Genomic DNA, 56,809 nt, shown 5'->3' on the forward strand with positions numbered 1-56,809 from the left:
CACCGCATGTGCGTCGCGCGTGCCGATGACCGACGCTTCGGGCACCGCCTCGGCCAATTCCGCGAGGCTGCGCTGCGGAGTGTGTCCCGGTCTCGGCTGGCCGGTCGCGGGGGGCGGTTGTTTGAGCGGGTTCGGCACGACCGGCAGGCTACCGTGTCCCGGCGTGCCCGCGTGCCAGCGACCCCGGAAGATCCCGGCAGGTTTCGACTGCTCACAGAACCGTTATCAGATCGTCACTGCGCGATCATCGGGTGTCCCGCCGCCGATCGCGTCTGGCGACCTCACCAGGTGACCGGCAGGTCCGGCGGCTTGGTCCCGGTGGGCGGGATCGCCTTGCTCTGCAAGGCGAAGGACATCACCTTCTGGAACACCGGGGCCGCGATCGAGCCGCCGAAGTACGGGCCGCTCGTCGGGTTCTGGATCACCACGGAGACCACCAGCTGCGGGTTGTCGGCCGGGGCGAATCCGATGAAAGAGGCCGTGTAGCCGCAGTAACCGCCGCACCGGCTGTCGTAGCGGTTTGCGGTACCCGTCTTGCCCGCGACGCGGTATCCCGCGATCTTCGCGGCCGGCGCGGTGCCCTTCTCCGAGACGACAGATTCCATCATCTGCTCGACCTGGTGCGCGGTGCTGGCGGAGACCACCTGGGTGCGTTGCGCGGTCGGGGCCGGGGTGAATCGGCCGTTCGCGTCGACGTATCCCTTGACCAGATTGGGCGTTACGCGCACCCCGGCGTCGGCGATCGTGGCGAACACACTGGTGGCCTGTACCGCGTTGACCGAAAGGCCTTGGCCGAACGGGATGGTGTACCGCTGCGATCCGCTCCACTTGGACGGGGGCGCGAGGATGCCAGCCGATTCGCCGGGCAGGTGCAGGCCGGTGGGCTGGCCGAAGCCGAACTCGCTCATGTAGCGGTACAGGAGCTGGTCCCGGTTAGGGCCGAACTTGTCGCTGGTCTCGATGGTGCCGATGTTGCTTGACTCGGCCAGCACGCCGGTGAGCGTGAGTTGTTCGGTGCCGTGGTTGGTGTCGTCGCGGAATGTGGTCCCTTCGCGCAGGATCGCGCCGGGCACCACGACGCGCGTGGTCGGCGTGGCCACACCTTGCTGTATGGCTGCGGCCATCGTGATGACCTTGGCCACGGATCCCGGTTCGTAGACCTCGGAGACCGCGCGGTCGCCGAGGTCGGCGGGGTTCGCGGCGGCCAGGTTCGACTGGTCGTAGCTCGGCGAGGTGGCCAGCGCCAGGATCGCGCCGGAGCGCGGGTCCATGACCACGACCGTGCCCGAGGCCGCCTTGGACTTGGCGACCTGCGCGTCGATTGCCTGCTGCGCGGCCCACTGGATCGGGCTGTCGATCGTGGTCTCGATGGAGGTACCGGGCACCGATGCCTGCTCGTTGATACCTGCGGTCGGGATCTCGGTGCCTGCTGCGGCCTGATAGGAGATCCGGCCGTTCTTGCCGGCCAGCGTGCTGTTGTAAGCGCTTTCCAGACCGGCTGCGCCCTTTCCGGAGCCATCGATGAAGCCGACGACGTTGGCGGCCAGGGGTCCGCTCGGGTAGACCGTCTTGGCGTGCGGTACGCCGTAGACCCCGGACAGGCCGAGCGCCTTGATCTGGTTCCAGACCTGCGGCGTGACCTGGTTGGCCAGCATGACGTAACGGGTCGTCACGTTGGACAGCTTGGTGCGCAGCGCGAGGACGTCGACGTTGCCCGGCGGGTCACCGAGCAGCGCCGCGAGCTTGGACGCATAGACCGCGGGGTCCTGTTTGAGGGATCTGATCTGCACCGGGTCGGCGGTGACGTCGACCGCGTCGGCCGATTCGGCAAGGGGCTGGCCTGCGGAATCCAGTATCGATCCGCGCGTCGCGGTCAGCACGTAGTCCTGGGTCCGCCCGGCCGAGGCGCTGGCGCCGTAGCCGGCCGAGTCCATGGCCTGGAGTTGGAAGATCCGGCCGCCGAAGAGGGAGAGGATGAACGCCATCGCGATCATCCCGACCCGCAGCCGGCGGCGCGGATCGCCGAGCCGCAGCGGCTTCGCGGACACGCCTGGCGCAGCCGAGGGCCGCGACGGGGCGGGCGTGAACCGGTTTTCGGCGCGGGCTCGCGCGGCCGGGCCCGGCTTGGCGGGCTGACCTGGTGTACGACGCGGCGGTACACCGCGGCCACTTGCTGCGCCCTTCTGCGGGCGATTGCTGTTGCGGTCCGGGCTCACGGGCGCGATCCGGTGGCTGAGGCCGACGCGGTCGGCGTGGTGGCGTCCTGCGGTGACGCCGAGGCACCGGCCGAGGACTTGGGCGACACGTTCGGCGAGACGGGTACCGCCGGGGTCTTCGCCGGAGGCATCGCGCGGCTAGAAACTCCGGGAGACGCGCTTGCCGTGGCGGTTGCGGACGCCGACGGTGACTGGGACGCATTCGCCGACGGCGACGAGGACGCCGCCGGCGCGGGCGGAGCAGTGGTCGGCGCCGGGGTCGGGACGCCGAGCACCGCGCCGTTACCGGGGTCGAGGAACACCGGACGCGGGTTCGGTACCAGGCCGAGCGCGGCGGCCTGCGAGGCGAGCGCGCCGGGGGCGGCGAGCCCGGCGAGGCGCAGTTGCAGCTCCTGCTGTTGGTCCGTCAGCTGGCTCTGCCGTTTCTGTGCGGCCTGGATCTGGAAGGCGCCGCGGTCCAGCGCGGTGTTGAGCAGCAGCAGGAGCACTAGGCCGATGGCGAGCAGGCAGAGCACGAGGATGGCGAACGGGACCACGGAACGGCGTCCGGCGAAGCCCTCGATGACGGCGACCGGACCCGCCTTGCCTGGGCGGCGCACCGCGGCCGGCGGCCGGTCGGGCGGTCCCGGGCTCATCGCCGCACCCCCGTGCCTGCTGCAACCATGGCGGCCAGTATTCCGCACGAGCCGAGCCGGGCGGTGCAACGGCGCGGCCTGTGGCCCCTATTCTCAGATTTACAGCCAGATCTTCAGGTAGGCACAGTTTCAGGTCGGCACAGTTTCAGGTAGGCACAGTCTGAGGTCGGCTCAGCCTCAGGTTCAATCAGCGGCGCCGGTTCGCGCTCTTCCGCTCGCTGCCCTTGCCAGTGTTCTTCCGCTCACGGCTCATCAGCCGGTCCGCGACTGCGCCCTCCCGCACCCGCTCGGCAGCCCGGAACTTCGCCGACGCGGCCCTCGGGTTCTGCGCTACCTCATCCTCGGTCGGCTCCTCGGCCCCGCGCGTGACCAGCTTGAGCAACGGCTCGGTGTCGGGAGGCGCGATGGGCAGGCCGGGCGGAGCCGTCGAAGCGGCGCCGGCCGCCAGGACCCGCTTGACCAGGCGGTCCTCCAGCGAGTGATAAGCGAGCACGGCGATCCGGCCGCCGACCGCCAGTGCGTCGACCGCGGCCGGGATCGCCCGCTCCAGCACGGTGAGTTCAGCGTTCACCTCGATCCGCAGTGCCTGGAACGTGCGCTTGGCCGGATGCCCGCCGGTGCGCCGCGTGGCCGCGGGAATCGCCGTACGCACCAGTTCCGCCAGTGGGCCGGTCGTCGCGATCGGCTCCTTCGCCCGAGCGGCGACGATCGCCGAGGCGACCCGGCCCGCGAAGCGCTCCTCGCCGTACTCGCGCAGGATGCGAGCTAGCTCTGGAGCCGAATACGTGTTGACGACCTCGTAAGCAGAAAGCGCCGCGCCCTGGTCCATCCGCATATCCAACGGGGCGTCATACGCATAGGCGAAGCCGCGCTCGCGCAGGTCGAGTTGCAGCGAGGAGACGCCGAGGTCGAACAAAATGCCGTGAATCCGCGGCACGCCCAGCCGATCCAGCACTGTGGGCAGCTCGTCATAGATCGCGTGTACGAGATCGATCCGGTCCGCGAAGGCGGCAAGCCGCCGGCCCGAACGTTCGAGCGCCTGCGGATCGCGGTCGAGACCGATCAGCCGGATCTGTGGAAACCGGGTGAGTAGCGCCTCGCTGTGCCCGCCGAGACCGAGCGTGGCGTCGACGAAGACCGCGCCGGGGGCCGCCGCCGCGGCCAGGGCCTCGACGCAGCGGTCGAGCATGACGGGCACGTGCCCGGCTTCACCGGAGGGTTGTGGATCGTCGCTGGAATCCGGCTCGGCAGCCGGTCGCGAATCACCCTTTCGAGCCTTGTCGCCGCCGCCCTGCGGATCACTCACCATGTCGGCCAGTATTCCATCGCAGCTCACGGCATCGAACCACGACAGCCGGCACCCGGCGCGCCGGAACGCCGCGACACGCCATGGCGACGCAGCACACCGATACGCCTCGGTGGGGCGACACTGGAAGTGGCGCCGCGGCCGTAGGTCCCCGCCCGCTCGGATGTACTCACGAACGCTCTGGAACCGGGGAAGGGGCTTCAGAACGCGGGTGAGCGGGTGGAGGCCCACGGCCGCGGCGCGCCGCTTTTTCAGCGGCGATCGCGACCCTGGTCCGTTGGCCTGGGCAATGCGCTGCTCAGGGTGCTCGGTCAGGGCAGGTCCGGCGCCACCCCCCGGAACAGGTCGTCCTGGTCCAGGTCGGCGAAGGCCGGTTCCTTCTCGGCGACGTAGCGGTCCCAGGCCGCCGCGTCCCACAGCTCGAAGTGCGTGTCCGCGCCGACCACGGCGACCTGCTGGGTCAGGCCGGCGTACTCGCGCAGCGCGGGCGGCAGGGTGATCCGGCCCTGCTTGTCGAAGGACTGCTCACTGGCGCCCGCGTAGAGCACCCGCAAGTAGTCCCGGACCGCGCGGGGCGAAGCGAGCGGTCCCGCCGAGGGGGCACGGCGAATCCGGTCGGCCGCCTCGGCAAACGCCGACGCGGGCCACACCGAAAGGCACCGCTCCTGCCCCTTCGTGATCACCAGCCGCTCCGTTCCGTCGATCCTGGCCGCCTCCTCGCGGAACCGGGCCGGCAGGATCAGCCGGCCCTTGTCGTCCAGGCGCGGGACGAAGGTGCCGAGGAACATCGGCGCCTCCTACCGGCCAGGACGGACCACTCGGCCTCGGACTTCTCCTCGGACGTGGCGGTCAGCGGACGTTGCGCACAGGACTCGGCAGGGCGCGCTACGAGTAACCACGCCTTGACGTCATCCCACACGGCCTCCACTTCCCTCCACTCTACTCCACAAACCGCCCCCTACGCCGTCCGAGTACTCCACTTCGTCGCAGATTCCGGGTTTCCGGACGACTTAGGAAAAGGGCAGGGCGACACGGATTGGATCAGGGTTCGGTTCACTCGGCGGCGGAAAACGAAAGGGCCGTCCCACCTCTTGCACATACACGGTCGGCATCGGGCAAGATGACCCCAACGGCCGACCAATAAAGAGTGGCCGTGAACGAGGGGAGGGTCCGGTGCCGGGCAGCACTCAGGCGCAGGACGGCGAACAGTACGATCAGCGCCAGGACCAGCGCGCTGCGTCCGGAATCCAACGGGCTGACCGGATTTCCGCGGTCACCGAGCGGATCCACCGCCGGGTCGAGTCGGTCATCGAGGGCAAGGGCGAGGCGGTGCGTCTCGCGCTGACGGTGCTGCTGGCCGAGGGGCACCTGCTGATCGAGGACGTTCCCGGTGTCGGCAAGACCATGCTGGCCAAGGCCCTGGCCAAGTCGATCGACTGCACGGTGCGGCGCATCCAGTTCACCCCGGACCTGCTGCCCTCGGACGTGACCGGCGTGACGATCTTCGATCCGCAGCGGCGCGAGTTCGAGTTCAAGCCCGGCGCGGTGTTCGCGCACATCGTGCTCGGCGACGAGATCAACCGCGCCTCGCCGAAAACCCAGTCCGCGCTCCTTGAGTGCATGGGCGAGCGCCAGGTGACCGTGGACGGAGTCAGCTATCCGCTGGACACCCCGTTCATGGTGATCGCGACGCAGAACCCGGTGGAGATGGAGGGCACGTATCCGCTCCCCGAGGCTCAGCGCGACCGTTTCATGGCTCGCATCGCGATGGGTTATCCGGCGCCGGCCGCCGAGCTGCGGATGCTCGACGGGCACAGCGCGGCCAATCCGCTCGACGAAGTGGTACCGGTCGCCGGGACGCACGACATCATCAAGCTGATCGACGCGGTACGAACCGTTCATGTGTCTGAGGACGTTAAGCGGTATGTGATCGACCTCGTTACGGCCACACGCTCGGTCGGCGATCTGCGCCTCGGTGCGTCACCGCGCGCCGCGCTGCACCTGGTGCGGGCCGCCCGCGCCAAGGCCGCGCTGGAGGACCGCGATTTCGTGCTCCCGGATGATGTGAAGGCGCTGGCAGTACCGGTACTCGCACACCGGCTGATCCCTACCGCGGAGGCGAGGGTCGCCCGCCGCTCCCCCGAGCAGATCGTGCTGGACCTGCTCGACCAAGTCCCGATCGACGGCCAAACCACACGGCGCCCACGCGCCTGACAGGCAGTCAGCGATGAACACGCGCCCGCAGTCAAAGGTCCGGACCACGTTCCGGACCTTCTCGGCCGGGCTGACCACGCGGGGGCGTGCGTTCCTCTCCGCGGGGCTGGCCTCGGCCGCCTGCGCGATCCTGCTCGGCTACGGTCCGCTGCTTCGCGTGGCGATCCTGCTGGTCGCGCTGCCGTTGGCGGCAGCCGGGATCACGTCAGCTTCGCGTTACCGCATCGCATGCCGGCGCAGCCTAGAACCGGCACGGGTACCCGTCGGTTCTCCGGCGCGCGTACATCTGCGGTTGGAAAATGCGGCGCGGCTGCCGAGCACGCCGCTACTCGTTGAGGATCAGGTGCCTTATACGCTTGGTTCGCGGCCGCGCTTCATCCTGCGCCGGATCGAGCCTGGGGGCAGCCGTCGCGTCGCGTACCGGGTGCGGTCGGACAGCCGTGGCCGCTACCAGCTCGGTCCGCTCTCCTTACGCAGCGCGGATCCGCTTGGACTGTTCGAGCTAACGCGCTCGTTCAGCGCCCAGCACACGCTGACGGTCGCGCCCAAGGTCGAGTCGCTTCCCGCAATCACGCTCGGCACCGTGTGGGCCGGGCACGGCGACGGCCATGCCGCGCACGCAGCGGCGGCCGGCGAGGACGACGTCGGCGTGCGCGAATACCGCTATGGCGACGAACTGCGGCGCATCCACTGGCGGGCCACCGCGCACCACGGCGAGATGATGGTGCGCCGCGAGGAGCAGACCTGGCACAGCCGCTGCACCATTCTGCTGGACAACCGCTCGGGCGCACACCGGGGCACCGGCCCGACGGCTTCGCTGGAGTGGGCCGTCTCGGCTGCCGCAAGCAGCGCGATCCACCTGCTGAACAACGGCTATACCGTGCACCTGAGCACCGGTGACGGCGGCGGCTCGATCCTCACCGACTCCGAGGACGCGGTACTCGACTCGCTCGCCGTGCTGCGGCCGGTGCACGCGGTGGGTCTGAGCCTTAGTCAGGCTGCTGCTGATGACCGGGCCGACAGTCTGATCATCGCCTTCCTCGGCACCTTGACCGGCACGGACGCGACCGACCTGGCCCGCGCCAAGCCAGCCACGGCCAGCGCGGTCGCATTCCTGCTGGACGCACAGACGTGGGCAGGCAGCTCGACGCCGGTCGCCGCGCTTCCGGCCGGGTTCGACGACGACCAGCAGCACGCGGCGGCCGTGCTGGAAGCAGGCGGCTGGCAGGTCGTCACCGCGCGCGCCGGGGACCGGTTCCCGGACCTGTGGCGGGTAGCTTCCCAGCACACCGCCGCACGCGTCGGCGTCGGCGACGATTCGTTGACCATGGGCACGCCCACAGCCGCCGTCGTGAGCGCGACGACGGCCGACCCGGGCGAGGTCGCGGGAGTCAGCGCCGGGGGAACCAGCGCTGCCGGAAACGGCGCTTCTGGAAACGGCGCCGTGGGAATCGGCACCGCGGGAAACAGCGCGTCGGAGGCCGGGCGATGACAGCAGGAGGCTTGCGATGACTCAGCCAGGCCGCGCGCCGCTGCGGCTCACCGTCGCCGCCGGTGTCGCCACCGCCACCGCCACGGTAGGCCTTGAGCGGCTGGTGCAGGCCGGGCCGTGGCTGACCATCTGCCTCGCGCTGATCCTGGTCATCGGCGCGGCGGGCCACCTGGCCCGCACGGCCCGCCTGCCGCGCCCACTGGTCGTGCTCGCCCAAATCGTCGCCGCGCTGCTCGCGCTGACGCTGCTGCGGGCCGCGGACAACGCGATCGCGTTGATCATCCCGGGGCCCGGGGCGCTGCACGAGCTGGCCGACCAGGTCGCCGCGGGCCGCGCCGACATCACCCACGAGGCGCCGCCGGCCGCCGCTACCCCCGGCATCACCACGATCGTCGCGATCGTCTGCGCCGCCTTCGCGATCCTCATCGACGCCGTCGCGGTCACCTACCGCCGCGCGGTGCTGGCCGGGCTGCCGCTGCTCGCGGTGTACCTCATCCCGGCGACGCGCCGCCCCGGCGGCATGAGCTGGCTGGCGTTCGTGATATCAGCCATCGGCTATCTCTCCCTGGTCAGCGCCGAAGGCCACGACCGGCTCAACCGCTGGGGTCGCGCGCTCGGCGGACCGGCGCGGGTGCCCGGCGAGCTGTCCGGCCCGGTGAGTAATCCGCACAGTTCGCTCTCCCGGCGGATCACCAGCACCGCCGTGGCCGCCGCGCTCGTGCTGCCCTGGTTCATCCCGACGCTGCCCGGCGTGTTCAAGACCGGCGGGAACGGCGGGGTGGGCGACGGCAGCGGGACGATCAGCATCGACCAGAGCGTCACCATCCAGAAGTCGCTGACCTCGCAGACCCCGGTGCCGCTGCTGCGCTACACCACCGACTCCGGGCAGGTGCGCTCGGACTATCTCGAGATGTCGGTGCTGGACAAGTTCGACGGCAACAGGTGGGTCTCGGGCTCCCTCCCGCAAAGCCCGCTGGACAACAGCGCGTCCTTGACGATTCCGGGCCTGACCACCTCCGGCATCAAGCAGACTTCTGTGGTCACCCGGATCTCCGTGATCGGGAACTTCGCGTTCAACGCGGTCCCGGCACCGTACGCGCCGAGCAACGTCACCGGCATCAACCAGCCGCTCTACGACCCGAGCACCCTGGAGATCGTGCCCGGAGACTCCGCCAACCGGTCCCGCGAGGGGCTGCGTTACACGGTCACCAGCACTGACATCGTCCCGACCTCCGAGCAAGCGGATTCGGCGACTGGACCGCTCGACCCGGGCCTTAGCCGCTACCTTCAGCTGCCCTCGGACTTCCCGGCGGACGTGCGGGCCAAGGCCCAGCAGATCACCGCCGCGGGTCAGACGCCGTACGAGAAGGCGCTTGATCTGCAGGACTGGTTCCTGGCGAACTTCACCTACAGCCTCAATGTGCCGGCCGGCGACGGGAACAGTGCGATCGAGGCGTTCCTGAAGGACCGCAAGGGCTTCTGCCAGCAGTTCGCCGGCACGATGGCGGCGATGGCGCGGTCGCTGGGCATCCCGGCCGTCGTCGATGTGGGCTTCACCCCGGGCAGTGCGCAGACCGACGGGACGTACGTCGTCACCACGCACGACGCGCACGCGTGGCCGATGCTGTACTTCTACGGCCTCGGCTGGCTGCGGTTCGAGCCGACGGTCAGCATCCAGACCTCCGGCCGCGGCAGCTCGCCGAGCTGGACCCACATCACGCCGGGCCAGCTGCACTCGAGCGGCGGGGCGACGCAGTCCTCGCAGAACCCGACGGCGAACCCGAGTGCGACGGCGAGCAACTGCCCCGCGCAGATCCGGCGCATCTCAGGCGGCTGCGAGAGTTCAGGCAACGACGGCGCGCTGGCGGCCAGCAGGCCGTTCGCCTCGTGGGGGCCGTTCGGCGTCATCCCGCGCTGGTTCGAGCACTGGTTCCTGACCGGCAGCGCGGCGCAGATCGGCGGGAAGCTGGCGGTCCTGGTGCTGCTACTGCTCGCTGCGGTACCAGCGCTCGGCCGAATCGGCCGGCGGCGCAAGCGGCGGGTGCTGGTCAAGCAGGCCGAGCGGTATCTGGCGCGGGCGGCGCGAGGCGAGGTGCCGGAGGTGTCGCAGTCCGGATCCGGGATCGGCGGCCGCTGGCGGCAGGAGGCGCAGCGGTCGCCGATGGCCACGATCGCACTCACGGCCTGGGCCGAACTGCGCGAGTGCGCGGACGACCTCGGCTACGAGTGGGTGGACAGCGACACCCCGCGCCAAGCGGCCTCGAGGCTCACGGCGGCCGCGCGCATGGACGACGAGGCGCGAGAGGCATTCGGCCGGGTGACCACGCTCACGGAGCGGGCCAGGTACGCGCCGACCGAGCAGTACGACCAGCCGACGCTGCGCGCCCTGCCGAGGGATCTGCGCACGTTGCGCGGGGCGCTCGCCGAGCATGCCAGCCGAGCGAACCGGATCAGGGCCGCGATCCTGCCCTCCTCCTCGCTCACTCGGCTGCGTGAGCGGCGCGAGCGCGTCTCGGCGTCGATCTACCGCGGCGGCCGCAGACCGCAGGACTGAAAGCGGACCGGAGTGCAGAGGTCACGGAAGGCGCGGCCGGATGAGTCGCGGTCGCTTGCCGACTGGGAGATGAACCGCAGCCCGCTCGACCGGCGATCGCCGCGCGGTGTGCGCGGGCTCGGCCGTGCGCTCGGCCGTGCCTTCGCCTGGTACGAATGGGTCCTCTTCGTACTCGTCTTTCCGCTCGCGTTGGTCATCTACTGGGTTTTCCGGCTGCTCTGCGGCGCCTTTGACGCCCGCATCCCGCCGCCGCGGCGCGGAGTTGCGAGCCCGTCATTCCGGGTCGGCGCATCGTGGCGAACCGCTCCGTGGTTTCCGCCTGAGATGATCTGGAAGCTGCAGCCGCCCGGGATCGAGCCCGGCGTGCTGCGCCGACTCCTCCGCCGACTGACCCGATGGCTGTGACCGGTCCGCAGCTAGGGCGTGTTTTAGAACCCGTCGCGCTCGCGGCGGCGCTGCCAGCGCAGCTCCATCCGCTGGCCGAAAGATCCGGCCCGCGCTGAGCGGCGCGGCCGCAGCTTGAAAGCCGGCACGATCTGCCCCGGCGCGGGGACTCTGCGCCAGACGATCCAGGCCAGCCAGGCGCACGCGACGACCACAGCGCCGCCGGCCGCGTCGAGCGCGACGCGTCTGGCGACGATTCCATAGCCGATCATCGCCCCGCCCGCGAGCACGCCAATAACAGAGAGCGCGACGCGACGCCGCAGCCTGCGGCGCAGCTTGTCGCCCTGGAGCGCAGACGCGAACTTCGGGTCTTCGGCGTGCAACGCCCGCTCCATCTGCTCGAGCAGCCGTTGCTCATGCTCGGACAGCGGCACGGGGTCCTCCTCGCTGGACGTGACGCAAGGGCGAGATGCGGTCGTTCACTACCAACACCTCTCGAAGTCAAGGATAGGCAGGCCCCCGCGTGTGCGGAACGGCGCTACTCAATTTTCCGTTTCCGGACCTTCCGCAGCGCATGAGGGCGCACCCGCCGCAGTCCACCCGTTACGCCTCGTCCAGCCCCGCCAGCACGTGAAGCTGGGTGGCCATGGCGCGGAACTCGGGCAGCGCCGAGGCGGCGGCTTCGAGGGCCAGCAGGTCGGTGACGTTCGCGGCGGGTCCGCTGCCGGCGGGCGCGTCGGCCGCTGCGGCCGGGACCAGGTCCGCGAAGATCCGCACCCCGTGCACGGCGCGCACGCTCAGCCCGGCCTGTGTGACAAGGTCTCGCAGCGCCTGCTCGCCGAAGCGACGCGGCACCGGATCGTGGACGCCGAAGCGGCCGCTCGGATCGTGCAAGGCGGCGAGGGCTTCGGCGACATGGCCGCCGAGCGCTCGGGCGAGCACGACCGCGGTGCGGTTCGCGGCCAGGACGCTGGCGATTCCGCCGGGTCGCAGCAGTCCGCGTGCGGTGCGGCAGCCCTCCGCTGGATCGTCGACGAACTCAAGCACGCCGTGGCAGAGGACGGCGTCGGCGCATTCGGGTTCAAGCACGTCGAACACCGTGGCCAGATCGCCCTGTGCGGCCCGTACCGCATCGGACACTCCCGCCTCGGCGGCCCGGCGCTCGAGTGCGGCCAGGGCGTCAGGGCTCGGATCGATCACGGTGACCCGGTGGCCGAGCCGGGCCAGCGCGACCGCGAAGCCTCCGGTGCCGCCGCCGACGTCGACGATGTCGAGCGGCACGGTTCCGGCTACAGACGGCCCGGATCGAGTATCTGCAGCCTCGCGCTTGATCGTTTCCAGAGCCGACCGCACCACATCCCAGACGACGGCGGTCCGCACCGAGCTTCGGGGATTCGTGCGGTCGGTAACCACGGCGGGCCTCACTTCGACGGCTGTGACACTTCAGCGGCGGCGGGGGCCACCACGCGCTGCGTGATCAGGTTAGGCCATGCTAGTGCCGCTACACGCGAGGTTAATCGGGCCGCGCAGACGCGATCTCCGCCGGTTCCAAGAGTCGCATCGCCTCGTGCGCCACATCGGCGGCGTCGAGCGGTTCGAGGTCTGGATCCTCGGCGCGGAAGGTGCCGATGCGACCCGGTTCGGTCCCAGGGCCCTCGAAGCGGACGGTTACCCGGCCGACGCCCGCTCCCTGCACCCAGCCCTGACCGCGCTGCGCGTGCCGCACGTCCTGCCCCGCTAACCAGCGGCGCGCCGTGCTGTCTACCGGGACCGGGCCGAAGAGCGTCACCGCGGGCACCGCAGAGGTGTCTGCGGGTGTGCCCGTGAAAGCGCCGCTCTCGGCTTCAGGCAAGGCATCTGAGGCCGTGTCACTCAGCTCGCCGAGGTCCACGCCTGACTCCGCCGCTCCGACCGCCACCGCCTCTGCTTCCGCTTCCGCTTCCACCTGCGCGATCGCCTCCGCAGCGGCGAGTTCCCGCTCGACACGCGAGAGTTCGGCGACCAGGTCCCCCTGCGCGTAGTCGGCGAGCCCGGACATGCCTACGCCCAGCAGTCGGATGCCCGTCGATGAGACCGTCGCGGCCGGTACCGCATCCTCGAGCAGCCTGATCGCCGCCTCCGTGACCAAGCGCTCATCGTCCGTCGGCGCGCCGAACGTCTCCGAGCGGGTGACCGTCGTGAAGTCGTGCCCGCGCGCCTTCACGGTGACCGTGCGGCCGGTGTGGCCCGAGGAACGCAGCCGACGCACCACGCGGTCGGCCAATTCGGTGACCGCCGCGCGCATCGCCGCCCGGTCGGCCAGGTCGTGCGGGTAGGTGTCCTCGGCGCTGATCGACTTGGTGGGCCGCTCCGGTTCCACGGCGCGCGCGTCCATGCCCCGGGCCAGCCGGAACAGCATTCCGCCCCACGCCACACCGAGCAGTGCGACGAGATCGGCCTCCGTCAGGACCCTGAGATCGGCAACTGTGCCCACGCCGATTCTGCGCAGCCGATCGGCGGTGGCGGGCCCGACACCCCACAGCGCGCGCACCGGCAACGGGTCGAGCCACTGCAGTTCGCCACCGGCCGGGACGATCACGCAACCGTCCGGCTTCTCGGCGTCGGAGGCGACCTTCGCGATGAGCTTCGAGGTACCGCCGCCGACCGATGCGGTAAGCCCGGTCCGCTGCGTAATCCGCTCCCTCAGCGCTTCGGCGACTTCCCGCACCTGTTCGGCGTTCTCGGGTGCTCCACTAGCCATCGCGGCCAGGTCCACGAACGCCTCATCAAGGCTGACCGGTTCCACGAGCGGCGAAAGCTCACGAAGCGTCCGCATGACCACGGTGCTCACGGCGTGGTACGCAGGGAATCGTGGATAGAGGTACGCCGCGTTAGGGCACAGCCGTCGGGCCAGCGCGGTGGGAATGGCCGAGCGCACGCCGAAGACACGCGCTTCATAGCTGGCCGTTGAAACCACGCCGCGCAGCCCCACACCGCCTACGATCACCGGTTTTCCGCGCAGGCTCGGCTTGTGCTGCTGCTCGACCGCCGCGTAGAACGCGTCCATGTCCACGTGCAGCACCGACGGCGCCTTGCGCGTCGCTGCGGGCGGTGAACGGTCCATGTCTCTATGGTCCCGCCTGGCACTGACAATGCCCATGCACGCCTGACCACGGAAAAAACGCGGATTCGTCGCGTCCAGCCACCTCCCGACTGCGTTAAGCGGTCAAGCTCGGTGCGGATGTTGCGACTCGGATACGGAAACGCAGAGGGCCGCGACGGTCACCCGCCACGGCCCTACTATCCACGTGTCCGCACAGCCGGAGGCTCAATCCGACGTCGTCACCAGGTCCGTCCTTCGGCTCACGCTCGGTGACGGGCGCTCCCCGCTCAGGGTTGGGAGCGCGCGGCACCGGGCGCACCGGTCCCGGCGGACTCCGCACCTAGGCGGAGCACTGATAACGATAGGGTCACAGGGGCATAACCGCCAAGTCCTGCGCGCAAACTCGGTCGGGTTTGTGCCGCACTCGCCCGACCCGATTCGCGTCGCCCCAGGTCAGCGAATTCCGCCCGGTGAAACTGCGGCCTAGACCACACTCCCGCTTTCACGGCCGCAACCGGTACCGGGGCCGTGTAACGGTGCTGCCGCGCGTTACCGCGTGGCAGCACTCGAACAGAGGCGGTGACAGTCCGTCAGGTCACCGGGTCGGCTTCCGGTCAGCTCTCCGCAGCCCAGCCCGGCATCGGGAATCCGGTCAGCAGATCCCTGATCTCCCCCGCGACCTTCTCCAGGTCCGCGGTGACCTCGGGCTCCTTGAGCCCGTCCAGCGAGCCCGCCCGCGCCGCGACCGCGACCGCCGCGTCGATCCAGCCCGCTACCTGCGCCATGTTCTCGGTGGCCAGCCCGCGCGTGGTGATCGCGGCCGAGCCGAGGCGAAGGCCGGAGGGGTCGAAGGGGCGACGCGGGTCGAAGGGCACCGTGTTGAAGTTCAGCTCGATGCCGGCCGCGTCCAGCGCCTTGGCCGCGACCTTGCCGGTCACGCCCTTGTTCGTCAGGTCCACCAGCAGCAGGTGGTTGTCCGTGCCGCCGGAGACCAGGTCGAAGCCGCGTTCGGCGAGCGCCTCGCCGAGCGCCTGGGCGTTCGCGACGATGTTGGCCGCGTAGTCCTTGAACGAGGGCTGCGACGCCTCCTTGAGCGCCACCGCGATGGCTGCGGTGGTGTGGTTGTGCGGGCCGCCCTGAAGGCCCGGGAAGACCGCCTTGTCGATGGCCTTGGCGTGCTCGGCGGTGGACAGCAGCATCGCGCCGCGCGGGCCGCGCAGGGTCTTGTGCGTGGTTGTGGAGATGACGTCGGCGTGGCCGACCGGCGACGGGTGCGCACCGCCCGCGACAAGACCCGCGATGTGCGCCATGTCGGCCAGCAGGATCGCGCCGACCTCCCGGGCGATCTCGGCGAAGGCCGCGAACTCGATGGTGCGCGGGATCGCCGTGCCGCCGCAGATGATCAGCTTCGGCCGCTCGCGCAGCGCGATCTCACGCACGTCGTTCATATCGACCCGGCCGGTCTCCTTGCGCACGCCGTAGTGCACCGGCCGGAACCATTTGCCGGTGATCGAGACCGGCGAGCCGTGCGTCAGGTGGCCGCCCATCGGCAGGTCCATGGACAGGACCGTGTCGCCGGGGCTGAGGAAGGCGAGGTAGACGGCGAGGTTGGCCGGCGAGCCCGAGTACGGCTGCACGTTGGCGTGCTCGGCGCCGAACAGCGCCTTCGCCCGCTCCACGGCCAGCGTCTCGACCGGGTCGATGATCTGCTGGCCCTCGTAGTAGCGCTTGCCGGCGTAGCCCTCGGAGTACTTGTTGGTCAGGACGGTGCCAGTGGCTTCGAGGACCGCGGTGGAGACGTAGTTCTCCGAGGCGATCAGCCGGATCTTCTCGTATTGGCGGCGCGCTTCGGCCTGGACCAGGCCGGCGATTTCCGGGTCGGTCGCGGCGAGGTGCGGTACGGCGGGCTCGTGCATGTCTGCCTCCATCGTTCACTGAATCTACGGTGGGGCGAACACCCAGGCGCACGGTGCCCACTCGGAACGGCGAGCCGCTTCCCGGTGGTTACGTCCACCTAGTCGGCCTGTCTCCCACGCCGAAGCGCCAGTCGCAGCTCGCCGGAAACGATCCTACCGACCGGCCCGCACCAGCGTCCCCACGCATTCCACATGATGCGTCATCGGGAAGAGGTCGAAAGCGCGCAGGTCGGCCAGGGTGTATCCATGCTCGGCGAAGTAGGCCACGTCCCTGGCCAGCGCCGCCGGATCGCAGGCGACATAGGCGATGACGCGGGGGCGCAGCCGCGCGATCCGCTCGACCACGCCGCGTCCGGCTCCGGAGCGCGGCGGGTCCAGCACGACGACCTCGGCCTCGAAGTCCTCCGGCGCCTGATCCAGTGCCTTGTCGACCCGCTCCTCGACGATGACCACCTGCTCGAAGCCGGCCAGGTTCGCGGTCGCGTCCGCTACGGCGGCCGCCTCGGACTCGACCGCGACGACCTCGCCATCTGCGCCAACCGCTTCGGCCAGGCTCGCAGCGAAGAGGCCGACGCCACAGTACAAGTCCATCGCGGTCTCCCCCGGCTGCGGCTTAACCACATCCATGACCGCCTTGACGAGCACGTCGGCCGCTGCCGGGTGAACCTGCCAGAACCCCGAGCCGCTGACTTTCCACGTGCGACCGGCGGCGACCTCACGCACGTGCGCGCGGCCGTGAATGCGTTGTGTGCCGCCCTTACCGTCCCCGCGCAGGACCGAGACGGGGACGTCCAGCTCGACGAACGGCACGCGCTGGCCCGGCTGCGGAGTCACCACGACCGTGCGGTCCGATGAACCGGTCGCCGCGATGACCTCAACGCCAGCCATGTCCGGCCACGCACGGGACTCCACACCAACTTGCTCGACCTCAGGCGTAGCGATGATGCAGTGGTCAATCGGCACGACGTCATGCGAGCGGTGCTTACGCAGCCCGATGCGCCCTTCGTCGTCCACCGCGAACTGAACGCGACTACGCCAGCCAAGACCGTCAGCACTTCCCGGGATCTCCTCGACCACGACCTCGCGGTCGATCTTCGCGAGCCGATGCAGCTGCTCGGTGATCACCGCGGCCTTGAGCCTGCGCTGCGCCTCGGGCGTCACGTGCTGCCAGTCGCAGCCCCCGCACTTACCCGGTCCCGAGAACGGGCACGGCGCCTGCACACGGTCGGGAGAGGCCGTCAGCACCTCGACGGCGTCGGCTCGCAGGAAGCGATCGCCCTCGGTGCCTTCCGTCACCTCCACGACGACCCGCTCACCCGGGAGCGCGTGCCGTACGAACACCGCCCGGCCCTCGTGCCGCGCGACACAGAAACCGCCGTGCGCCACTGCGCCCACTTCCACCTCAAAGCGCTCCCCGGCAAGGCTTGGTCCGGCGACTTTCTCGTCCGCGCGGCCCGCCCGCGGCTGCCTTGCTGACGAGTTCGCACGAGCCGAGTTCGTGCGGGAGGCGTAACGAGCGGGCACTGGGGGATCCGATCTACAGCGGAGGACCGTGCCGGGCGGCTCGGTCGGGCTCAAATACCAGGGTAGGACCTGCGGCACGCCCCGCCGGACGGCCGCGAACCCCGCCCTGGGCCGCGCGCCCGACAGATGATAGACACAGAGCGGCAAGACGCCTGTGCGCCCGTCCGGCGCGTACGAGCGCGCCACAACCGACCGAGGAGACCACGCAGTTGCATATCGTGATCATGGGCTGCGGCCGCGTGGGTTCCGCGCTGGCCCTGAGTATGGAGGACCTGGGCCACTCGGTCGCCGTGGTCGACCAGGATCCGAACGCCTTCCGCCGCCTCGGCACGGGTTTCGCCGGACGGCGGGTGACCGGCACCGGCTTCGACCGGGACACGCTCAACGAGGCCGGCATCGAGGGCGCGGAGGCTTTCGCCGCGGTTTCCAGCGGAGACAACTCGAACATCCTGGCCGCGCGGGTCGCCCGGGAGACCTTCGGCGTGGAGAACGTCGTCGCCCGCATCTACGACCCGCGGCGCGCGGAGATCTACCAGCGACTCGGCATCCCCACCGTGGCCACGGTCCGGTGGACCGCCGATCAGATGCTGCGCCGGCTGCTACCCGCCGGGGCGGACGAGCACTGGCGCGACCCTTCCGGCACGGTCGTCCTCGCCGAGGTAAACCTGAGCCCGGGCTGGGTCGGCCACCGTGTCTCACGCCTCGAAGACGCTGCGGGAGTGCGTATCGCGGCCATCACTCGCCTTGGGCACGGCATGCTGCCCAGCAACGACACCGTGCTGCAAGAGGGCGACCTCGCGCACGTGGCATTGCTCGCCTCGGAGTTGCCCAAGGTCGAGGAGATCTTCGCGAAGGGACCGGGACACTGATGCGCGTCGCCATTGCCGGAGCCGGCAACGTGGGCCGCTCGATCGCCGTGGAGTTGCTGGAGAACGGGCACGAGGTGCTGCTCATCGACAAGGAACCGCACCAGATCGCGGTGGACGAACTGCCGCGCGCCGAATGGCTGCTGGCCGACGCCTGCGAGATCGTCTCGCTGGACGAGGCCGGGCTGCAGCGCTGCAATGTCGCGATCGCCGCGACCGGCGACGACAAGGTCAACCTGGTGGTCTCGCTGCTGGCCAAGACCGAGTACGGGGTGCCTCGCGTGGTGGCCCGGGTCAATCACCCGAAGAACGAGTGGCTGTTCAACGACGCCTGGGGCGTGGACGTAGCGGTCTCGACGCCGCGGTTGATGTCGGCGCTGGTCGAGGAGGCCGTCTCGGTCGGTGACCTGGTGCGCCTGCTGCGCTTCAGCCAGGGCGACGCGAACCTGGTGGAGCTGACCCTGCCGGCCGACGCGCCGCTGGTCGGCACGGGGATCGGCGAGGTTTCCTGGCCGGAGGACACCGCGCTGGTCGCGGTCCTTCGCGGCGGCCGCGTGCTGGTCCCGAGGCCGGAGAACCCGCTGGAGGCGGGCGACGAGTTGCTGTTCGTCGCGGCTCCGGATCGCGAGCAACAGTTGGAGGAACTGCTCTCGACGCAGTAGGGGCACGCCCCTGCGGCGAGGAAAGTTGCACCGAAACTGACGCCCCGTCGGCTGACTTCTCCGACTTCTCGGAGCAGGCAGCCGACGGGGCGCTTCGTTCAGTTCGGTAACACGCAATTCTTAGAGGTTCAGGAGGCCTGCGCGGGCAGCGGTGCCTTCTTGATGATGCGCCAGCACACGAACACGACCGCGAGGTAGAGCGGATACCCGAGGACGACCTTCGCGGCGCCCAGCGCAGTCAACTGATTCCCCAGATAGAGCGGGATCTCGATGGCCACCCGCAGCGCGAACATCCCGGCAAGCAGCCAGGTGGAGATCGTGAACACGCGCAGCCGCTCCGGATGCTCCCGCCAGGTCATCATCTCCCCAGTGATCGGACCGATCACCACGCCGACGATCGGCCAGCGTGCCACGGCGCTCACGCTGAACAGCACCGCCTCACCGAGGTTGAGCAGCACACCGGGCAGATAGAAGTTCTTCGCCTGGCCCGTGTACTTGGCGAACGCTGCACACAGCACGACGCCGAACAGCCCGCTCAGCGCGTGCTGGAGCTTGTCCCGCTGCGCCAGCCGCACCACGGTCAGCACGGCCGCGACGGCCACGGCCGACCACAGCGAGGTATTCAGATTCGTCGTCGCCGTGTAGACGATGATGAACACGACGCTCGGCAACCCGGCCTCGGTGAGCCCACGCTTGCCGCCGAAGTTGGCGAGGATCGACTCCTGGTACGCGGCCAGGCGTTCCTCGTGGCTGACGTCGCCGGCTTCTGCCGAGGCGCCATCACGCGGATCCGGCACGCCGGTTTGCGGAGCGACGGTGCCCGATTGAGGAGCAAAAGGGGACGGAGCCGCCTCGGGCGGGGGGAAAGCTGACATGCCGTGCATCGTAACCAAACACACCGCGGCGGAGGGGGATCCGGCCGAATCAGCACCGGATTCGATTCCCGCCGCCGCGGTGAAAAACCAGTCTTCTACCTGACTTCGGTGATCTCCGGTCCGCGCTGGAACGGGTCGAGCCCCCCGCTGTACGGCGAGGCCGCCTCTTCCTCTTGAACCGGCTCGGTGGGCTGGGCGTTCTTAGGCATCGTCATCGGAATCGGGTCACGCGGCGCCATCGCCTCGGTGCCGCGCACGACCACGATCTCCCGGAACACCTGGTCCACCCCCGCAGCGGCGTCCGGCTGTACCGCACCGAGGCCGTACACGACACCACGCAGGAACCAGCGCGGCCCGTCCGCGCCGACGAAACGCATGACCTGGATGCCCTGGTTGCCGTCAGGTAGCCGGACCGGCACGCGCGCGCGCAACTCCGGGCCGAGCTGGCCGATGCCGCGGTCGACGATCCCGCCCTGCTTGGTGATCTCCACCGCGATCTCGTCGCACACGTCGGTCCAGATGCCCTCGCTACGCGGCGCCGCGAAGGCGTTCACCTGGAGCGCGCTCTGCCCGAGCTCGATCCGGATGGCCACCAGCTGGCCCTGCTCGGTCATCTCGACCCGGATGTTGCCGGCCGCCGGAACCAGCAGTCCACCGAAGTCGATCCGGCCTTCGTGAGGGTCGTCGAGCTCCGTCGCGTCCCAGGGCCCGTTCTCCCGGCCGGAACCCTCCTCAGGGGCCCGCCGCGCGCCGCCCTGCGCGTCCTCGTAGACGTCGTCGGCCGACTCCTCGAAGCCGTCGTCCGGCTCCGCGTCGCGCCCTCGCCGTCGGAACATCGTCTCGTCTCCCCATCCTGTAACCACTGTCCGCGGCTGTCCGCGTCCGACTGTAGATCGCCGCGCCGCGCCTACCGGCCGGTGGATCCGAACCCGCCCGTGCCACGCGCCGTATCCGGCAACTGCGCGACCTCGCGGAAGCGGGCCCGCTCGACCCGCTGCACCACGAGTTGGGCGATCCGGTCCCCCCGGTGGAACACCACGGGGGCATTCCGGTCCAGATTGACCACGATCACCTTGACCTCGCCACGGTACCCCGCGTCCACCGTTCCGGGGGAGTTGACCAAGCCCACTCCGTAGCGGGCGGCGAGACCGGAGCGGGGATGCACGAACGCTGCGTAACCCTCCGGCAGCGCGAGCGCCAGACCGGTGGGCAACACTGCCCGCTCGCCCGGCTCGACAACGGCGTCCACGGCGGTACGCAAGTCCGCGCCGGCGTCACCCATATGGGCGTACGTCGGCAAGGGAAGGCCTGGGTCGAGGCGGGTGACCAGAACGTCCACGTCGGCACCCGGCATGTCCCCGGCGACCACCATTCCGCCACCCACACCGTCCGGGTCAGTGGCGGAAACGGCCTGCGGCTGCGCGCGCGCCAGTTGATCCGTCACGGGTTCACCTCGAAGGCACGCAGCATCCGATAGTCGTCTGGATTGTCCAAGACCGCTTGGACCTCCTCCGCGCGGCCGTGCTTGGCGAAATGGCCAAGCCGCACCTCGACGAACAGCGCGGTCGCCTGCGCCGCTAGTTCACCGTCCGGACTGTCGAGCCGGCCTTCGGCGCGGTGGTAGAGCTTTCGGCCGTGCACGCCCACGCAGCGCGCGGAGAAGTGCACGGTACTGCCGAGCGGGACCGGCCGGACGAAGTCGGTCTCCAGGCGGCCGGTGACCGCGGGGATCCGCATCATCCAGTGCAGAGCGCCCATGACCTCGTCGAAGGCGAGCGAGAGCAGGCCGCCGTGGATGAGCCCGGGCGCACCCTGATGCGGCGGACCAACTTCGAACTGCGCCCGCACCGCGACGCCCTCGTCGGCGAACATCCGCAGGTGCAGGCCGTTGGGCTGCTCCTCACCGCAGGCGAAGCACATCGGATAGTGCTGGCCGAGCTCGGTGCCCGGAGCCGGTGCCTGCTCGTGGCGCTGCGGGGACTCGGCGTCCGGTGGCGGTGTAGTCGGCGTGACCGGCCCTGAAATGCCCGCAGCGGCGGCGTGCGGTACGGCGTTGGGTGCGGGCTGCTGGCTCAGGTCGGATCTGCTCACGCCGCAGACATTACTCGCGAGTCACCTTGCGTCTGTCTCCGGCAGGGGCGGGTTCTTCGGCCCGCGCACGGTGTGTGACGCTAGGCCACATGAACTCACAGCTCGAACAGTCTGTGCCGAACCAAGGCGGGAGCGGCGGGCCCGCCACGGGCGGCGCCGGCACGCGTTATCGGGAAAAGCTGCGCGCGCCGCTCTCCTACTGGTTCATCGGCTTCCTGTTCGGGCTGAGCTTGGCGATCATCATGCTCGTGATCGGCCCGTGGTGGTCGCTCGGCGCCTTACTCGTCGGGACGGCGCTGAGCGAGTACGCGGTGGTGGCCTACGGCAATCAAGTGATCGAGATCTCCGCGGACGGCACACTCACCGCCGGAACCGCGACGCTGCCGGCATCGGCCTTGGGTGCGGCTGTCGCGCTCGACGAGGAGCGCGCCCGCGCGCTGCGGACGTACGAGGCGGATCCGCGGGCGTTCCTCCTGCTACGCAGCTACATTTCGACCGCGGTGCGCGTCGAGATCACCGACCCGTCGGACCCGACTCCCTATCTCTATCTGTCCAGCCGCCGGCCGAAGCAACTCGCGGCGGTGGTCAACGCGCTCCCACGCTGACCACCGCCGACGGCCCGGACGCCCGGAGACGCCGCCCACCCGCCGGCGGCGACCCGGGTTATGCGCAGTCGCGGCAGATGCTCTGCCCGTTGCGCTCGTACGCCAGTTGCGACTGGTGGTGCACCAGAAAGCACTTGGCGCAGGTGAACTCGTCGGCCTGGCGCGGCAGCACCCGGACGCTGAGCTCTTCATTGGACAGGTCGGCGCCGGGTAGCTCCAGCGACTCGGCGTCGCCCTCGTCCAGGTCCACGACGGCCGCGGTCTTGTCGACCCGGCGGGCCTTCAACTCCTCCAGCGAGTCCTCGCTGAGCTCGTCGTCGGTCTTGCGTGGCGTGTCGTAATCGGTGGCCATTTCTCCCTCTCCCCCTTCAGGCGGTTCTCTCGTTCTGGGCACGTAACGTTTCGGGAGCCGGACTTGTGCCCGATCCGAGGCGCAGATTTTGCCGTACTTCAAGGGGTGTTACGCAACCGACACCCTCTGCCGTCCGCCGAAAGGGTGATCTGGCAGGATTGGCCGACCTCCGCTGTCTGCCGCCTACCCCGTCATGGAAGGTTTTCCCCATGCCGATCTACGCTTTGGGCGACCATGTTCCCACCCTTCATCCAGACGCCTTCATCCACCCGGACGCCGTGGTGATCGGGCAGGTCAGCGTCGGGGCGGGGAGCACCGTGTGGCCGGGCGCGGTGCTGCGTGGAGACTATGGAACCATCACGGTCGGGGAGCGCACATCGGTTCAGGACGGCGCAGTGGTGCACGCCACGGAGGAACTCGCCACCGTAATCGGCTCCGAATGTGTAATCGGTCACATCGCGCACCTTGAGGGGTGTTTGGTCGAAGATCGCTGCCTCATCGGCTCAGGGTCGGTGGTGCTACACCGAGCAGTGATCCGCAGCGGAGCGCTGGTTGGTGCGGGGGCGGTGGTGTCTCCCGGGACGGAGGTTCCCGGCGGGGCGATGGCCTTGGGCGTCCCGGCGAAGATCCGGACCGATGCGGTACCGCCGGGCGCTTTCGACGACGCGGTGGCGCGGTACGTGGCCAACGGCGCTCACTACGCGAAAGAGCTACGGCGGATCGGCTGACCGGTCCGGCGCGTCAGACCACGCGACTCGGGGCCGGGACCCAGACGCGGACGATCAAGCCGCCCTCGGTGCGCGGCTGCACTGCGATGCGGCCGCCGTGCGCGGAGACGATGGCGCGAACGATCGACAGGCCGAGTCCCGCGCCGCGGTCCGCGGGATCTTTTGGACCTTTGCCGTTGGCGTGGAACCTGCGGAAGGGCTCGAAAAGGCCCTCCGCTGCCGATTCGGGCACGACCGGCCCGCTATTGGCCACGACGAGCAGACCGTGCGTCTGTTGGTCGTAGGTGACCACGTCGACCCAGCCGCCAGGCACGTTGTACCGCAGCGCGTTCTGGATCAGATTGGTTGCTACCCGCTCCAGGAGTGGCCCATCGCCGAACGCCGAGGCGCGCCCCAAGTCTGTCCGCACGACGACTTCGCGTTCCGCCGCTTCGGCTTCGCACTGGGCAGCGGCGCGATGCGCGACCGCAGCGAGGTCCACAGGAGACGGATCGACGAGTGCGTTATCGGCGCGGGCGAGAGCGAGCAGCCCTTCGATCATGCGCTCCGAGCGTTCGTTCGTCATCAGCAGTGCCTTGGCAAGCTGCTCGGTCTGCGGGGACACGTCCGGGTCGGCGAGGGCGACCTCTAGCAGCGTGCGGTTGATCGCGAGCGGGGTCCGCAATTCATGCGAGGCATTGCCGGTGAAGCGACGCTGGCTCTGGAAGGCGAGGTCGAGGCGGTCGAGCATCTCGTCGAAGGTGTCGGCGAGTTCGCGCAGCTCGTCGCTGGGGCCGTCGAGTGAGATCCGCGTGCGCGAGGCGGCGTCCGGCCGGTGCGCGATACGACGGGCAGCGGCTGTGACGCGGCTCAGCGGCCGCAGCACCCGCCCTGCGATCCAGTAACCGGCGCCGAAGGCGACCACGCTGGTCGCGGCGAGGCCGAGCAACGAGGAGATGACGATGCCGTGCAGCGTTTCTGAGCGCTGGAGGTGGTTGCACTGGGCTGTCTGAGCGGCCGTCAGTCTTAGGCCGGCCGCCCGGTCCGCTTGGGTCAGAGTGCACCACGCAGGCAGATCGGCGCGTGGGTGGTTGAGGCGCCAGAGCACGAGCAGGTAGATGACGGCGATCAAAATGATCCCCGCGCCGACGAACAGCGAGCCGTAGATCAGCGTCAGGCGAGCGCGCACCGTGAGCCCGCGGCGACCTCCCGCCGTCACAGAACGGCGGCCAAAGGGCGGAGCGGCCTCGCTCACGGCCGTATAGTGCCCTGAGGCTGTCAGCGGCACGACGGTCCTGGCGAGGGGGTCTGGCGGGCCGGTCTGGCCGCTGCGTGACGCCGTCGGATCGACGGACGTCGCATTCGGGTCGATGTTCATCGTCACCTGCTCACGCGATGCGGTAACCAGCGCCGGGCACGGTAAGCACGACCGGCGGATCGCCGAGGCGCTTGCGCAGGGTCATGACGGTAACGCGCACCACGTTGGTGAACGGGTCCGCATTCTCGTCCCACGCCTTCTCCAACAGTCGCTCGGCAGTCACTGCGGTGCCGTCCGCGCGCATCAGCACCTCCAACACAGCGAACTCCTTGGGCGAGAGAGCGACCAGATGGCCGTCTCGGGTCACCTCGCGGCGCGCGGGATCCAGGCGCAGTCCCGCTCGCTCCAGCACCGGCGGAACCGGGGCGACCGACCGGCGGCCTAACGCGCGCACGCGAGCCACCAGTTCGGCGAACGCGAAGGGCTTGCCCAGGTAGTCGTCGGCGCCTAGGGAGAGTCCGGCTACCCGGTCGGAGACGTCCGAGGCGGCCGTGAGCATGATCACACGAGTCGGCGAACCCGAGGAGGCGATCAGCCGGCATACCTCGTCCCCGGACATAGCGGGCAGGTCCCGGTCGAGCACCACCACGTCGTAGTCGTTAACGCTCGTGCGCTCCCACGCCGAGGCCCCGTCATAGACCACGTCCACGGCCATGGCCTCGCGGCGCAGCCCGGTCGCGATGGCATCGGCCAGCAACTGCTCATCCTCGGCGACCAGCACCCGCATGATCCGTACGCCTCCAGGTAGCGCTCTGTGTTCTTATCAAATTCATAGTGCGGTCCAGTTCGAAGAAAACAGGCTGTCGCACCCGGCGTAAAAAGCAGGTCAAGAAAAACCGCGGCGCTCGGGAGTGGTTTGGCGGCAAGCGGCTTCGGGAACGCCTGAGCCAGATGGCTCAACCCCCCGAACGGGCGGCGTGGGCACGAACTCGTGAGTGCGGCAAGAACTTCAGCAAGTCCTCTGAGCAGTAACCACCCTCGTACGACTCAGGAAGGCGACCCCACATCCAGCGGCCGATCGGCCTCGACCTCCACGGCTTTGGGCGGCGCCCGGTCCCTCATCCGGCCCCCGCCCCTCCCCCGCGCAAGGAGCGAACCTATGGGAGAGTTCTCCATTCGTCTGCGTCAGCGCATCTTCGAAACGGAGACGGCTCTTCGCCGTGCGATGTACGCCAAGGACCCGTATGCGGTCCAAGTAGAGCAGGGCGAACTGGACTCCCTGCTGCGGATCGCGGCCGAACACGGCGTTGACGTGGCGCCATCCGTAGCGGCCTGATCCAGATTCAGGACAGCACTGCGTTACGTGAACCGCCCCGCGCCACCAACGGCGCGGGGCGGTTCACGTAACGCCACCTAGCCTCGTGCTCGTCCTGCACTGCTCAGAGAGCGGGCCTGTTAATAATCATCATCCGCGCCGAGCTCGACCAACGCTCCGTGCAACGCGGCGAAGGTGCCAGGCGGAGCCGCGATGGACATCTGCTCGCTCGACTCGGCGCCGTGGAAGCCCTCGACGATCGCCCCCGCCTCGGTGGCGATGAGCGTGCCGGCACAGCGGTCCCAGTGGTGCGTCCCGCGCTCGTAGTACCCGTCCACCCGCCCTGCGGCCACCGCGCAAAGATCCAGCGCCGCCGACCCGTTGCGGCGGATGTCACGCACCCGCGGCAGCAGTGCCCCCGCGATCGCTCCCTGGCGCTCTCGCCGCTCCGCGCGGTAGCCGAAGCCGGTAGCAACGAGCGCCGAGCCGAGATCCGCCGCAGGCCTTACGCGCAGCTTCGTGTCGTTACACCACGCCCCGGCGCCGCGCACAGCCGTGTAGAGCTCACCCAGACGCGGAGCCGCCACAACTCCGGCAACCGTCACGCCGTCGACCTCCACGCCCACGGACACCGACCAGTGCGGTAGGTCGTAGAGGTAATTCACCGTTCCGTCGATGGGGTCGATCACCCAACGCACCGCTCCGTGGCCCGGCTCGGCGCGCCCAGAATCGGCTCCGCCCTCCTCGCCGAGGAACGCGTCATCAGGCCGTTGCGCGAGGATCAGCTTGCGAATGAGCCCTTCGGCCGCGGTATCCATCTCGGTCACGACGTCCGTCGGGCTCGACTTGGTGTCCGCGACGCCGAGGTCCGCCGGCCGCCGCTCCACGGCGAGCCTGGCCGCCTCGGTGGCGGCGGCACGAGCCAACTCCAGCAGCTTCCAGGGGTCTGGCGACACGTCAGTCCGTTCAGTCGGCGTCGGTTGGGCGGCCGCGCGCATCAGTCCGACCCGCACAGTGCCGGTCGTTGGACACGCGGGTTAGGGCAGCATCCGGCGCGACACACGTCCGGCATCACGCCCAGGGCGCTGAGCACCTTCGGCTCCGGCTGCTCGCCGCGAGCACGCGCGGCGCGTTCGAGCACGAGGTCGCGGATTGCGGCGACGAATGCCGGGTCCGTCCCGACGGTCGCCGCCCGAGCGAAGGGCAGGCCAAGCTTGGCGGCCGTCGCGGCGGCCTCGGTGTCGAGGTCGTAGACGACCTCCATGTGATCCGAGACGAAGCCGATCGGGACCGCCACCGCCGCGGTCAATCCTTGAGCAGAGCGCTCACGCAGGTAGTCGCCGATGTCCGGCTCAAGCCACGGCTGGCTTGGCGGACCGCTGCGGCTGCAATAGGTGAGCGACCGCGGCCTGCTCACGATGCCGGTGGCTCGCTCTACGCCCTCTGCGACGAGGTCCGCGACGGCCTGGTGCTGTTCGACGTAAGGGCTCGACTCTGCCAGGACGAGCGGCAGCGAGTGCGTAACGAACACCAACTCGGCGGCATCGCGAACCGACTCGTCGAGCGTTGCCAACGCATCGACGGTCGAGCGGACCATGGGCTCTACGAAGCCGGGGTGGTCGTAGTACGCGCGGATGCGGTCCAGTCGCAGATCCGCAGTCGTCGCTCCGCCCGCTTCCACCGCCGCGGCCAGGTCCTCGCGATATTGCCGGCAACCCGAGTAAGACGAATACGCCGACGTGACGAACACCACGGCCCGCTGCACGCCGTCCTCAGCCATCCGGGCGAGCGTGTCGGCGACGTACGGGTCCCAGTTCCGGTTGCCCCAGTAAATCGGCAGGTCGAGCCCGTGCTGCCCGAAGTCTTGCTCAAGAGCGGCGATCAGCGCGCGGTTCTGCCCGTTGATCGGGCTGACCCCGCCGAATTGGAAATAGTGCGCGCCGACTTCGACCAGCCGCTCCTTGGGGATGCCCCGGCCGCGGGTGACGTTCTCCAGGAAGGGGACGACGTCGTCCGGACCCTCGGGCCCGCCGAAGGAAAGCAGCAGCAGGGCGTCGTACGGGCTGGCCAAAGACATGACGCCATCCTCGCACGCCCGGCTCGGGCGCAAACGCCGCGGTCGGCTAGCGTGGTAAAGGCGGCACAAGGTGGGGCGCAGCGTGGCGAGCAACATCAAAATTGCCTGAAGTCCCTTGACGCCCGGCCGCATGTCGCGTTGGCTACGCACCGCAGAACCAACCCGGGCGGCACAATTCCGCGCAAGAGCGCCTTGCACGGCAGGCCCGCGCGAGACCGCACGCCACCCCGCTGACTGATGAGATGGGCAATCGAGGCTGTGAGCACTGAGGCGACCTCCACGCCGACCCGCACGTGGACCAACTGGGCCGGCAACCAGAAGGCCCGGGTCAGGCGCATAGCCACTCCGTCAAGCGCCGCCGAGGTGGCGCAGACCGTGCGCGAGGCCGCGGCCCAGGGTCTGGCCGTCAAACCAGTCGGCAGCGGCCACTCGTTCACCCCTGTCGCAGTCACCGACGGCGTGCTCATCAGGCTGGACAATCTGACCAGGCTGCGGTCTGCGGACAAGTCATCCAGGCTGGTCACCGTCGAGGCCGGCATGGGCCTGTGGCGATTCAATGAACTGCTGGCGGAGCAGGGCCTCGCGCTGACCAACATGGGCGATATCCAGGCGCAGACGGTCTCGGGCGCGATCGGCACCGGCACGCACGGCACCGGCCGGTCAAGCGCGTCGATCGCCGCGCAGGTCGCAGGGCTCGAAGTGGTGCTGGCCGACGGTTCGATCGTGTCCTGCTCCGCCACCGAGCGTCCTGAGTTGTTCGAGGCGGCACGTATTGGCGTCGGCGCGATCGGTGTGATCACCGCGGTCACCTTCCGCACCGAGCCGGCGTTCCTGCTGGCTGCGCGCGAGGAGCCGATGCGCCTTGACGCGGTGTTCGAATCCTTTGACGAGCTCTGGCAGGACAACGAGCACTTCGAGTTCTGGTGGTTCCCGCACACCGACGCGACGATGCTCAAGCGCAACAACCGCACGGAAGGTCCGGCGGCCCCGCTCTCGCGCAGCCGGGTCTGGTTGGAGGACGAATTCCTGTCCAACACCTTCTTCTCCGGGCTGCTCAAGGCGGGCCGCAGCGCGCCACGCGCCGTGCCGGCCATCAACAAGCTGGCGGCGAAGGCACTGTCCGCGCGCAGCTACACCGACCGCTCGGACAAGGTGTTCACCTCGCCGCGCCGGTTCAAGTTCCTGGAGATGGAGTACGCACTGCCGCGCGAGGCCACCGTGCCCGCGCTGCGCGAGATCCGGCGGATGCTCCAAGACGCGGGTTTACGCATCGCGATTCCCATCGAGGTGCGCACCGCGCCGGCGGACGAGCTGTGGCTGTCGACGGCATACGGCCGCGACACCGCCTACCTGGCGTTCCACATGACCGAAGGCGTGAATCCGGCGGAGTACTTCGAGAACGCCGAGTCGATCATGGTCGCGTACGACGGCCGCCCGCACTGGGGGAAGCTGCACACGCGCGACCGCGAGTACCTGGCGTCGGCGTACCCGCGCTTCGACGACTTCCTCGCCGTGCGGGACAAGGCAGACCCACAGCGCGTATTCGCCAACGACTACACCAGGCGCATCTTCGGCGCCTGAAGCCACCTGACGGCTCGTTAGCTCTCAGTCGGCCTTCCCGGCGCAACGTCAGTTACCCACAGGCGAGTTCGAGCGCCGCCTCGTAGAGCCCTGAGCCGGTCTGTTCGAGCCAATGCACGTGCGGGTCGCGGCGGAACCAGGATTCCTGGCGCCGCGCGAATCGCTTGGTCTCCTTCACGGTCTGCTCGCGCGCCTCCTCCTCGGAGATTTCTTCAGCGAGGAAGGCCAGCACCTGCTTGTAGCCGAGGGCCCGGCTGGCCGTGACGCCCTCGCGCAGTCCGACGCGCTCTAACGCACGCACCTCGTCGACAAGCCCTCGCTCCCACATGACGTCGACGCGGTGCGTAATACGCTCGTCGAGCACGGCGCGGTCAGCCGTGAGGCCGAGGCGGAGCGTGTGCGGGTAATGCGGGCTGTGGCCCGGCAACGTCGCGGTGAACTGGCCGCCGGTCAGCTCGATCACCTCGAGCGCACGCACGATCCGTCGACCATTCGAGGGCAGGATCGCTGCCGCTGCGCCCGGGTCGGCCGCGGCGAGCCGCGCGTGCATTGCGGCGGAACCGACCTGCGCGAGCTGCGCCTCAAGCTCAGCGCGCAGCTCCGGATCGGTACCGGGAAACTCGAAGTCGTCCAGCGTCGCGTGTACGTAGAGTCCTGAGCCGCCTACCAGGATCGCCGGGCGGCCCTCTGCGAGCAGCCGATCGATGATCGAGCGCGCGAGGCGCTGGTATTCGGCTACCGCAGCGCGCTCGGTGACCGGCCAGATGTCGAGCAGATGATGCGGTACACCCTGCCGCTCGGTTTCAGTCAGCTTCGCCGTGCCGATATCCATGCCGCGGTAGAGCTGCATGGAGTCGGCATTGACCACCTCGCCGCCGACTTCCTGGGCGAGCGCAACGGCCAGGTCGGACTTGCCGACGGCGGTGGGACCGACCACGGCGATCACTGTCGGACGGCCGTGTCGCGCGTCGTTGCCGTCCTCACGCGCCTGGTCAGACGGCTCCGCCCCCAAGTGCCGCGTTTGCGTCTGCGCCTGTTCCGTCAATGGCCCTGTCACGGGCTCATTCTCCCAGTTCCGAGCTCCACTCTTCGCCGCGCGATGTCCTGTTATGTCACATATGCTCGGTAGATCGGGCCGCCGGAACACGGCGGCGTCACGACCGGAGGGCCAGACGATGGGCATCTTCGACAGGTTCAAACACAGCAGGAATCAGGGCGGCGGCTCGTCTACCGCGCTGATGGACCGCGCGCGCGGGATGCTGCACGGCCACGGCGACCAGGCCAACAAGGGCGTCGACAAGGCCGGGCAGATGATCGACGAGCGGACCGGCAACCGGTACACCGATCAGATCAACACGGGCACGAGCAAGGCAAAGGAGATGCTCGCCGAGGAGGACCAGGGTTCGGGGATGACACAAGATCCCGCCACCGGCGCTGACATGCCGCACCCCGAGATGGGCAGCATGCCCGGGGGCGACGTCCCGCAGCAGCCGCCGAGCTGAGCCGGACGGGACCGGGACCGGGCGTCTACGGCCGTTTTGCAGCTAGCGGGCGGCGGTCAGACGTCGACCGCCGCCGAGCCTCCCAGAACCCAGAGCGCCGCGAAGTAGCCGACGCCGTAAGGCGCGCAGCAGGAGAGCAATTCGCCGTGCCATTGCCGCTCACCCGGGTCGGACTCGCCGGCATCGGCGGCTCCGGCGAGTACCTGCCAGGGCGCGCGTCCTGCCGCCAGCAAGTCGCTCGCAGCCGTCGGATCGATGGCTGCGAGCGACTTCGTGTCCACAGCCGCAAGGGCGCGAGCGATCTCGTCATCGAAGGGCTCGGCGCGGTCGTCGAGGTAGCCGGGAGCCTTGAGCGTGCGCCGCGCAGAGCCGTCAGCCATGACCAGGAACGCCACCCGCTCGCTGCGCCTGGCCAATTCCCGACCCAACCGCGCGCACTCTGCTGGCTCGGTGTCCTCGCCGATCTCCCATGCCTCGCACGCAAAATCGGCCGATGACGCGGCTGCGTCGAGCAGCCATCTGCCAACCAGCAGGCCGCAGCACGGCTCGACGGCGGCGTCCTGACCATCCGGGGCGGCCCCGACTACGAAGTCCACGCCGAAGCGGCGGAACGTGCCCTCAAGCCGCCCTACGCGTGCGCCTGATCCAGCGCCGGGCGCGATCACGACGAGCAGATCCGGATTTCGAGTCGACACACGCGTCACGACGTCCAGACACGCCTCACGGACGTCCGCTAGTTCGTCAGCCGCGCCGCCGGCGACTTCAGGGACAAGCAGAGGCGTCTGCGGGCACACTGCGGCCGCAACCAACATGCTGCTATCCCGCTCAGCCGCACACAGACGCGGCGGGCAGCGGCGCGGGAATGCCGACGCCGGGCATCCCGAGTGAGACAACCGGCTTGTCGTCCTTGGCCGCGTTACGCGCCTCCCAGGCGTCGCCCGAGCGCATGCGCCGCAGCGTGCGTACCGCGCTGCCGCCATCCTCCCCGTCGGCGACGAGGTGGTGCGGCGCTGCGTACGTGATCCGGGCCGTCACCAGGTCACCGGGGCGAGGCCGTTGCGCGTCATCCAGCGCACCGGTCGTCGCGTCTCCGACCCCGAAGTGCACGAGCCGGTTGTCGCGAGCCCGGCCGGACATGCGGTGAGTCGAGCCGTCCTTACGGCCTTCGCCCTCGGCCACCAGGAGTTCGACCTCGGTGCCGACGAGCTTGCGGTTCTCCGCCCAGGAGATCTCCTCCTGCAGGTCGACGAGCCGCTGGTAACGCTCCTGGACGACCTGCTTCGGGACCTGGGCGTCCATCTCGGCGGCCGGGGTGCCAGGGCGCTTCGAGTACTGGAAGGTGAAGGCCGACGCGAATCGAGACTCGCGCACGACGTGCAGCGTCTGCTCGAAATCGGCCTCGGTCTCGCCCGGGAAGCCGATGATGACGTCAGTCGTGATCGCCGCGTGGGGGATGGCCTTACGCACCCGCTCGATGATGCCTAGGTACCGCTCCTGTCGGTAGGAGCGACGCATGGCGCGTAGCACGGAGTCCGAGCCGGACTGAAGCGGCATGTGCAACGACGGCATCACGTTCGGCGTCTCCGCCATGGCCGCGATCACATCATCGGTGAAATCACGCGGATGCGGGGAGGTGAAGCGAACCCGCTCCAAGCCCTCGATCTGCCCGCAAGCGCGCAGCAGCTTGGAAAACGCCTCGCGGTCCCCGAATTCTGAGCCGTAAGAGTTCACGTTCTGCCCGAGCAGCGTGATCTCCACGACGCCCTCGGCGACGAGCGCCTCGATTTCGGCCAGAATCTCGCCTGGCCGCCGGTCCCGTTCGGTACCTCGCAGCGCCGGCACGATGCAGAAAGTGCACTTGTTGTTGCAGCCGACCGAAACCGAGACCCACGCCGCGTAGGCGGACTCACGGCGGGTCGGCAGCGTCGAGGGGAAGACTTCCAGCGCCTCGGCGATCTCGACCTGCGCCTCCTCCTGCACGCGCGCGCGTTCGAGCAGCACCGGTAGGGCAGCGAGGTTGTGCGTACCGAAGACGACGTCGACGTAGGGCGCGCGTCGCACCACCTCGCCGCGGTCCTTCTGCGCGAGACAGCCGCCGACCGCGATCTGCATACCGGGCCGCTGTGCCTTAACCGAGGCGAGGTGCCCGAGGTTGCCGTACAGCCGGTTGTCGGCGTTCTCGCGCACGGCGCAGGTGTTGAAGACCACCACGTCGGCCGTCTCGCCGTGATCGGCGCGCTCGTAGCCGGCGCTCTCCAGTAGACCGGAGAGCCGCTCAGAGTCGTGCACGTTCATCTGGCAGCCGTACGTGACGATCTCGTACTTCCTGGAGGAGGACATCCCAGCCGAACCACTCTCATCCGCGACGCGTGAGCCGTGTGACGGCCACCTGACGCATTTTGCCACGTCGAGTCGCGAAACCGTCCTTCGCGCAGGCCGTGGGCTCGCTCCGGGCGCCGGCCACGGCCCCGTTACCCGACCGTTATCGCCCGTTGTGACGAATAAGCCTGACAGGCGCTACCTTTCCACACCGGGAAACGCAGTCGGGGCGGCACCGGTGTGAGGGGCGGAACTGTGCGACGACGGGGATTGCTGGGATTGCTGCTCGCGGTGGGGCTCACGGCGGGTACGGCGGGATGCGTAACCATCTCCCCCATCGCGGCGACCGGTGACTTTCCGGTGGCCGGCGGGGTGAAGCTGGACAACTCGTCGACCTTTCAGCGGATGGTGGCGCGCGATCAGGGCAAGGGCCGCATCGTCATCGGGGTGAAGAACGATCAGCCCGGGCTCGGTTATTACGACGAGAACAGCAAGGCCTACACCGGCTTCGACATCGAGATCGCCGAACTGATCGCGGCCGGGCTCGGCTTCAGCCGCGCGCAGATCCAGTTCTTGCCGGTGACCTCGGCGAACCGGGAGAACGCGCTGCAGAACGGCTCGGTCGACCTGGTGGTGGCGTCGTACTCGTATACGGCGGCCCGCGCGCAGGTCGTCTCGTTCGCCGGCCCCTATTTCGAGACGATCGATGGCCTGCTGGTGCGGTCGGACGAGAACATGACGAGCCTTGGTTCGCTGACGGCGAGCGACAACGTCTGCTCGACCTCGGGCTCGAACTCGATCAGTCCGCTGAAGTCGCTGACCAATGCTCAGCTGGTGCCCCGCAGCACCTTCTCCGAGTGCGTGAGTGCGCTGAAGCAGCACGCGGTGGACGGGGTGTTCACCGATCTCGCGGTGCTGGCCGGGTACGCGGCCCAGGATCCCGAGCATCTGCGGTTGATCGCGATCCCGCAGGCCGCGGCGCCGCAGCTGTACGGCATCGGCCTGCCGCTCGGCGATGACCTGCTGCGCCGGAAGATCGACAGCATCCTGGTCGCCGCGGAGAATGACGGCACCTGGCAGGCGATTTTCAACGCCACGTTGGCGCCGTCGGGTATTCAGCCGATCGCGCCGCCGGACGGTGTGTGGACGCCGAAGTCCTGAGCCAGTAGCCGCGCTGGTCGCGGATGCGGTAAGGCCGTGCTCAGCTCGCACCGCGCTCAGTCGGCGCCATGCTCAACGTGCACCAGGCTCAGCCCGGTCCGAACGCGGCGTCGTCGACCTCGCACTCGCTGAAGGCATCCGCGGCGGCTTCTGCCACTTCCTGTTCCTCGGCGGCTTCCTGGATCACGTGGCGCACCGCACGGGACACGATCGCGCCCGAATAGCCTTTGCGCGCGAGGAATCCGGCTAAGCGGCGAAGCTTTACTTCGGCGGGCACGGCGGGCATCCGGTCGTACCGGGCGCGGGCGATCCGGCAGGCGGTTTCGAATTCCTGCTCGGGATCGAGCGCGCCGACCGCGTCCGCAACGACGTCGTCTGCCACGCCGCGGCGGCGCAGCTCCGCGGAGAGGGCTCGGCCGCCTTGTCCGCGGATTCGGTGCCTGGATTCGACGAAGGCTTCCGAGTAGCCGACGTCGTCGATCAAGCCGACCTCTTCGAACCGGTCCAGCACCGCTTCAGCCGCTTCGGGCGCGATGCCCTTGCGTTGCAGGAGTGCGGCCAGTTGGCCTCGGGTCCTGGCTGCTCTGGAGAGGGCGTCCAAGGCGATTCGGCGGGCAGCCGCTTCTCCGCCTCCCGCCGATTGCGATGCCTCATCCGCACCGTGCCCATCGGCCCACTGCGGTGCGGCATCGCGACTACTGCCATCAGTCCGAGCCGGTGCCGGACCCGCGGCGTCGCCGCCGACCGAGTCCGTCAGCGCGTGCCGACCGTCATCGCCGCTGGCCCACTCCGGCATTGCGCCCCGGCTTACGCCACCAGCCCAAGCCGGCGCAGTGTCCCAGCCTTCATCATCACCCTGTCGGAACTGGCCGCCGCTACTCGGCGACCGCCGCCGAGCACGCCGCTCGCGCTGACCGCCACCGCCCGCACCCGCGCCGAAGCTCGGGCCCGCGTCCGGCCGGTGACGGTCGTCGGCTCGGCTGGTCACAGCCCGGCTGCGTCAGTGCTCGCCGCCTTGGTCCGCGATCGCGTGGGCTTCACCGGAGCCTCCACCTCGGCCGCGGCAACCGGCTTGGCGTCCACGGCGGGCGCGTCCAACTGCGGGCCGACGCCCAGTTTCTCCTTGATCTTCTTCTCGATCTCGTTGGCGATGTCCGGGTTGTCCTTCAGGTAGGTGCGCGCGTTCTCCTTGCCCTGCCCGAGCTGCCCGTTCTCGTAGGTGTACCAAGCCCCGGACTTGCGCACGAAGCCGTGCTCGACGCCGAGGTCGATCAGGCCGCCCTCGCGGCTGATGCCGTGGCCGTAGACGATGTCGAACTCGGCCTGCCGGAAGGGCGGGGCCACCTTGTTCTTCACGACCTTGACCCGGGTGCGGTTGGCCACCGCGTCCTGACCGTCCTTCAGCGTCTCGATGCGACGCACGTCCAGCCGCACCGAGGCGTAGAACTTCAGCGCCCGGCCACCGGTCGTCGTCTCCGGCGAGCCGAACATCACGCCGACCTTCTCGCGCAGCTGGTTGATGAAGACCGCGGTGGTCTTCGAGTGGCTCAGCGCACCGGTGATCTTGCGCAGCGCCTGGCTCATCAGCCGGGCTTGCAGACCGACGTGCGAGTCACCCATCTCGCCTTCGATCTCGGCGCGCGGCACCAACGCGGCCACCGAGTCGATCACGATGATGTCGAGCGCGCCAGAGCGGATCAGCGTGTCCGCGATCTCCAGGGCCTGCTCGCCGTTGTCCGGCTGCGAGATGTACAGGTTCTCGGTGTCGACGCCGAGCGCCTTCGCGTAGATCGGGTCGAGGGCGTGTTCGGCGTCGATGAACGCGGCCAGGCCGCCGGCCCGCTGTGCGTTGGCGACCGCGTGCAGGGCCACGGTCGTCTTTCCGCTGGATTCCGGGCCGTAGATCTCGACGACGCGCCCGCGCGGCAATCCGCCTACGCCCAGGGCCACGTCGAGCGCGATCGCCCCGGTCGGGATGACGTCGATCGGTGCACGCGTCTGGTCACCCATGCGCATCAGCGAGCCCTTGCCGAACTGCCGCTCGATCTGCGCGAGGGCCGCGTCGATCGCCTTCTCCCGATCGGTTGACGCCGCCATGGTTTCTCTCGCCTCCGTGTGTTGGTACCGCGGTCTGGGGCCGCCGGTTCGCTGGTTGCGACGAGAACGCTACCGGCCACCGCCGACAACAACGCCGCCTCCGTGGAGCGCACCCGTCCCGGTGGCTCCCGGATTCCGCGACCACCGTTCAGTGGTCACTGTTTCACGCCGCCGGGGCCGCGGGTGCGGAAATGCCAAAAATCCAGGCAAACCAGTCTGCACGGCACCGGGGACGTCCGTTCGATCTAGAACTATAGTTCGAAGTCTATCCGTCAGCACTGACATCTCCATAAGACCTCGGCGCGGCGTGTCCAGCACTCATGATCACGCCGGCCATCCGCGGTTCGACCATGTGTGCGAGCGATACCTCACCGAGCGAATCCGGCCCCGGTGTCTGATCTGATTCGCCCGGTTGCCTACGATGTGCGGGTACAGGCGAAGCCACGAGGTGATGTGCGCATGACGACCGGACTGCCAGGGGCGGGCTCGCATCCGATGGCCAGTGCCTATTCAGGGCCGCCCCTCCTGCAGAACAGCGCGTATGTGACGCAGTGGACGCTCAATCCGTGGGTGCTCGGCGTAGTCGTCGTCGGGGCAGCGCTTTACGTCGCGGGCGTCAGACGCCTCAGGGCGCGCGGTGGGACGTGGCAGCGCGGGCGCACGGTTCTGTTCCTTTCGGGCCTGGGCCTCTTCGCGTTTGTGTGCATGTCGTTCCTCGGCGCGTACGAGCGGACGCTGTTCTGGCCGAGGGCGGTGCAGAACACCCTGGTGCTCATGGTGGTGCCGATGCTCTTGGCTCTCGGCGCGCCACTGACGCTGATCATGCAGAACTGCTCCGAGCGTGGACGCGAGCGGCTCACCCGCGTGCTACGCAGCCGCCCTGCGTATCTCCTCGGGTTCCCGGCCACCGTCTCCGCGGTCTTTCTCAGCACGCCGTTCCTGGTGTATCTCACGCCATGGTTCGAGGCGGCTATGCGCAGCGATTTCCAGAATGAAGTACTGCGGTTCATACTGCTCGCGGTCGGTTATTACTATTACTGGATGCGGCTACGCGTTGACCCGGTACCGCACGAATACCCGCATATGGTTTCAATCTGGATCACATTCGCCGAAGCAGTGACGGATGGTGCCCTCGGCGTCATTTTGATGTGGGGCAGCTACAAGGTCGCCGGGGACTATTACACGGCGTTAAACCGCCCTTGGGGCATGTCGCTTCATGATGATCAGGTTATCGGCGGCGGGGCGATCTGGGTGGTCGGCGACATGGCCGGACTGCCGTTCATCGGGGCTCTGTGGCGGCGCATGTTCCGCGAGGACGAGCAGGAAGCAGTGGTCGTAGACACGCTGCTTGACGCGCTTGAAGTGGTGCAACATGCCGAGGCGGCGGAGCGTGCCGATGACGAGGCGCTGCCGGAGGGGCACATGCGACCTTGGTGGGAGACGGATCCGCGGTTCGCCCACCGCTTCGGCACCTCCTCCCCCGAGGCCGAAAACTGACCGCAGCAGCTCCTTCAACTCACGCTTGCTGTGGTACACGCCGGCCAAAGTCGCCGAATTTGCATCCTCAATTAGTAATCTCATCCGACGATTCACCCGAAAAGCGCCGTCATTAGAGCGTAGAAAAAATACGCCCTTTTGACGATTCGCTTTCACCGATCTCCTGACATCGTTGATCACGTCGCGCTGAATCTCGCGGGAGCCGCCCGTGACAGTAGCGACGAAAACGAGGAGGTCCACTATGTCCCGAGCGTTCACTCGTGCCCTGGTCCTGTCGACGATCGGCGGCCTCGCCGTCGCGCCGTCTCTCGCGTATGCCGCTGGAGGCGGGTCGAATCCGCACGCGCCGACCGTGACTCGGGTGCTCGCGCCCAAGCACGCGCACGGCGGTGAGGACGTGCTGCTCTCCGCTCGGGTGAGCCTGGCTAAGAAGCCCACGGCGCCCACGACGGACGCGGAGCCGGAGCGCAAGGGTTCGAAGGGCGGCAAGGGCAAGGGAGGCAAGGGCACCGTCAAGAAGGGGAAGGGCGGGAAGGGCCACGGTCATCGCCGAGCGTCAGAGACGGGGTCGATCATCTTCACGGTCGACGGCAAGGCTCTGGCACCGGTGCGGATCTCGCACGGCCGCGCGCTTGAGAAGCTGACGTTGCCGCCGGGCAATCACACGGCTTCCGCCTCCTATAGCGGCGACGACAACTACAGCGCGAGCGAGTCGACTCCTGTCTCGTTCGCGGTGAGCTAGCAGCCGCCGCCGAGATCGCCCCGCGCAGCTTCCGAGTCGCACGGATCCGAGCGGGCCGCGGTCAAGCGTCTGTGCGGGGCGGGACGGCCGCTCGCCCCGCACAGACGCCTCACGCCGCGGGCGTCCCGCGGTGCGCGTGCCTGTCCCTGTGTATCGCGCCCTACAGACGACCGCAAACTACGGCCAAACCACAACCACATCACGTCGCGTCGTATCTGTGCCGGTGCGCAGCTACGCGTAGGCAGACTGCGCCCCTTCGAAACCGAGCCACCCCTCCGAAACCGAGCCGCAGAAAGGACACCGAGACATTCGGCTTGCCACGTGCCGAGCCTTCCTCAGCGTGGAGGAAGCCGAGCACCTCAGTCACGGGTGGACGCGCTGCACACCGTCACCAACTGGTGTGCAGCGGCTTGCCCTCGCTATAGCCGGCGGCGCTCTGGATGCCGATCACCGCCCGCTCGTGGAACTCGTCGAGCGACCGTGCTCCGGCATAGGTGCAGGCGGAGCGCACGCCAGCGATGATCGCGTCGATCAGGTCCTCGACTCCGGGCCGCTGCGGGTCGAGATACATCCGGGAGGCTGAGATGCCTTCCTCGAAGATCGCCTTGCGCGCTTGCTCGAAAGGAGAGTCATCTGCTGTACGAAGTCGGACCGCGCGTGCAGATGCCATGCCGAAGTTGACCTTGTACGGCCTGCCGTCACCATCGTGCTGGAGGTCGCCCGGGGACTCGTAGGTGCCGGCGAACCAGGAGCCGACCATCACGTTGGAGGCACCAGCCGCCAAGGCGAGCGCGACGTCGCGAGGATGGCGGACGCCGCCGTCGGCCCAGACGTGCTTGCCGAGGGCCCGAGCCTGAACCGCGCATTCAAGAACGGCTGAGAACTGTGGCCGGCCGACACCGGTCATCATCCGGGTCGTGCACATAGCCCCGGGACCGACGCCGACCTTGATGATGTCCGCTCCCGCGGCGACCAGGTCGCGGACCCCTTCCGCGGACACGACATTGCCAGCGACGATCGGGACGCCGGGGCGCAAAGCCCGCACTGCGGAGAGAACCGAGATCATCTTCTCCTGGTGCCCGTGCGCGGTGTCCACGACCAGAGCGTCGGCTCCGGCGTCGAGCAGTGCCTTGGCCCGACCGACGGCGTCACCGTTGATGCCGATCGCCGCGGCGACGCGGAGCCGGCCGGCCGCGTCGACTGCGGGATCGTAGAGAGTCGCGCGAAGTGCGACCTGCCGGGTGAGCATGCCGGTGAGTTGGCCGTGCTCGTCCACCACGGGCGCGAGCCGATGGTGGCCTTGACTGAGGCGGTTGAACGCTTCCTCCGGCTCGATGCCGTCGGGAACAGTCAGCGGGTCCCGGGACATGACCTGGCTCAGCTGGGTGAAGCGGTCGACGGCGGCGCAGTCCGCCTCGGTGACAACGCCGACCGGTCGGCCGTCCGCGACGACTACGGCCGCGCCGTGCGCCCGCTTCGGCAACAGGTTGAGCAGATCGCCGACAGTGTCGGTAGGACGGACGGTGATAGGCGTGTCGTAGATCGTGTGCCGGGCCTTGACCCAGTCGAGGACATCCGTGACCACGTCGATCGGGATGTCCTGCGGGATGACCGCGATGCCGCCCCGGCGCGCGACGGTCTCAGCCATACGGCGGCCGGCGACCGCGGTCATGTTGGCAACGACTAAGGGAATGGTGGTGCCGCTGTCATCGGGCGTCCTGAGATCGACGCCGAGTCTCGATCCGACGTCGGACCGCGCGGGGACCATGAAGACGTCGTCGTAGGTGAGGTCGTGCTGAGGGGTCGAATCATTCAGGAAGCGCACGTGACGGCAGTCTACCGGTCGGCGGTGGAACCGGCTTCAAGCCGCGCTGCCTCGTCGGCAGCAGCCCAGGCACCGTCCGTGGTGGAAGCGGCCTCAAACCGCGCTGCCTCATCGGCGGCGACCCAGGCGCCGTCGCCGCTGTAGCGGCGGATCACCCGGGCTGGGACTCCGGCCACGACGCTGTGGTCTGGCACCTCGCCGCGCACCACGGAACCGGCCGCGACAACGACGTTGCGGCCGATCGTGGCGCCGGGCAGCACGACGGACCCGGTGCCCAGCCAGGAACCCGCGCCGATGGAAACCGGGGCGTTCACCGGCCACTGCTTTCCGATCGGCACCTGCGGGTCGGCGTAGCCGTGGTTCTGGTCGGTGATGTACACGTACGGGCCGGTGTACACGTCGTCGCCGATCTCAATGGACTGGTGCCCGATGACGTGGCTGCCGCGCCCGAGCACGACGCCGCTGCCGATACGCACGATGGGTTCGGGCCCGAGGTCGCGCTCGGGGACGAATCCGGCGCTGAGCGTGACGTGCGGCCCGACGAGGGTGAAGTGCCCGACCGCGATCCAGCGTTCGCCGAGGAGAGTGCCCTGCGGAAATGCGATCGCTGATCCCTCGCCGAACGCGGCAAAACGTCGGCCGGCCGCAGTGGCGGCGGTGATCCGGCCTGCCTCGCCGACCCGTCGCCAGGCTGCCAGCACGGCCCGGTTGCCGAGTTCAGACCACCATCGCTGCTTCGCCATGGCTGACACCGTAGGCGATGGCGCACTGCGCAGGAGGAGGCGGGTGCGAGTTTGACCGGCTGCCGCGGTGGCCGAACAGTCGGCGGCCACGCTTCGGAGCGTGCGGCGATGAACGAGGCGCATCGATACAGCCGAGAGCTAGTCGCAAGAAGTGGCAACAGGCTTTCATAGCGAGCGGGGGTTATCAGACGTCCACAGACCCTAGACTGCTGCACCAAAAGACCGGCGGGCCCGACGCGACGGCGCGGTTCGAGACTCAGCTTCGGCGACCGACGTCGAACGAGCATGCCGGCCGGCTGCGCCAGGTGGCATGGGGAGGCGAGACGCGGTGCATATCAGTGAGCTGGAGTTGGTGACCCGAGTGCTGGTCGGCTGGGGGCTGACCTTCGTACTCGGTTTCGAGCGGGCGGTGCGCGGCGCACCGGCCGGTGATCGCACCTTCTCTCTGATTGGCGCGGGTACGGCGTTGATCGGTGCCCTGTCTCTCTCCTCCCCCGCGGTACTCGGCGGCGCGGTGACCGGGATCGGCTTCATCGGCGGCGGGCTGTGCTTTCGGCAGGCGGCTCAAGACAAGGAGATCCTGCACGGGGTCACCACCGCGGCATCCATATTCTGCGCGGCGGCGATCGGCGCGGCCGCCGGGGTGGGACACCTGTGGCTTGCTGCCATCGCGGCCGGTGCGGTGCTCCTGAGCCTTGAGATCAGGCATCTGCCACTCTTCCGGCTGTTGGACGCCCGACGGTGGGCGCCCTACTTCCACCACGACGACCATGTTCATTTCACCCTGCGCGGGATCGAGAAGGCGATCGTGCACGAGGTCGAAGGCGAGGCGGTCGAAGTGAAGCGGATGTCGCTCGCCGCTTGTGGCCATGTAGCGCCATCGCAGGCTCTTTCGACCGGAATCGCCGGCAATCAGCATGAGGGTGCGTTGTCGGTGCGCATTGAGGCGGTGTGCAATGAGTGTGCTGAGACTGCGCCAAAACCCGCTATGGCGGTGCTGTCTGACAACGTCGAGCAGGCGGTGCAAGCCGACATCGTGGCGGATCAGATGGTGGAAGCCGCGGCCTCGGCGGCAAGGAGCGGGGCCCGGTAGTGGGGTCCAGGTCGTGACCACGCAATGGTGCGACGGGCTGCGGATCGAGGAAATCTCACGGTATGTGAGAGCACTGGTGAGACAGCGGATGCGGCGCGTGACCGGCAGCGTGTGTTAGCCTCGATCTGCCGGTACGTACGATGTCCCCGGGCCTCACCTATAGCCGGCGCGGAATACCGTTTGGCTGGAGCCGCGCTGTGCCACTCGCCGAGAGGCGACACGCGTACCGGCGCTAGTCATTTCTCAGGGGCACTGCTGCCCACATTCCGAAGAATGCCGCTTGGACGCAGTCGTCCGGCGGCACGGCCGCAGGCGCCCCGCACCGACAAAGTCCGATCGCAGCGAGTAGGCCCACAACGGCGACGCCACGATGCGCTGCGATCGGCGATACCCGGTCGCGGTCGATTCGGCGCCGCTTGACGGCACGGCACTCGCGTTCCGGCATGCGAACGGCTCTCCTCGCCGACATGCCTGGACACGAGATGATGGACCGAGCAACACGCTCCCTCGCGTGTCCTGCACCAGCCCGCCGGGACCCACTCGGCGGCCCGGAAGGAGCTGGAACGTGAACGACCGCAAGCCGGTGACCACCTGGCTGACGGACATGGACGGCGTCCTCATCCACGAGGGCAACATGATCCCCGGCGCGGACGACTTCATCCGCAGGCTGCGCGACTGTGGTGCGCCGTTCCTGGTGCTGACCAACAACTCCATCTACACCCCGCGGGACTTGCGGGCCAGGCTGCTGTCCACCGGCATCGACCTGCCCGAGGAGTCGATCTGGACCTCCGCCTTGGCCACCGCGAACTTCCTGCACTCGCAGCGGCCCGGTGGTTCCGCGTACGTGATCGGCGAGGCCGGGCTGACCACCGCGCTGCACGAAGCCGGATACACGCTCTCCGAGAGCGAGCCCGACTACGTCGTGCTCGGCGAGACCCGGACCTACAGCTTTGAGGCGATCACTCGCGCGATCCGGCTGATCGACGGCGGATCCCGCTTCATCGCCACCAACCCGGACGCCACCGGCCCTTCGCTCGAGGGCGCCCTGCCCGCCTGCGGCTCGGTCGCGGCGCTGATCACGCGGGCCACCGGCGTCGAGCCCTACTTCGTGGGCAAGCCGAATCCGGTGATGATGCGCGAGGGTCTCAACAAGATCGCCGCGCATTCGGAGACCACCGCGATGATCGGCGACCGGATGGACACCGACATCAAGTGCGGCATCGAGGCCGGACTGGAGACCATCCTGGTGATGACCGGGATCACCCTGCTCGCCGACGTGGAGCGGTTCCCGTACCGGCCCTCGCGGATCGTGAAGTCCGTGGCGGAACTGATCACCGAAGTCGCCTGAGCTGCGGCTTTAGGTAGAAGAGATGAATAATTCGGCCGATCACTCGATCGGCCGAACATCCTGAAGCATTGACGGCGCGTTATACCGGTTGTGACTGCACCACAACTCTCCGCCATTCGGGCCTCGCATCCAGGTACGCGCCCTGTTGAAGCGCGCTCGACGGCGACTCCGCTCTACGACGCTTTAGTGCTTGAGTACCGGCAGGCATTGCGCTGTGTTCCTGGCGAACATGGCCACGACAGCCGGCTCGCCCCCTCGGCCCCTCCCGGCCCCGCTTCCATCGCTGCGCCCCCCATTCCGGCGGCACCCTGCTTCCCGCACCAGTTCGACGCGTTGCCGTACGCACGGCGCGGCAACGGTGTTCCGCGCCAGGTCTCGCGCCACCGTGGCGCCGCGGGAGACGCTCCGGGACAGGCGCAGTGGTAGCGGCGGGGAGGGACGTCGGGCTCGGTAGGAGTGGCGACGCGGAACGCTGCGGCGTGTATTAGAACTAGCGCCGGTTAACGCCGCGCGGGTCTGACGCGTCCCATCGCAAGGTACCGGGCGTACGACAGCGCCCAACAGGTGCCTGGCGGCACCGGGGATCCGACGACGCAGGCGAGCGTACGCGGCAGGCGCCACGGCCCAGGCGAAAGCTCTAAGCGCCCTAGTAGGCGCTGCGGCGGATGCGGCCCTCGTAGCGCGCCTCCCAGACATCGTTGTGCGAATCCCCCTCGGCGATGTTCGCCGACAGATAGATCGGCGGCTCGACGCCCTCCGCGAGCAGCCGCGCCGTGACGCCCGCCACGATGAGTTGCGCGATGACGGCGTTACCGATCGAGGAGATCGCGCAAGCCTTCCCTCCGCCCGGCAAGTCGAGCACGGCGTCACCATAGGGCGCGGCGTTGTCGATCACTACATCCGCGAGTTCGAAGAGTCGCTTGCCGGACGGATGCCGCGAAGCGATGCGCCGCGAGTGCTCCAGCGAGGTGATCGCGATCAGCGGGTGCCCGTTTTCGCGGGCGATGTGCGCCATCTCGACCGTCGAGCCGTTGCCGCCGGACTGGGACACGATGACCATCACGTCCGCCGGGCCGATCGGGGCGAGGTCCCACACCCGGCGGGCCAGTTGCGGGTCGCGCTCCGCCTTCGGGTCCGCTAGGACGCTCGGGTCCTGCCCGCCGAGGGTGATCAGGTCACGCAACGCCAGCTTGTTCGTCGGGATCAGGCCTCCGGCGCGGCCGGACAGCTCCATCGCGAGTGCCTCGGAGTGGCCGGTTCCGAACACCTGGAGCACGCCGTCCTTGCGCAGCGACGCGGCGACCAGTTGCGCGGCGCGATCGATCGCCGGCCCTTGAGTCGACTCGATGCGGTCGAGCTGCTCACGGACCTTGCCGAGGAAAGTGGCGGTATCGACGGACACGAAGACTCCCCTGGGGCCGGGTGCGCTGATCGCAGGCACGCTACTGCACCGGTGACGCCAGGGGAATCAGAACTGCGAAATTGGTATAGGCCAATCTGGCCGGCGGGACAGTGCCGCGGATGCGATGGCCGGAGCCGCCGCCGGACCAGCAGCGGCGGCTCCGGTCGCCTGACCCGTGCCCAGCTCAGCCCTTCTCCGCGCCCAAGGTGAGGCCGGAGACGAACTGACGCTGGAGCAGGAAGTAGACGAGCAGCGTCGGGACGGCGGTCAGCAGCGCCCCGGCCGCGACCAGGTTGTCGTTGGTGAAGAACGTGCCGGACAGGTTCGCCAGCGCCGAGGTGATGGGCATCTTGTTGCCGTCGGAGATCAGCACGATGGCCCAGAAGAAGTCGTTGTAGATCCAGATCGACAGCAACGTGGCCAGCGCGGCGACCGCGGGCTTGAGCAGCGGCAGGATGATCCGGCTGTAGATCTGCCAGACCGTGGCGCCGTCCACGACCGCGGCCTCGCGCAGGCCGGTCGGGATGGTCTTCATGTAGTTGGACAGCACGAAGGTGCAGAAGCCCGACTGGAAGGCCACGTGGATGACGACCAGTCCGAAGATCGTGTCGTACATCTTGCCCGAGTCGCTAAGCCCGGAGGGCAGGCCGATCAGCAGGTAGAGCCGATACAGCGGGGTGATGATGACCTGCTGCGGGAGCAGGTTACCCGCCGTGAAGATCATCAGCAGCAACAGGTTGATCTTCAGGTTGTACTGGGTGACCGTGAACGCCACGAACGAGGAGAGCAGTAGCGTCAAGATCACCGCCGGAACCGCGATCATGACCGTGTTCCAGAAGTAGTGCGGCATCCCGGATTGGTTCCAGGCGTCGATGTAGTTCTGGAAGTTAAGCGTGCTCGGCAGGGACAGGTAGCCCTTGGACTGGGTTTCCGAGTAGGGCCGCAGCGAGGTGTAGATCGCCCACAGCATCGGCACGAGCCAAGCGAGCGCGCTAACCGCAAGGAAGACGTGCAGCACGATGCGCGCGGGCCGTGCCCGGCGCTTGCCGCTGACCGGATGGGCGCCGCTCGGCCGCGCGGTGTCTGAGGCGAGGGCCGTGGCGGTCACGTGCTCCGCTCCTTCCGGAAGGTGACGATCAGGTACGGGATGATCGCCGCGAGGGAGACGACCAGCAGGATCACCGCGAGGGCCGAGCCGTAACCGATCCGGCTCGCCTCACCGATGATGTTCTGGGTGATCAGGATGGACAGCAGCTCAGTGCCGTGCTCGCCCTTGTTGAACACGTAGACGATGTCGAAGGCACGCAGCGCTTCAATGACCGTGACGACGGCGACCACGACGTTGATCGGCCGCAGCGCCGGGAAGACGACGTGCCGGAACGCCTGCCACTCGTTCGCGCCGTCGACCGCGGCCGCGTCCTTGAGCGAGGGGTCGACGCTCTTGAGGCCGGCCAGATAGAGGATCATCATGTAGCCCGCGTGCCGCCAGGACGCGGCGACCAGCACCGCCCAGATGTTCAGCTTGGGGTTGCCGACCCAGTCCAGGTAGGTGCCGTTCGGGTTGTTGGTGTGGAACAGGCTGTTGATCAGGCCGTGGTCGGGGTTGTAGATCAGTTCCCAGACGAAGCCGATCACCGCGCTGGACACCATGACCGGCAGGAAGAACGCGCCCTGGTAGAAGCGGCTGAACCTGATCTTCTTGTCCAGCTGGTAGGCCAGGAACAGGCCGAACGGCGTCGGGATGGCCGCGAGCACGACCAGCCAGAGCACGTTGTGCTCCACGGCCGGCCAGAAGGACGGGTAGATGGTGAAGATCTGCTGGTAGTTGCGCAGCCCGATCCACTTGATGGAGTCGACGCCGATCCCGTCCCAGGAGGTGAAGGACAGCAGGATCGAGGCCAGCGCCGGGACCCAGACGAACACCACCATCAGTGCCGTGGGCACCCCGGTCATCAGGGTCAGGACAGTTCTGTCTCGGCCGGTCAGCCGTCGCAGCCGCCCGGGCGCGCGGGGAAGATCCGCCGCGCGCCCGGTCTCGACGGCGTCGGCGCTGGTTCCGACGGTCATCGGGGTTCCTCGTTCCGGTGGCTTCGCCGTTTCCGGCGTGGCCGGTCAGGAGTTGTAGATGGACTGCTTCTGCTGCTCGATACCGCTGAGGATGCTGCCGATGCTGCCCGGGTTCTGCAGGTAGGCCTGAAGCTGCGGCTGCATCACAGTTGAAGTAAACGCCGGGTTGGCGTCGCGGTCCATGAACTGCGAGACGTGCTGCGCCGAGGCGAACAGCTGCGCGGACTTCTTCTGGATCGCGTTGTAACCGGAGGTGTCGTATCCGGTGACCAGCGCGTCGTAGCTGTTGTCCACCTTCAGGTACGCGCCCTCGCCGTCAGCCGACCCGATGAACTCGAGCAGCTTGGCCGCGGCGGCCCGGTTCTTCGGGTTCTTGCTGAGCATGAAGCCGTCGACCGGGGCCTCGATGCTGTCCTGGCCCCACTGCGGGTCGATCGCCGGGAAGGCGAAGAAGTCCAGGTCGGCCAGGTCGTCCGGGTTGGTGAACTGCTGGGCGACGAAGGTGCCGAGCAGGTACATGCCCGACTTCTTCTGCAGCAGCGACTGCGCGGCGTCCTGCCACTTGCGGCCAATGTAGCCGGGCTGGTGGTAGGGCAGGATCTGGGTCCAGTGGTCGAAGACGGCCTTGACCTTCGCGTCGGTCCAGGCGGCCTTGCCGTGCATCAGGTCCATGTGGAACTGGTAGCCGTTGATGCGCATGTTCAGCTGGTCGAACGTGCCCATGGCCGGCCACTTGTCGGCGTCCGCGAAGGCGATCGGGTTCAGGCCGTCGGCCTTCATCTTCTCGCAGAGCGAGATGAATCCGTTCCAGTCCGTGGGAACCGTGTAGTTGTGCGCCGCGAACACGCTCTTCCGGTAGAAGACGGCCCACGGGTAGTAGTAGATCGGCACGAAGTAGTAGTTGCCGTCCTGTCCCTTGGACAGGTCGTGCACCGACTGCGGGAAGTTGTTGCCGATCGTGTCCCACACGTCGTTGATCTTGTTGGACAGACCCTTGGCCGCGAAGAACTGCATGCGGTAGCCGGCGAACCACGTGAACACGTCGTCCGGGGTGGCCTGCAGGTAGCTGTTGATCTGCTCCTGGAAGGTGTCGTGGTCCTTGGTGTTGACCTGCACCTTGATGCTCGGGTTCTTGGCCTGGAACGCGTCGTAGACGGCCTGGAAGGCCTTCTTCGGCACGGCGTCCGACGCGTTGGAGCCAAGGCTGACTGTGCCGGAAGCGGCGCCGCCCGTGGAGGACGACGACGACTTGCTCGACGAGGAACTGCATGCCGCAAGGGTGGGCAGCGCGGCGACGCCGGCTGCTCCGAGCAGACCCTTGAGCATGATCCGCCGGTCGACGCTAGGGCCTTGGAACGCCCTGGGGGACTGCGGGGACATCGCACCTCCATGTGAGACGTCAGTGGAGCAGGGGGCAGGGGGACCGTGCTGGTTGGGGGTTTGCGAACGAACTGGTCCGCGAACAGATCCCAATCGAACGTGAACAAACAATCTGGCGCAGAGCAAACCGCCGGAACGGGAGGCATGTCAAGGGTTCTTGCTCAAAATGAAACATCGAAAAGGGCAGCTGTAGGGGCTGGTGTGCTAGCCGTGGTCTGGTTACTGTTGCGTTCTGGGTTCTTCGTACCCACGTACGGACGGTCCGATGTTGGATCGAGTGTGTTTCTGGTCGGCTGGTGGTTCGCTAGTGCAGCCGTGTGCGCGACGGTGTGCACAGCGCCCCTCGGCGTGAAGGAGCCCGGAGATGTTGGCGGCACAGCGGCAGAGCTGGATCCTGGAGGAGGTCCGCCGGATCGGCGGCGTCCGCGTCAGCGATCTAACTCAGGCGCTCGGGGTTTCGGACATGACCGTGCGCCGGGATCTAGACACGCTGGCCCGTAAGGGCTTGATCGAGAAGGTGCACGGCGGCGCCACCGCCCGGCACCCAGGCTCGACCGACGAGCCCGGATTCGAGGCCAAGGTCGGGCGCGAGCGAGCGGCGAAGGACGCCATCGCCCGCCGCGCGGCGGATCTGGTGCGTCCCGGTACCGCCATCGGCGTGACCGCGGGAACGACGACGCACGCTTTCGCGCGTGCAATGGCGCGAGTCCCGGACGTGACCGTGGTGACCAACTCGCTGCGCGTGGCGGAGGTCCTACACACGCACGCGGTGGCGAGCCAGACGGTCATCCTCACCGGCGGGGTACGCACGCCGTCGGATGCGCTGGTCGGACCGGTAGCCATCCAGTCCATACGTGCGCTGCACCTGGACTGCGTTTTCATGGGCGTGCACGGGATGGACGAGGTGGCTGGCTTTACGTCGCCCAACCTCATGGAGGCCGAGACCAACCGTGCGTTGATGTCGACCGCGCGACGGCTGATCGTCCTGGCTGACCACACCAAGTGGGGCGTCGTGGGCCTGTGCGCCATCGCCGGCCTGGAGGGCGCCGCGGCGTTGGTGACCGATTCCGGGCTCGCGCAGGACGGCCGCGCGGCGCTGTCGGACCGGGTCGGCGAGCTGATCATCGCCGGCGAAGAGGAAGAGCAGCCGGCGACGATACCGGCGCAGAACGTGCACAGCCTGGTCGACGGACGCCACCTCTGAGGCGATGCCCCACCAAAGCCGTGCCGAACTAAGAGCGTGGGCTACCGGCCTGCGCTGCGCTTTTCTCGCCGCAGCCCCCGTTTTTCGCTGCGCTTCACGCCGCACGCTCAGCATGTGGTCATAGCATGGGCCGCAAGGCGCCATCCGGCGTCGCCATCGCTCCGCCCGCCGCTGATTTCCGCGGTTGGGCGCCGTCCAGCAGAAGCGAGTGCTCAGCGACATGGGAGTTTTCGGCCAGCGCACGGGGGCGCCAGGGCGCACCGCGCAGCCTTGGGGACGGCGAAACCGGATCAAGGTGAGCTCGGTCTTCCTTGGCATCGTCGCGGTGACGGTCACCGGCGCGGTGGCGGCATGGACGGGGTACGGAGACGCCGGGTTCGCGGTGTTCGTATTTGTGATGGGTGCGTACTTTGTTGTGCTGTGTCTGCACGAGTTCGGACACGCATACGCAGCGCACCGAGCCGGAGACACCGGTGTCGCAGCACGCGGCTACCTCGACCTCAACCCGCTGCGTTACTTGAACCCGGTACTCAGCTTCCTGCTCCCGGCCCTCTACCTGGCATGGGGCGGTCTTCCGCTACCTGGCGGCGCGGTGCTGGTGGACCGTACCGCGGCGCGCAAACGCTGGCAGGCCAGCCTGATCTCGGCGAGCGGGCCGCTGGCGAACGTGGTGTTCGCCGTTCTCGCGATGGTGGCCGTGGCGCTCTGGGCGCCGACCGTGCCGATCGACGGCAACGGTTCGGCGGTGTTCGGTTCACATCAGGAGTTCTGGCAGGGCGTCACCTTCTTCGCGTTCTTGCAAGTCGCTGTAGCGCTGCTGAATCTCATCCCGGTTCCTGGGCTCGACGGCTACGGCATCATCGAGCCCTACCTCAAGCCGGAGACCCGCCGCGGGCTCGAGCCGATCCGGCCGTATGGCATCCTCTTGGTGCTATTGCTGCTGTTCTTCTTCCAGCCGGTGCGCGACGGGTTCTCGCACGCCATCTATTCGATCTTGAGCGCGTTCGGTCAGCCGTACTACGGCGCGAGCCAGGGCCAGAGCCTGTTCATGTTCTGGAAGTCGCACTAGCGATCACGCCCGCCGCCGGAAGTCTGGCGGCGGCGGGCCGGAAGTGAGACGATCCCTCTCAGTCCGGGGACGCCCGCAGGGCGCCACGAGATCTTTTCCGAGGAGTCGTTGTCATGTCAGTCCCAGGCATGTCTCAATCACCCCAGCCCACGCCCGCCGCCGCGGAACCCAAGCTCACGCTGTACGGCGGCGGGAACGGCGTCGGCCGCCGGGTCACCGTGCGCGACCTGGCCGCGGCGAAGCGGCGCGGCGAACGCTGGCCGATGCTCACCGCCTATGACGCGCTGACCGCCGGAGTTTTCGACGAGGCCGGGATACCGGTACTGCTGGTCGGCGATTCGGCCGCCGACAACCATCTCGGGTACTCCAACACCGTGCCGGTGACCGTCGACGAGTTGATCACACTGACGGCCGCCGTCGTGCGCGGAACCAAGCGCTCGCTGGTCGTGGCCGACATGCCGTTCGGCTCCTATCAGGGCGGGGCGCGGCAGGCGCTGGAGACCGGCACCCGGTTCCTGAAGGAGGCCGGGGCGGGCGCGGTCAAGCTCGAGGGCGGCCGCCGGGTCGTGCCTCAGGTCGAGGCGCTGGTGCAGGCGGGGATCCCGGTCATGGCGCACATCGGGCTGACGCCGCAGTCGGTGAACGTCCTGGGCGGCTACCGGGTGCAGGGCCGAGGCGACGAGGAGGCGGAGCGGCTGCTCGCGGACGCCAAGTCGCTGGAGGCCGCCGGCGCCTTCGCGGTCGTGCTGGAACTGGTGCCGGAGGAGTTGGCCACGCGGGTGACCGAACTGCTGACCGTTCCGACGATCGGCATCGGCGCGGGACCGGGCACGGACGCTCAGGTGCTGGTGTGGACGGACATGGCCGGCATGACGCCGGGCCACGCGCCGCGGTTCGCGAAGAAGTACGCCGATCTGCGCTCGGTGCTCGGCGACGCGGCGCGCGCCTACGCCGCGGACGTGGTCAACGGCGCGTTCCCCGCCCCGGAGCACACGTTCCACTGATCACGGCGAACGCGCAGCTGACAGCTGCTTGAGGGTCCGGTCGCACCCGCGACCGGACCCTTCGCCGCCTCTCCCCTACCGCGCTGGATCGTCCGGACCTTCCGAATCGCGTCATTGGCCGGTAACACGCCCCGCAGGCTGGCACGATGGTGTGTATGGACAGAGTGCAGGCGGCCGCCCTGCGCGATCTGCTCGGCGCGACCGGAGGCCGGTCCGGCTGGATCGACGCGAGCGACGAGTTCGGCTCCGCGTTGCGCCGCGCGCCGCGCCGGGTCGGCGGGCTGCTGCTGGCCGGTCCGGCGGATGACGAGCCGTGGCACCTGGCGGCGCATCTGACCGATGAGTCGCAGTGGGCGGACCTGCCACAGCTCGCGCCGGTGTTGCTGCGGCACAATCCGCCGCCGGACGCTCCCCCGCACCTCGCGGCCGGTCTTCAGCGGCTGGACTCGGCCGGACGCGGCGAGGCGCTGCTCGTGGTGGCGCAGTGGGATCCGGCGGACGCGCTGCTGGAGCGGGTCGACGACGCGCGGCACCGCGGTGCCCGGATTCTGACGCTGGATCAGAGCGCGGCCCAGCTGCGCGGGCTGGCGCACGAGACGTTGACCGTGCCGGACGAACCCGGTCCGCTGACCTTCGACACGGCGCAGCATCTGGTCTCACTCGCGGCCGCGTCGCGAGACGCGGCCGCGGGCGGATTGCGCGGACGACTGGGGCGCTGGATCGAGGCGGTCAGCGGACCACGCGTGGAGCGTTGGTAGGCGTCGGCAGTCGAGCTAGGCGCGGTCGTCACCCCACGCGGCATTGCGTTCCTTAACCTTCTCCAGGGCCTGTTCAGCCTCCTCACGCGTGGCATACGGGCCGAGCCGGTCCTGGGCCCGGCAGCCGACTGGTCCTTCGACCGTGTGGTGCTTGATGCAGTAGAAGAACTGCGATCCCTCGTCGCTCATATCCATCCCTTCACCGGCCATAGCGCAACAGGCAAAGGAGTACTGCCCTGCATCGAAGTCTTAGACTCATGCGCATGGCTCCCCTTGTGCCCGGAACGCTCTCCCCGAATCGGTCCGTCCCGTCCGACATCGCCCGCCCGGAATACGTCGGCAAGCCGCGGCCCAAGCCATACCACGGTTCTGACGTGCAGTCCGCGGAGACGATCGAGAAGATGCGCATCGCGGGGCGGATCGCGGCGCAGGCATTGGCCGAGGTCGGCAGGGCGGCCAAGCCGGGTGTCACGACGGACGAGCTGGACCGTATCGGGCACGAGTTCCTGTGCGACCACGGGGCCTACCCGTCGACGTTGGGCTACAAGGGTTACCCGAAGTCGCTGTGCACCTCCATCAACGAGGTGATCTGCCACGGCATCCCGGACTCGACGGTGCTGAACGACGGCGACATCGTCAACGTCGACATCACCGCTTTCATCAACGGGGTGCACGGCGACACGAACGCGACGTTCGAGGTCGGCGAGGTGTCCGAGGAGGCGCACCTGCTGGTCGAGCGGACGCGCGAGGCGCTGGACCGGGCGATCAAGGCGGTGCGGCCTGGGCGGCAGATCAACGTGATCGGCCGGGTCATCGAGTCGTACGCGAAGCGGTTCGGGTACGGCGTGGTGCGCGTCTTCACCGGCCACGGGATCGCGACCTCGTTCCATAGCGGTCTGATCATTCCGCACTACGACGACGCGCGCGCGACGCGGCTGCTGGAACCGGGGATGACCTTCACGATCGAGCCGATGTTGACGCTCGGCACGATCGAGCACCGGATGTGGGACGACAACTGGACCGCGGTGACCGCGGACGGGAAGCTGACCGCTCAGTTCGAGCACACGATGGTAGTCACCGACCAGGGCGCGGAACTGCTCACCGTGGCCTGAACTGGCTCTGGGTCGCGAATTTAGTGCTGCGCATCCAGCGCCGGGAACGGTGCCGCGACCGTCACCACTCCATGGTTTCGGTCGTTGCCGCAACGGATTCGCAGGCGTCGGCGAGAGCGCCGAGCAGGCGTAGCGGATCGGGCAGCGGGGCCTCGAGGGCGTGGATCCAGCGGGCCCGCCCGCCGTTGAGCGCGCGGGCCGGCGGAACGAGTACATAAGAGCCGCGGGTGTGCCAGCGCAGACCCGGGCTGCCTTCCTCGGTCTCGGGCGCGGCGTCGAGGTCGCAGCGCCACCATTCGTCCGTGGCGCGCTCGTCTTCCCCGCCAGGCCGGGCGGTTGTGAAGAACAGGCAGCGGTCGCCCTCGGCCGAGACGGCTACGGGTCCGAGCGCAGCGGCGGCGGAGGTCAGCGTGCGAAAGGCGATGCGGCCGGCTGAGATCGGCACGTCGAGCACATCGTGGGTACGCCCCGTAGGACTTGCGAAGTTCACGTCCGGCAGCCGCGAGCGCCAGCGGTGGAGCTGGGCCGGATCGGCGCTTGCCTCGGTCTGCCAGCCGTAGGAGAGCGGGTGCGCCCCGGGATTGGGACAGCCGACGCGGCTACAGGAGCAGCCGGGGCCGAGCGGGGCGGCGGCGGGGACCACGGCGAAGCCTCGGGTGACGAAGTCGGCGACCAGGTCCGGTTCCTCGCGTTTGCGGCGCATGCCGGGAATCCGGCCGCGGGACACCGTCCTTTCGGCGCCTGTCGCTGCCATCCCTCGACCGCCTCCTTCCCGCCGCACTCCGGATCAACGAACCACCGGATGAACGAACCACCCTGGTCAACGAACGATGCGGCGCGGTCGGATACCGGCCACTCGGTCGATTCCCGGAGGTATGTACGTCCCCTATGCGTTCCAAGCCTACTAAGGCCGAGCCGATCGCGCGGCCGAACGGCTGCGTTCGCGGGCGACCGGCCCGGTGCGGCCGGTCGTTTTCTCGTGGCAACTTCCGCACTGGCCTGCCGGTTTCGTCGTCGTCGCGGTGTCCCGCTACACTGGACGGGTACTCATGTGATGCCCGCGCGCTTTTCGGCGTCCGGATCGCCGCCACCGCGGCGCGAATCCGAACCGCCCAGCACGGAGGGAAAGCCCTCCGGCTTACGATCGCAGGCCGCGAACTAGCGGCCGACAATGGATCTCAGGCCAACACAGGCGCGGCATTGCCCCGATATAGGGCCCGTACTTGTGATTGGCTCGGCGGCGCGCGTTCGGCGCTCCCTGAAGCCTCCTTGGCACGTGCCGTTTGACCAGGAGGTCTGTACCAGCATGTCCGTGGACAACACCACGACGACCGCCGCCGCGTCCGTTGACGCGTCGAACACTGAGATTGAGATCGCGGCTTCGGAGACCGAGACCGCGCAGATTGACGCCGCACAGACCGAGACTGCGGCAACTGAGAGCGCGGCACCTGAAGCCGCGCAGCCGCTCGACACCGGCACCGAAGTGACCTTCGCGTCGCTCGACCTGCCGAAGCCGCTGCTCGAAGTGCTGAAAGAGGCCGGTGTCGCCACCGCCTTCCCGATCCAGGCCGCGACCATTCCCGACGCGCTGGTCGGCCGCGATGTGATGGGCCGTGGCCGCACCGGCTCCGGCAAGACGCTGGCCTTCGGCCTGCCGACGCTGACCCGCCTCGAAGGGCTGCGCGCCAAGCCGCGCAAGCCGCTGGCGCTGGTTCTGGTGCCGACGCGCGAGCTGGCGATGCAGGTTGAGGAATCGCTGCGCCCGTATGCCAGGGCCATGCGACTTCGCGTCCGCTCCGTCTACGGCGGAGCGCCGATGCGTAAGCAGATCGACAATCTGCGGTACGGCGTCGAACTGCTGGTTGCTACGCCCGGTCGGCTATCCGACCTCATCGAGCAAGGCGAATGCGAGCTCGGCGAGGTCGACATCGCCATCCTCGACGAGGCCGATCAGATGTGTGACATGGGCTTCCTGCCGCATGTCTGCGAGCTGATGGACCAGGTGGCGCCGGGCGGCCAGCGGCTGCTTTTCTCGGCCACGCTGGACGGCGCGGTCGACGAGATCGTCAAGAAGTACATGAACGATCCGGCACTGCACGAGGTTGACCCGCACGCCGGTGCGGTCTCCACGATGAGCCACCACCTGCTGATGGTCAGCCCGCAGCACAAGGCGAAGGTCGCGGCGCAGATCGCCGGGCGGCACGCCGCCGAGGCCGCCAACGGTGACGCGCGTTCGCTCTTCTTCGTGCGTACGCAGATGGCGGTCGACCGGGTCACCGAGCAGATGCGCGAGCGGGGCCTGCCGGCGGCGGGGCTGCACGGCGGCATGACGCAGGTGGCGCGCACCAAGACGCTGGAAGACTTCAAGGAGGGCCGCACCCCGGTCCTGATTGCCACGGACGTCGCCGCGCGCGGCATCCACGTGGACGGGATCGACCTGGTGGTGCACCTCGACCCGCCGCGCGACTCGAAGGACTACCTGCACCGGGCCGGGCGCACCGCGCGGGCCGGACAGGCCGGCGTGGTCGCGTCGCTGATCCTGCCGAAGCAGCGCAAGCAGGCGCAGCGGCTGATGAATGACGCCGGTGTGACCGCTGAGGAGCTGGACGCGGCCCCGATCGGCACCGGCGGCAGGTGGGAGAAGGCCGGGACCGCCATGGCGAACCTGACCGGCGCCCGCGAGGTGCCGGAGCCGGGCGACGTGCCGGTGTTCACGATGCCGGTGCGCGAGCGCTCCTCGCGGCCGCGCGATGGCCGGGATGGACGCGGCGGCC

At 68.7% G+C, this 56,809-nt stretch carries 52 protein-coding genes, 2 pseudogenes and 1 riboswitch (1 of these 55 cut by a window edge); of the genes and pseudogenes, 22 read left to right on the plus strand and 32 right to left on the minus strand.

Translation table 11 applies throughout. From position 1 onward, the window contains the following. Window positions 1–281: 281 nt before the first annotated feature. From VN779_RS20735 to mraZ, 4 genes are all read right to left on the minus strand, one after another. Window positions 282–2,048, minus strand: coding sequence for a penicillin-binding protein 2 (locus VN779_RS20735; RefSeq protein WP_325725880.1), 1,767 nt, complete (start codon window positions 2,046–2,048; stop codon window positions 282–284). 164 nt (window positions 2,049–2,212) lie between these two features. Then, a complete protein-coding gene (locus VN779_RS20740) occupies window positions 2,213–2,851 on the minus strand; it encodes a hypothetical protein (protein WP_325725882.1) in 639 nt (212 codons plus the stop codon). A gap of 187 nt (window positions 2,852–3,038) precedes the next feature. Continuing rightward, entirely contained in the window at window positions 3,039–4,160 is a 1,122-nt protein-coding gene (gene rsmH, locus VN779_RS20745; RefSeq protein WP_325725884.1) for a 16S rRNA (cytosine(1402)-N(4))-methyltransferase RsmH, read from the minus strand. Between the two features lie 308 nt (window positions 4,161–4,468). Then, on the minus strand, window positions 4,469–4,945 hold the full coding sequence (gene mraZ / locus VN779_RS20750; protein ID WP_324843197.1) for a division/cell wall cluster transcriptional repressor MraZ: 477 nt from the start codon (window positions 4,943–4,945) through the stop codon (window positions 4,469–4,471). Between the two features lie 457 nt (window positions 4,946–5,402). On the opposite strand from mraZ, the gene VN779_RS20755 reads away from it, so the two are divergent. The 4 genes from VN779_RS20755 to VN779_RS20770 all read left to right on the plus strand — a co-directional run bounded on the left by VN779_RS20755 (window position 5,403) and on the right by VN779_RS20770 (window position 10,822). Beyond that, entirely contained in the window at window positions 5,403–6,371 is a 969-nt protein-coding gene (locus VN779_RS20755) for a MoxR family ATPase (protein WP_349260872.1), read from the plus strand. Between the two features lie 13 nt (window positions 6,372–6,384). After that, on the plus strand, window positions 6,385–7,863 hold the full coding sequence (locus VN779_RS20760) for a DUF58 domain-containing protein (protein ID WP_325725888.1): 1,479 nt from the start codon (window positions 6,385–6,387) through the stop codon (window positions 7,861–7,863). 16 nt (window positions 7,864–7,879) lie between these two features. Continuing rightward, window positions 7,880–10,417 carry a DUF3488 and transglutaminase-like domain-containing protein gene (locus VN779_RS20765; protein ID WP_325725892.1) on the plus strand — a complete coding sequence of 846 codons (2,538 nt, stop codon included), beginning with the start codon at window positions 7,880–7,882 and terminating at the stop codon, window positions 10,415–10,417. 69 nt (window positions 10,418–10,486) lie between these two features. After that, window positions 10,487–10,822, plus strand: coding sequence for a hypothetical protein (locus VN779_RS20770; protein WP_325725894.1), 336 nt, complete (start codon window positions 10,487–10,489; stop codon window positions 10,820–10,822). Between the two features lie 23 nt (window positions 10,823–10,845). On the opposite strand, the gene VN779_RS20775 is transcribed toward VN779_RS20770, so the two are convergent. From VN779_RS20775 to VN779_RS20795, 5 genes and pseudogenes are all read right to left on the minus strand, one after another. Continuing rightward, entirely contained in the window at window positions 10,846–11,235 is a 390-nt protein-coding gene (locus tag VN779_RS20775) for a DUF3040 domain-containing protein (protein ID WP_325725896.1), read from the minus strand. Between the two features lie 169 nt (window positions 11,236–11,404). Continuing rightward, window positions 11,405–12,214, minus strand: coding sequence for a methyltransferase domain-containing protein (locus tag VN779_RS20780; protein ID WP_325725898.1), 810 nt, complete (start codon window positions 12,212–12,214; stop codon window positions 11,405–11,407). 100 nt (window positions 12,215–12,314) lie between these two features. After that, the gene (locus tag VN779_RS20785) at window positions 12,315–13,904 is read right to left on the minus strand and encodes a DNA polymerase IV (RefSeq protein ID WP_325725900.1); all 1,590 of its coding nucleotides are present in this window, start codon (window positions 13,902–13,904) and stop codon (window positions 12,315–12,317) included. A gap of 593 nt (window positions 13,905–14,497) precedes the next feature. Continuing rightward, window positions 14,498–15,799, minus strand: coding sequence for a serine hydroxymethyltransferase (glyA, locus tag VN779_RS20790; RefSeq protein WP_325725902.1), 1,302 nt, complete (start codon window positions 15,797–15,799; stop codon window positions 14,498–14,500). A 33-nt stretch (window positions 15,800–15,832) separates the two neighbouring features. Further along, window positions 15,833–15,944: riboswitch (ZMP/ZTP riboswitch) on the minus strand. Window positions 15,945–15,952: 8 nt separating this feature from the next. Continuing rightward, window positions 15,953–17,224 (minus strand): annotated as a pseudogene (locus VN779_RS20795) (class I SAM-dependent RNA methyltransferase); the annotation flags it as partial. 308 nt (window positions 17,225–17,532) lie between these two features. On the opposite strand from VN779_RS20795, the gene VN779_RS20800 reads away from it, so the two are divergent. Together VN779_RS20800 and VN779_RS20805 are read left to right on the plus strand one after the other, a co-directional pair. Next, window positions 17,533–18,192 (plus strand): TrkA family potassium uptake protein, encoded by a 660-nt coding sequence (locus tag VN779_RS20800; RefSeq protein ID WP_349260870.1) that lies wholly within the window; start codon window positions 17,533–17,535, stop codon window positions 18,190–18,192. Further along, a complete protein-coding gene (locus tag VN779_RS20805) occupies window positions 18,192–18,851 on the plus strand; it encodes a TrkA family potassium uptake protein (protein ID WP_325725906.1) in 660 nt (219 codons plus the stop codon). Before VN779_RS20800 ends, VN779_RS20805 begins: the two co-directional genes overlap by 1 nt. A gap of 128 nt (window positions 18,852–18,979) precedes the next feature. On the opposite strand, the gene VN779_RS20810 is transcribed toward VN779_RS20805, so the two are convergent. The 4 genes from VN779_RS20810 to VN779_RS20825 form a co-directional block, all read right to left on the minus strand. Next, window positions 18,980–19,726 (minus strand): DUF3159 domain-containing protein, encoded by a 747-nt coding sequence (locus VN779_RS20810; protein WP_325725908.1) that lies wholly within the window; start codon window positions 19,724–19,726, stop codon window positions 18,980–18,982. 95 nt (window positions 19,727–19,821) lie between these two features. Next, window positions 19,822–20,562, minus strand: a complete 741-nt coding sequence (locus VN779_RS20815; RefSeq protein WP_325725910.1) for a DUF3710 domain-containing protein — start codon at window positions 20,560–20,562, stop codon at window positions 19,822–19,824. 71 nt (window positions 20,563–20,633) lie between these two features. Next, on the minus strand, window positions 20,634–21,080 hold the full coding sequence (gene dut / locus VN779_RS20820) for a dUTP diphosphatase (RefSeq protein WP_349260873.1): 447 nt from the start codon (window positions 21,078–21,080) through the stop codon (window positions 20,634–20,636). Between the two features lie 86 nt (window positions 21,081–21,166). After that, window positions 21,167–21,751 (minus strand): PaaI family thioesterase, encoded by a 585-nt coding sequence (locus tag VN779_RS20825; protein ID WP_349260874.1) that lies wholly within the window; start codon window positions 21,749–21,751, stop codon window positions 21,167–21,169. Window positions 21,752–21,906: 155 nt separating this feature from the next. On the opposite strand from VN779_RS20825, the gene VN779_RS20830 reads away from it, so the two are divergent. After that, window positions 21,907–22,422 (plus strand): DUF3093 domain-containing protein, encoded by a 516-nt coding sequence (locus VN779_RS20830; protein ID WP_325725916.1) that lies wholly within the window; start codon window positions 21,907–21,909, stop codon window positions 22,420–22,422. A gap of 58 nt (window positions 22,423–22,480) precedes the next feature. Here the strand turns inward: VN779_RS20830 and VN779_RS20835 are convergent, their stop codons facing one another. After that, window positions 22,481–22,774, minus strand: a complete 294-nt coding sequence (locus VN779_RS20835; protein WP_325725918.1) for a DUF4193 domain-containing protein — start codon at window positions 22,772–22,774, stop codon at window positions 22,481–22,483. Window positions 22,775–22,983: 209 nt separating this feature from the next. Between VN779_RS20835 and VN779_RS20840 the strand changes: the two genes are divergently transcribed. Continuing rightward, entirely contained in the window at window positions 22,984–23,502 is a 519-nt protein-coding gene (locus VN779_RS20840; RefSeq protein ID WP_325725919.1) for a gamma carbonic anhydrase family protein, read from the plus strand. A 13-nt stretch (window positions 23,503–23,515) separates the two neighbouring features. On the opposite strand, the gene VN779_RS20845 is transcribed toward VN779_RS20840, so the two are convergent. Next, a complete protein-coding gene (locus tag VN779_RS20845; RefSeq protein WP_325725921.1) occupies window positions 23,516–24,859 on the minus strand; it encodes a sensor histidine kinase in 1,344 nt (447 codons plus the stop codon). A gap of 10 nt (window positions 24,860–24,869) precedes the next feature. Continuing rightward, window positions 24,870–25,526 (minus strand): response regulator transcription factor, encoded by a 657-nt coding sequence (locus tag VN779_RS20850; protein WP_325725923.1) that lies wholly within the window; start codon window positions 25,524–25,526, stop codon window positions 24,870–24,872. A gap of 372 nt (window positions 25,527–25,898) precedes the next feature. Between VN779_RS20850 and VN779_RS20855 the strand changes: the two genes are divergently transcribed. Then, the gene (locus VN779_RS20855) at window positions 25,899–26,075 is read left to right on the plus strand and encodes a hypothetical protein (protein WP_325725925.1); all 177 of its coding nucleotides are present in this window, start codon (window positions 25,899–25,901) and stop codon (window positions 26,073–26,075) included. A 119-nt stretch (window positions 26,076–26,194) separates the two neighbouring features. On the opposite strand, the gene VN779_RS20860 is transcribed toward VN779_RS20855, so the two are convergent. Together VN779_RS20860 and VN779_RS20865 are read right to left on the minus strand one after the other, a co-directional pair. Beyond that, complete coding sequence (locus VN779_RS20860) at window positions 26,195–27,010, minus strand: inositol monophosphatase family protein (protein ID WP_325725927.1); 816 nt, start codon at window positions 27,008–27,010, stop codon at window positions 26,195–26,197. Window positions 27,011–27,051: 41 nt separating this feature from the next. Continuing rightward, window positions 27,052–28,131, minus strand: coding sequence for a ferrochelatase (locus tag VN779_RS20865; RefSeq protein ID WP_325725929.1), 1,080 nt, complete (start codon window positions 28,129–28,131; stop codon window positions 27,052–27,054). 237 nt (window positions 28,132–28,368) lie between these two features. Here VN779_RS20865 and VN779_RS20870 point away from each other — a divergent pair, with 237 nt between their 5' ends. Next, the gene (locus VN779_RS20870) at window positions 28,369–29,712 is read left to right on the plus strand and encodes a D-arabinono-1,4-lactone oxidase (RefSeq protein WP_349260871.1); all 1,344 of its coding nucleotides are present in this window, start codon (window positions 28,369–28,371) and stop codon (window positions 29,710–29,712) included. A gap of 52 nt (window positions 29,713–29,764) precedes the next feature. Here VN779_RS20870 and miaA read toward each other — a convergent pair whose 3' ends face one another. After that, entirely contained in the window at window positions 29,765–30,649 is an 885-nt protein-coding gene (gene miaA / locus VN779_RS20875) for a tRNA (adenosine(37)-N6)-dimethylallyltransferase MiaA (protein WP_325725933.1), read from the minus strand. A gap of 238 nt (window positions 30,650–30,887) precedes the next feature. On the opposite strand from miaA, the gene VN779_RS20880 reads away from it, so the two are divergent. Further along, entirely contained in the window at window positions 30,888–31,214 is a 327-nt protein-coding gene (locus tag VN779_RS20880; RefSeq protein WP_325725935.1) for an antitoxin, read from the plus strand. A gap of 56 nt (window positions 31,215–31,270) precedes the next feature. Here the strand turns inward: VN779_RS20880 and VN779_RS20885 are convergent, their stop codons facing one another. Continuing rightward, window positions 31,271–32,026 (minus strand): class III extradiol dioxygenase subunit B-like domain-containing protein, encoded by a 756-nt coding sequence (locus VN779_RS20885; protein WP_414639732.1) that lies wholly within the window; start codon window positions 32,024–32,026, stop codon window positions 31,271–31,273. A gap of 13 nt (window positions 32,027–32,039) precedes the next feature. Continuing rightward, a complete protein-coding gene (gene miaB / locus VN779_RS20890) occupies window positions 32,040–33,554 on the minus strand; it encodes a tRNA (N6-isopentenyl adenosine(37)-C2)-methylthiotransferase MiaB (RefSeq protein WP_325725939.1) in 1,515 nt (504 codons plus the stop codon). 234 nt (window positions 33,555–33,788) lie between these two features. Between miaB and VN779_RS20895 the strand changes: the two genes are divergently transcribed. After that, window positions 33,789–34,694 (plus strand): glutamate ABC transporter substrate-binding protein, encoded by a 906-nt coding sequence (locus VN779_RS20895; protein ID WP_325725941.1) that lies wholly within the window; start codon window positions 33,789–33,791, stop codon window positions 34,692–34,694. Between the two features lie 88 nt (window positions 34,695–34,782). Here the strand turns inward: VN779_RS20895 and VN779_RS26695 are convergent, their stop codons facing one another. The 3 genes and pseudogenes from VN779_RS26695 to recA form a co-directional block, all read right to left on the minus strand. Continuing rightward, window positions 34,783–35,178, minus strand: a complete 396-nt coding sequence (locus VN779_RS26695; RefSeq protein ID WP_414639734.1) for a regulatory protein RecX — start codon at window positions 35,176–35,178, stop codon at window positions 34,783–34,785. A gap of 27 nt (window positions 35,179–35,205) precedes the next feature. Continuing rightward, window positions 35,206–35,490, minus strand: a pseudogene (locus VN779_RS26700) (hypothetical protein); the annotation flags it as partial. Between the two features lie 188 nt (window positions 35,491–35,678). Next, on the minus strand, window positions 35,679–36,791 hold the full coding sequence (gene recA / locus VN779_RS20905; protein ID WP_325725945.1) for a recombinase RecA: 1,113 nt from the start codon (window positions 36,789–36,791) through the stop codon (window positions 35,679–35,681). Window positions 36,792–37,250: 459 nt separating this feature from the next. Between recA and VN779_RS20910 the strand changes: the two genes are divergently transcribed. After that, window positions 37,251–38,288 (plus strand): cytochrome c oxidase assembly protein, encoded by a 1,038-nt coding sequence (locus VN779_RS20910; RefSeq protein WP_325725947.1) that lies wholly within the window; start codon window positions 37,251–37,253, stop codon window positions 38,286–38,288. A 241-nt stretch (window positions 38,289–38,529) separates the two neighbouring features. Then, window positions 38,530–39,030: an Ig-like domain-containing protein gene (locus VN779_RS20915; RefSeq protein WP_325725949.1), complete on the plus strand. Its 501-nt coding sequence runs from the start codon at window positions 38,530–38,532 to the stop codon at window positions 39,028–39,030. 388 nt (window positions 39,031–39,418) lie between these two features. Here the strand turns inward: VN779_RS20915 and VN779_RS20920 are convergent, their stop codons facing one another. After that, window positions 39,419–40,855 (minus strand): GuaB1 family IMP dehydrogenase-related protein, encoded by a 1,437-nt coding sequence (locus tag VN779_RS20920; protein WP_325725951.1) that lies wholly within the window; start codon window positions 40,853–40,855, stop codon window positions 39,419–39,421. An 11-nt stretch (window positions 40,856–40,866) separates the two neighbouring features. Continuing rightward, window positions 40,867–41,598 (minus strand): acyltransferase, encoded by a 732-nt coding sequence (locus VN779_RS20925; RefSeq protein WP_325725953.1) that lies wholly within the window; start codon window positions 41,596–41,598, stop codon window positions 40,867–40,869. Between the two features lie 328 nt (window positions 41,599–41,926). Between VN779_RS20925 and VN779_RS20930 the strand changes: the two genes are divergently transcribed. Next, window positions 41,927–42,691 carry an MgtC/SapB family protein gene (locus VN779_RS20930; protein ID WP_325725955.1) on the plus strand — a complete coding sequence of 255 codons (765 nt, stop codon included), beginning with the start codon at window positions 41,927–41,929 and terminating at the stop codon, window positions 42,689–42,691. Window positions 42,692–43,256: 565 nt separating this feature from the next. After that, window positions 43,257–44,039, plus strand: coding sequence for an HAD-IIA family hydrolase (locus tag VN779_RS20935; RefSeq protein ID WP_325725957.1), 783 nt, complete (start codon window positions 43,257–43,259; stop codon window positions 44,037–44,039). A 646-nt stretch (window positions 44,040–44,685) separates the two neighbouring features. Here the strand turns inward: VN779_RS20935 and VN779_RS20940 are convergent. From VN779_RS20940 to VN779_RS20955, 4 genes are all read right to left on the minus strand, one after another. Then, a complete protein-coding gene (locus VN779_RS20940; protein ID WP_325725959.1) occupies window positions 44,686–45,441 on the minus strand; it encodes an SIS domain-containing protein in 756 nt (251 codons plus the stop codon). Between the two features lie 184 nt (window positions 45,442–45,625). After that, window positions 45,626–46,462, minus strand: coding sequence for a carbohydrate ABC transporter permease (locus VN779_RS20945; RefSeq protein WP_349260876.1), 837 nt, complete (start codon window positions 46,460–46,462; stop codon window positions 45,626–45,628). Window positions 46,463–46,545: 83 nt separating this feature from the next. Next, window positions 46,546–47,508, minus strand: coding sequence for a sugar ABC transporter permease (locus VN779_RS20950; RefSeq protein WP_325725963.1), 963 nt, complete (start codon window positions 47,506–47,508; stop codon window positions 46,546–46,548). Window positions 47,509–47,553: 45 nt separating this feature from the next. After that, window positions 47,554–48,888, minus strand: coding sequence for an ABC transporter substrate-binding protein (locus VN779_RS20955; RefSeq protein ID WP_325725965.1), 1,335 nt, complete (start codon window positions 48,886–48,888; stop codon window positions 47,554–47,556). 364 nt (window positions 48,889–49,252) lie between these two features. On the opposite strand from VN779_RS20955, the gene VN779_RS20960 reads away from it, so the two are divergent. The 4 genes from VN779_RS20960 to VN779_RS20975 all read left to right on the plus strand — a co-directional run bounded on the left by VN779_RS20960 (window position 49,253) and on the right by VN779_RS20975 (window position 52,923). Beyond that, window positions 49,253–50,092 carry a DeoR/GlpR family DNA-binding transcription regulator gene (locus VN779_RS20960; protein WP_325725967.1) on the plus strand — a complete coding sequence of 280 codons (840 nt, stop codon included), beginning with the start codon at window positions 49,253–49,255 and terminating at the stop codon, window positions 50,090–50,092. A 295-nt stretch (window positions 50,093–50,387) separates the two neighbouring features. Further along, a complete protein-coding gene (locus VN779_RS20965) occupies window positions 50,388–51,161 on the plus strand; it encodes a site-2 protease family protein (RefSeq protein ID WP_325725968.1) in 774 nt (257 codons plus the stop codon). Between the two features lie 128 nt (window positions 51,162–51,289). Continuing rightward, a complete protein-coding gene (gene panB, locus VN779_RS20970; RefSeq protein WP_325725970.1) occupies window positions 51,290–52,165 on the plus strand; it encodes a 3-methyl-2-oxobutanoate hydroxymethyltransferase in 876 nt (291 codons plus the stop codon). Window positions 52,166–52,320: 155 nt separating this feature from the next. Next, complete coding sequence (locus VN779_RS20975; protein WP_325725972.1) at window positions 52,321–52,923, plus strand: hypothetical protein; 603 nt, start codon at window positions 52,321–52,323, stop codon at window positions 52,921–52,923. A gap of 15 nt (window positions 52,924–52,938) precedes the next feature. Here the strand turns inward: VN779_RS20975 and VN779_RS20980 are convergent, their stop codons facing one another. Continuing rightward, window positions 52,939–53,112 (minus strand): hypothetical protein, encoded by a 174-nt coding sequence (locus VN779_RS20980; RefSeq protein ID WP_325725974.1) that lies wholly within the window; start codon window positions 53,110–53,112, stop codon window positions 52,939–52,941. A gap of 74 nt (window positions 53,113–53,186) precedes the next feature. Here VN779_RS20980 and map point away from each other — a divergent pair, with 74 nt between their 5' ends. After that, window positions 53,187–54,035, plus strand: a complete 849-nt coding sequence (gene map, locus VN779_RS20985) for a type I methionyl aminopeptidase (protein WP_325725976.1) — start codon at window positions 53,187–53,189, stop codon at window positions 54,033–54,035. A gap of 61 nt (window positions 54,036–54,096) precedes the next feature. Here the strand turns inward: map and VN779_RS20990 are convergent, their stop codons facing one another. Further along, the gene (locus tag VN779_RS20990; RefSeq protein ID WP_325725978.1) at window positions 54,097–54,789 is read right to left on the minus strand and encodes a bifunctional DNA primase/polymerase; all 693 of its coding nucleotides are present in this window, start codon (window positions 54,787–54,789) and stop codon (window positions 54,097–54,099) included. Window positions 54,790–55,341: 552 nt separating this feature from the next. Between VN779_RS20990 and VN779_RS20995 the strand changes: the two genes are divergently transcribed. Beyond that, window positions 55,342–56,809, plus strand: partial view of a DEAD/DEAH box helicase gene (locus tag VN779_RS20995; RefSeq protein ID WP_325725980.1) — the 5' portion only. Its footprint extends 809 nt past the window's final position; the window shows 1,468 of its 2,277 coding nt (coding positions 1–1,468); its start codon is at window positions 55,342–55,344; its stop codon lies off the right edge, out of view.

The sequence above is a fragment of the Actinocrinis sp. genome (assembly GCF_035605935.1).
Classification (GTDB): domain Bacteria; phylum Actinomycetota; class Actinomycetes; order Streptomycetales; family Catenulisporaceae; genus Actinocrinis.

What these genes read in the sequence shown, in the direction of transcription:
- VN779_RS20740 (WP_325725882.1), bottom strand. Translation starts at nt 2,851, where the DNA reads ATGAGCCCGGGACCGCCCGACCGGCCGCCGGCCGCGGTGCGCCGCCCA.
- rsmH (WP_325725884.1), bottom strand. Translation starts at nt 4,160, where the DNA reads ATGGTGAGTGATCCGCAGGGCGGCGGCGACAAGGCTCGAAAGGGTGAT.
- mraZ (WP_324843197.1), bottom strand. Translation starts at nt 4,945, where the DNA reads ATGTTCCTCGGCACCTTCGTCCCGCGCCTGGACGACAAGGGCCGGCTG.
- VN779_RS20760 (WP_325725888.1), top strand. Translation starts at nt 6,385, where the DNA reads ATGAACACGCGCCCGCAGTCAAAGGTCCGGACCACGTTCCGGACCTTC.
- VN779_RS20765 (WP_325725892.1), top strand. Translation starts at nt 7,880, where the DNA reads ATGACTCAGCCAGGCCGCGCGCCGCTGCGGCTCACCGTCGCCGCCGGT.
- VN779_RS20770 (WP_325725894.1), top strand. Translation starts at nt 10,487, where the DNA reads ATGAACCGCAGCCCGCTCGACCGGCGATCGCCGCGCGGTGTGCGCGGG.
- VN779_RS20785 (WP_325725900.1), bottom strand. Translation starts at nt 13,904, where the DNA reads ATGGACCGTTCACCGCCCGCAGCGACGCGCAAGGCGCCGTCGGTGCTG.
- glyA (WP_325725902.1), bottom strand. Translation starts at nt 15,799, where the DNA reads ATGCACGAGCCCGCCGTACCGCACCTCGCCGCGACCGACCCGGAAATC.
- VN779_RS20805 (WP_325725906.1), top strand. Translation starts at nt 18,192, where the DNA reads ATGCGCGTCGCCATTGCCGGAGCCGGCAACGTGGGCCGCTCGATCGCC.
- VN779_RS20810 (WP_325725908.1), bottom strand. Translation starts at nt 19,726, where the DNA reads ATGTCAGCTTTCCCCCCGCCCGAGGCGGCTCCGTCCCCTTTTGCTCCT.
- VN779_RS20815 (WP_325725910.1), bottom strand. Translation starts at nt 20,562, where the DNA reads ATGTTCCGACGGCGAGGGCGCGACGCGGAGCCGGACGACGGCTTCGAG.
- dut (WP_349260873.1), bottom strand. Translation starts at nt 21,080, where the DNA reads ATGCCGGGTGCCGACGTGGACGTTCTGGTCACCCGCCTCGACCCAGGC.
- VN779_RS20830 (WP_325725916.1), top strand. Translation starts at nt 21,907, where the DNA reads ATGAACTCACAGCTCGAACAGTCTGTGCCGAACCAAGGCGGGAGCGGC.
- VN779_RS20835 (WP_325725918.1), bottom strand. Translation starts at nt 22,774, where the DNA reads ATGGCCACCGATTACGACACGCCACGCAAGACCGACGACGAGCTCAGC.
- VN779_RS20840 (WP_325725919.1), top strand. Translation starts at nt 22,984, where the DNA reads ATGCCGATCTACGCTTTGGGCGACCATGTTCCCACCCTTCATCCAGAC.
- VN779_RS20845 (WP_325725921.1), bottom strand. Translation starts at nt 24,859, where the DNA reads ATGAACATCGACCCGAATGCGACGTCCGTCGATCCGACGGCGTCACGC.
- VN779_RS20850 (WP_325725923.1), bottom strand. Translation starts at nt 25,526, where the DNA reads ATGCGGGTGCTGGTCGCCGAGGATGAGCAGTTGCTGGCCGATGCCATC.
- VN779_RS20855 (WP_325725925.1), top strand. Translation starts at nt 25,899, where the DNA reads ATGGGAGAGTTCTCCATTCGTCTGCGTCAGCGCATCTTCGAAACGGAG.
- VN779_RS20865 (WP_325725929.1), bottom strand. Translation starts at nt 28,131, where the DNA reads ATGTCTTTGGCCAGCCCGTACGACGCCCTGCTGCTGCTTTCCTTCGGC.
- VN779_RS20870 (WP_349260871.1), top strand. Translation starts at nt 28,369, where the DNA reads ATGAGATGGGCAATCGAGGCTGTGAGCACTGAGGCGACCTCCACGCCG.
- VN779_RS20880 (WP_325725935.1), top strand. Translation starts at nt 30,888, where the DNA reads ATGGGCATCTTCGACAGGTTCAAACACAGCAGGAATCAGGGCGGCGGC.
- VN779_RS20885 (WP_414639732.1), bottom strand. Translation starts at nt 32,026, where the DNA reads ATGTTGGTTGCGGCCGCAGTGTGCCCGCAGACGCCTCTGCTTGTCCCT.
- miaB (WP_325725939.1), bottom strand. Translation starts at nt 33,554, where the DNA reads ATGTCCTCCTCCAGGAAGTACGAGATCGTCACGTACGGCTGCCAGATG.
- recA (WP_325725945.1), bottom strand. Translation starts at nt 36,791, where the DNA reads ATGGCGGCGTCAACCGATCGGGAGAAGGCGATCGACGCGGCCCTCGCG.
- VN779_RS20910 (WP_325725947.1), top strand. Translation starts at nt 37,251, where the DNA reads ATGACGACCGGACTGCCAGGGGCGGGCTCGCATCCGATGGCCAGTGCC.
- VN779_RS20915 (WP_325725949.1), top strand. Translation starts at nt 38,530, where the DNA reads ATGTCCCGAGCGTTCACTCGTGCCCTGGTCCTGTCGACGATCGGCGGC.
- VN779_RS20925 (WP_325725953.1), bottom strand. Translation starts at nt 41,598, where the DNA reads ATGGCGAAGCAGCGATGGTGGTCTGAACTCGGCAACCGGGCCGTGCTG.
- VN779_RS20950 (WP_325725963.1), bottom strand. Translation starts at nt 47,508, where the DNA reads ATGACCGTCGGAACCAGCGCCGACGCCGTCGAGACCGGGCGCGCGGCG.
- VN779_RS20955 (WP_325725965.1), bottom strand. Translation starts at nt 48,888, where the DNA reads ATGTCCCCGCAGTCCCCCAGGGCGTTCCAAGGCCCTAGCGTCGACCGG.
- VN779_RS20960 (WP_325725967.1), top strand. Translation starts at nt 49,253, where the DNA reads ATGTTGGCGGCACAGCGGCAGAGCTGGATCCTGGAGGAGGTCCGCCGG.
- panB (WP_325725970.1), top strand. Translation starts at nt 51,290, where the DNA reads ATGTCTCAATCACCCCAGCCCACGCCCGCCGCCGCGGAACCCAAGCTC.
- VN779_RS20975 (WP_325725972.1), top strand. Translation starts at nt 52,321, where the DNA reads ATGGACAGAGTGCAGGCGGCCGCCCTGCGCGATCTGCTCGGCGCGACC.
- VN779_RS20980 (WP_325725974.1), bottom strand. Translation starts at nt 53,112, where the DNA reads ATGAGCGACGAGGGATCGCAGTTCTTCTACTGCATCAAGCACCACACG.
- map (WP_325725976.1), top strand. Translation starts at nt 53,187, where the DNA reads ATGGCTCCCCTTGTGCCCGGAACGCTCTCCCCGAATCGGTCCGTCCCG.
- VN779_RS20990 (WP_325725978.1), bottom strand. Translation starts at nt 54,789, where the DNA reads ATGGCAGCGACAGGCGCCGAAAGGACGGTGTCCCGCGGCCGGATTCCC.